The organism is Proteus penneri, from assembly GCF_003144535.1.
GTDB lineage: Bacteria > Pseudomonadota > Gammaproteobacteria > Enterobacterales > Enterobacteriaceae > Proteus > Proteus penneri.
Window position 1 is genome coordinate 1 of sequence record NZ_PHFJ01000008.1, and the last position, 57671, is coordinate 57671.

56 protein-coding genes and 1 pseudogene (1 of these 57 running past the window's edge) are annotated in these 57671 nt (G+C 37.9%); 20 read left to right on the plus strand and 37 right to left on the minus strand.

Annotated elements, in window-relative coordinates; translation table 11 throughout:
* Positions 1 to 68: 68 nt before the first annotated feature.
* From fusA to CUB63_RS10270, 7 genes are all read right to left on the minus strand, one after another.
* The gene (gene fusA / locus CUB63_RS10240) at positions 69 to 2183 is read right to left on the minus strand and encodes an elongation factor G (protein WP_109847982.1); all 2115 of its coding nucleotides are present in this window, start codon (positions 2181 to 2183) and stop codon (positions 69 to 71) included.
* A gap of 78 nt (positions 2184 to 2261) precedes the next feature.
* On the minus strand, positions 2262 to 2732 hold the full coding sequence (gene rpsG / locus CUB63_RS10245) for a 30S ribosomal protein S7 (RefSeq protein ID WP_004246897.1): 471 nt from the start codon (positions 2730 to 2732) through the stop codon (positions 2262 to 2264).
* A gap of 99 nt (positions 2733 to 2831) precedes the next feature.
* A complete protein-coding gene (gene rpsL / locus CUB63_RS10250) occupies positions 2832 to 3206 on the minus strand; it encodes a 30S ribosomal protein S12 (protein ID WP_004236497.1) in 375 nt (124 codons plus the stop codon).
* Positions 3207 to 3333: 127 nt separating this feature from the next.
* Entirely contained in the window at positions 3334 to 3627 is a 294-nt protein-coding gene (tusB, locus tag CUB63_RS10255; RefSeq protein ID WP_006534698.1) for a sulfurtransferase complex subunit TusB, read from the minus strand.
* A gap of 31 nt (positions 3628 to 3658) precedes the next feature.
* Positions 3659 to 4027, minus strand: coding sequence for a sulfurtransferase complex subunit TusC (gene tusC / locus CUB63_RS10260; RefSeq protein WP_082147384.1), 369 nt, complete (start codon positions 4025 to 4027; stop codon positions 3659 to 3661).
* Entirely contained in the window at positions 4028 to 4423 is a 396-nt protein-coding gene (tusD, locus tag CUB63_RS10265; RefSeq protein ID WP_109847983.1) for a sulfurtransferase complex subunit TusD, read from the minus strand. It abuts the gene before it with no gap.
* Positions 4424 to 4432: 9 nt separating this feature from the next.
* Entirely contained in the window at positions 4433 to 5137 is a 705-nt protein-coding gene (locus CUB63_RS10270; protein ID WP_072064772.1) for a helix-turn-helix transcriptional regulator, read from the minus strand.
* 347 nt (positions 5138 to 5484) lie between these two features.
* On the opposite strand from CUB63_RS10270, the gene CUB63_RS17505 reads away from it, so the two are divergent.
* The 3 genes and pseudogenes from CUB63_RS17505 to CUB63_RS17900 form a co-directional block, all read left to right on the plus strand.
* Positions 5485 to 5643, plus strand: a complete 159-nt coding sequence (locus CUB63_RS17505; protein WP_157955979.1) for a hypothetical protein — start codon at positions 5485 to 5487, stop codon at positions 5641 to 5643.
* Positions 5644 to 5787: 144 nt separating this feature from the next.
* Positions 5788 to 5928 (plus strand): hypothetical protein, encoded by a 141-nt coding sequence (locus CUB63_RS17580; RefSeq protein ID WP_170110791.1) that lies wholly within the window; start codon positions 5788 to 5790, stop codon positions 5926 to 5928.
* Positions 5885 to 6087 (plus strand): annotated as a pseudogene (locus CUB63_RS17900) (EamA family transporter); the annotation flags it as partial. The gene CUB63_RS17580 and the pseudogene CUB63_RS17900, both read left to right, overlap by 44 nt.
* Positions 6088 to 6166: 79 nt before the next feature.
* Here the strand turns inward: CUB63_RS17900 and fkpA are convergent.
* Positions 6167 to 6916: an FKBP-type peptidyl-prolyl cis-trans isomerase gene (gene fkpA, locus CUB63_RS10280; protein WP_072064774.1), complete on the minus strand. Its 750-nt coding sequence runs from the start codon at positions 6914 to 6916 to the stop codon at positions 6167 to 6169.
* Positions 6917 to 7374: 458 nt separating this feature from the next.
* Here fkpA and CUB63_RS10285 point away from each other — a divergent pair, with 458 nt between their 5' ends.
* The gene (locus CUB63_RS10285) at positions 7375 to 7593 is read left to right on the plus strand and encodes a SlyX family protein (protein ID WP_023583298.1); all 219 of its coding nucleotides are present in this window, start codon (positions 7375 to 7377) and stop codon (positions 7591 to 7593) included.
* Positions 7594 to 7673: 80 nt separating this feature from the next.
* On the opposite strand, the gene slyD is transcribed toward CUB63_RS10285, so the two are convergent.
* The 4 genes from slyD to kefG form a co-directional block, all read right to left on the minus strand.
* The gene (gene slyD / locus CUB63_RS10290; RefSeq protein ID WP_109847984.1) at positions 7674 to 8309 is read right to left on the minus strand and encodes a peptidylprolyl isomerase; all 636 of its coding nucleotides are present in this window, start codon (positions 8307 to 8309) and stop codon (positions 7674 to 7676) included.
* Between the two features lie 88 nt (positions 8310 to 8397).
* Positions 8398 to 8601 carry a YheV family putative zinc ribbon protein gene (locus CUB63_RS10295; protein ID WP_006534684.1) on the minus strand — a complete coding sequence of 68 codons (204 nt, stop codon included), beginning with the start codon at positions 8599 to 8601 and terminating at the stop codon, positions 8398 to 8400.
* A gap of 4 nt (positions 8602 to 8605) precedes the next feature.
* Positions 8606 to 10468: a glutathione-regulated potassium-efflux system protein KefB gene (kefB, locus tag CUB63_RS10300; protein WP_109847985.1), complete on the minus strand. Its 1863-nt coding sequence runs from the start codon at positions 10466 to 10468 to the stop codon at positions 8606 to 8608.
* Positions 10468 to 11019 carry a glutathione-regulated potassium-efflux system ancillary protein KefG gene (gene kefG, locus CUB63_RS10305; RefSeq protein ID WP_109399082.1) on the minus strand — a complete coding sequence of 184 codons (552 nt, stop codon included), beginning with the start codon at positions 11017 to 11019 and terminating at the stop codon, positions 10468 to 10470. The genes kefB and kefG overlap by 1 nt, the downstream gene beginning before the upstream one ends.
* Before the next feature lie 121 nt (positions 11020 to 11140).
* Between kefG and CUB63_RS10310 the strand changes: the two genes are divergently transcribed.
* From CUB63_RS10310 to CUB63_RS10320, 3 genes are all read left to right on the plus strand, one after another.
* Positions 11141 to 13075 (plus strand): ABC transporter ATP-binding protein, encoded by a 1935-nt coding sequence (locus CUB63_RS10310; RefSeq protein WP_109847986.1) that lies wholly within the window; start codon positions 11141 to 11143, stop codon positions 13073 to 13075.
* 331 nt (positions 13076 to 13406) lie between these two features.
* On the plus strand, positions 13407 to 15095 hold the full coding sequence (locus CUB63_RS10315) for a methyl-accepting chemotaxis protein (RefSeq protein ID WP_109847987.1): 1689 nt from the start codon (positions 13407 to 13409) through the stop codon (positions 15093 to 15095).
* A 539-nt stretch (positions 15096 to 15634) separates the two neighbouring features.
* Complete coding sequence (locus tag CUB63_RS10320; protein ID WP_109847988.1) at positions 15635 to 17383, plus strand: methyl-accepting chemotaxis protein; 1749 nt, start codon at positions 15635 to 15637, stop codon at positions 17381 to 17383.
* A 92-nt stretch (positions 17384 to 17475) separates the two neighbouring features.
* On the opposite strand, the gene CUB63_RS10325 is transcribed toward CUB63_RS10320, so the two are convergent.
* The 3 genes from CUB63_RS10325 to CUB63_RS10335 form a co-directional block, all read right to left on the minus strand.
* On the minus strand, positions 17476 to 19020 hold the full coding sequence (locus CUB63_RS10325) for a methyl-accepting chemotaxis protein (protein WP_072064785.1): 1545 nt from the start codon (positions 19018 to 19020) through the stop codon (positions 17476 to 17478).
* A 149-nt stretch (positions 19021 to 19169) separates the two neighbouring features.
* Positions 19170 to 20030, minus strand: coding sequence for an SIS domain-containing protein (locus CUB63_RS10330; protein ID WP_109848043.1), 861 nt, complete (start codon positions 20028 to 20030; stop codon positions 19170 to 19172).
* A 713-nt stretch (positions 20031 to 20743) separates the two neighbouring features.
* Entirely contained in the window at positions 20744 to 21349 is a 606-nt protein-coding gene (locus tag CUB63_RS10335) for a LysE family translocator (RefSeq protein ID WP_109847989.1), read from the minus strand.
* Between the two features lie 99 nt (positions 21350 to 21448).
* Here CUB63_RS10335 and CUB63_RS10340 point away from each other — a divergent pair, with 99 nt between their 5' ends.
* From CUB63_RS10340 to CUB63_RS10350, 3 genes are all read left to right on the plus strand, one after another.
* Positions 21449 to 22429: a hydrolase gene (locus CUB63_RS10340; protein ID WP_006534666.1), complete on the plus strand. Its 981-nt coding sequence runs from the start codon at positions 21449 to 21451 to the stop codon at positions 22427 to 22429.
* Positions 22426 to 22647: a YheU family protein gene (locus CUB63_RS10345; protein WP_006534665.1), complete on the plus strand. Its 222-nt coding sequence runs from the start codon at positions 22426 to 22428 to the stop codon at positions 22645 to 22647. The genes CUB63_RS10340 and CUB63_RS10345 overlap by 4 nt, the downstream gene beginning before the upstream one ends.
* A gap of 65 nt (positions 22648 to 22712) precedes the next feature.
* Positions 22713 to 23582: a phosphoribulokinase gene (locus CUB63_RS10350; protein WP_006534664.1), complete on the plus strand. Its 870-nt coding sequence runs from the start codon at positions 22713 to 22715 to the stop codon at positions 23580 to 23582.
* Positions 23583 to 23671: 89 nt separating this feature from the next.
* On the opposite strand, the gene CUB63_RS10355 is transcribed toward CUB63_RS10350, so the two are convergent.
* Complete coding sequence (locus CUB63_RS10355) at positions 23672 to 24079, minus strand: OsmC family protein (RefSeq protein WP_072064790.1); 408 nt, start codon at positions 24077 to 24079, stop codon at positions 23672 to 23674.
* A 313-nt stretch (positions 24080 to 24392) separates the two neighbouring features.
* Here CUB63_RS10355 and crp point away from each other — a divergent pair, with 313 nt between their 5' ends.
* Positions 24393 to 25025 (plus strand): cAMP-activated global transcriptional regulator CRP, encoded by a 633-nt coding sequence (gene crp, locus CUB63_RS10360; protein WP_004246872.1) that lies wholly within the window; start codon positions 24393 to 24395, stop codon positions 25023 to 25025.
* A 95-nt stretch (positions 25026 to 25120) separates the two neighbouring features.
* Here the strand turns inward: crp and argD are convergent, their stop codons facing one another.
* The 3 genes from argD to ppiA form a co-directional block, all read right to left on the minus strand.
* A complete protein-coding gene (gene argD / locus CUB63_RS10365) occupies positions 25121 to 26335 on the minus strand; it encodes a bifunctional acetylornithine/succinyldiaminopimelate transaminase (protein ID WP_072064792.1) in 1215 nt (404 codons plus the stop codon).
* A gap of 117 nt (positions 26336 to 26452) precedes the next feature.
* Positions 26453 to 27028 carry an aminodeoxychorismate synthase component II gene (locus tag CUB63_RS10370; protein WP_006534660.1) on the minus strand — a complete coding sequence of 192 codons (576 nt, stop codon included), beginning with the start codon at positions 27026 to 27028 and terminating at the stop codon, positions 26453 to 26455.
* 373 nt (positions 27029 to 27401) lie between these two features.
* Positions 27402 to 27971, minus strand: a complete 570-nt coding sequence (gene ppiA, locus CUB63_RS10375) for a peptidylprolyl isomerase A (protein WP_072064793.1) — start codon at positions 27969 to 27971, stop codon at positions 27402 to 27404.
* 270 nt (positions 27972 to 28241) lie between these two features.
* Between ppiA and yihA the strand changes: the two genes are divergently transcribed.
* Positions 28242 to 28874, plus strand: a complete 633-nt coding sequence (gene yihA / locus CUB63_RS10380; protein ID WP_072064795.1) for a ribosome biogenesis GTP-binding protein YihA/YsxC — start codon at positions 28242 to 28244, stop codon at positions 28872 to 28874.
* A gap of 149 nt (positions 28875 to 29023) precedes the next feature.
* Here yihA and spfP read toward each other — a convergent pair whose 3' ends face one another.
* Positions 29024 to 29071 (minus strand): small protein SpfP, encoded by a 48-nt coding sequence (spfP, locus tag CUB63_RS18050; RefSeq protein WP_438361642.1) that lies wholly within the window; start codon positions 29069 to 29071, stop codon positions 29024 to 29026.
* A gap of 286 nt (positions 29072 to 29357) precedes the next feature.
* Between spfP and def the strand changes: the two genes are divergently transcribed.
* The gene (gene def / locus CUB63_RS10385) at positions 29358 to 29876 is read left to right on the plus strand and encodes a peptide deformylase (RefSeq protein ID WP_006534655.1); all 519 of its coding nucleotides are present in this window, start codon (positions 29358 to 29360) and stop codon (positions 29874 to 29876) included.
* A gap of 108 nt (positions 29877 to 29984) precedes the next feature.
* Here def and polA read toward each other — a convergent pair whose 3' ends face one another.
* The 4 genes from polA to CUB63_RS10410 all read right to left on the minus strand — a co-directional run bounded on the left by polA (position 29985) and on the right by CUB63_RS10410 (position 35341).
* Positions 29985 to 32783, minus strand: coding sequence for a DNA polymerase I (gene polA, locus CUB63_RS10395; RefSeq protein WP_109848044.1), 2799 nt, complete (start codon positions 32781 to 32783; stop codon positions 29985 to 29987).
* Positions 32784 to 33417: 634 nt separating this feature from the next.
* On the minus strand, positions 33418 to 34041 hold the full coding sequence (gene dsbA, locus CUB63_RS10400) for a thiol:disulfide interchange protein DsbA (protein ID WP_109847990.1): 624 nt from the start codon (positions 34039 to 34041) through the stop codon (positions 33418 to 33420).
* Positions 34042 to 34061: 20 nt separating this feature from the next.
* On the minus strand, positions 34062 to 35057 hold the full coding sequence (locus tag CUB63_RS10405; protein ID WP_109847991.1) for a serine/threonine protein kinase: 996 nt from the start codon (positions 35055 to 35057) through the stop codon (positions 34062 to 34064).
* Between the two features lie 14 nt (positions 35058 to 35071).
* On the minus strand, positions 35072 to 35341 hold the full coding sequence (locus CUB63_RS10410) for a YihD family protein (protein ID WP_072064800.1): 270 nt from the start codon (positions 35339 to 35341) through the stop codon (positions 35072 to 35074).
* Between the two features lie 220 nt (positions 35342 to 35561).
* On the opposite strand from CUB63_RS10410, the gene mobA reads away from it, so the two are divergent.
* Both mobA and mobB read left to right on the plus strand, forming a co-directional pair.
* The gene (gene mobA, locus CUB63_RS10415) at positions 35562 to 36170 is read left to right on the plus strand and encodes a molybdenum cofactor guanylyltransferase MobA (RefSeq protein ID WP_109847992.1); all 609 of its coding nucleotides are present in this window, start codon (positions 35562 to 35564) and stop codon (positions 36168 to 36170) included.
* Positions 36157 to 36675, plus strand: coding sequence for a molybdopterin-guanine dinucleotide biosynthesis protein MobB (gene mobB, locus CUB63_RS10420; RefSeq protein ID WP_072064803.1), 519 nt, complete (start codon positions 36157 to 36159; stop codon positions 36673 to 36675). Before mobA ends, mobB begins: the two co-directional genes overlap by 14 nt.
* Before the next feature lie 59 nt (positions 36676 to 36734).
* Here the strand turns inward: mobB and CUB63_RS10425 are convergent, their stop codons facing one another.
* Positions 36735 to 38393 carry an alpha-glucosidase gene (locus tag CUB63_RS10425; RefSeq protein ID WP_109847993.1) on the minus strand — a complete coding sequence of 553 codons (1659 nt, stop codon included), beginning with the start codon at positions 38391 to 38393 and terminating at the stop codon, positions 36735 to 36737.
* A 216-nt stretch (positions 38394 to 38609) separates the two neighbouring features.
* On the opposite strand from CUB63_RS10425, the gene CUB63_RS10430 reads away from it, so the two are divergent.
* Positions 38610 to 39590, plus strand: a complete 981-nt coding sequence (locus CUB63_RS10430) for a LacI family DNA-binding transcriptional regulator (protein WP_109847994.1) — start codon at positions 38610 to 38612, stop codon at positions 39588 to 39590.
* A 139-nt stretch (positions 39591 to 39729) separates the two neighbouring features.
* Here CUB63_RS10430 and CUB63_RS10435 read toward each other — a convergent pair whose 3' ends face one another.
* From CUB63_RS10435 to CUB63_RS10450, 4 genes are all read right to left on the minus strand, one after another.
* Complete coding sequence (locus CUB63_RS10435) at positions 39730 to 40224, minus strand: RidA family protein (protein ID WP_006534642.1); 495 nt, start codon at positions 40222 to 40224, stop codon at positions 39730 to 39732.
* A gap of 45 nt (positions 40225 to 40269) precedes the next feature.
* Complete coding sequence (locus CUB63_RS10440) at positions 40270 to 41691, minus strand: NAD(P)/FAD-dependent oxidoreductase (protein ID WP_006534641.1); 1422 nt, start codon at positions 41689 to 41691, stop codon at positions 40270 to 40272.
* A gap of 609 nt (positions 41692 to 42300) precedes the next feature.
* Positions 42301 to 43656, minus strand: a complete 1356-nt coding sequence (gene gorA, locus CUB63_RS10445; protein ID WP_072064809.1) for a glutathione-disulfide reductase — start codon at positions 43654 to 43656, stop codon at positions 42301 to 42303.
* Between the two features lie 144 nt (positions 43657 to 43800).
* Positions 43801 to 44643: a 23S rRNA (adenine(2030)-N(6))-methyltransferase RlmJ gene (locus tag CUB63_RS10450; RefSeq protein WP_006534636.1), complete on the minus strand. Its 843-nt coding sequence runs from the start codon at positions 44641 to 44643 to the stop codon at positions 43801 to 43803.
* Positions 44644 to 44823: 180 nt separating this feature from the next.
* Here CUB63_RS10450 and CUB63_RS10455 point away from each other — a divergent pair, with 180 nt between their 5' ends.
* From CUB63_RS10455 to CUB63_RS10470, 4 genes are all read left to right on the plus strand, one after another.
* Positions 44824 to 45213 (plus strand): DUF1090 domain-containing protein, encoded by a 390-nt coding sequence (locus CUB63_RS10455; protein WP_006534635.1) that lies wholly within the window; start codon positions 44824 to 44826, stop codon positions 45211 to 45213.
* Positions 45214 to 45543: 330 nt separating this feature from the next.
* On the plus strand, positions 45544 to 46563 hold the full coding sequence (gene yhjD / locus CUB63_RS10460; RefSeq protein WP_109399095.1) for an inner membrane protein YhjD: 1020 nt from the start codon (positions 45544 to 45546) through the stop codon (positions 46561 to 46563).
* A 69-nt stretch (positions 46564 to 46632) separates the two neighbouring features.
* The gene (locus tag CUB63_RS10465) at positions 46633 to 46842 is read left to right on the plus strand and encodes a 2-hydroxymuconate tautomerase family protein (RefSeq protein ID WP_006534633.1); all 210 of its coding nucleotides are present in this window, start codon (positions 46633 to 46635) and stop codon (positions 46840 to 46842) included.
* A gap of 80 nt (positions 46843 to 46922) precedes the next feature.
* On the plus strand, positions 46923 to 47933 hold the full coding sequence (locus CUB63_RS10470) for a serine hydrolase domain-containing protein (RefSeq protein ID WP_109847995.1): 1011 nt from the start codon (positions 46923 to 46925) through the stop codon (positions 47931 to 47933).
* A gap of 103 nt (positions 47934 to 48036) precedes the next feature.
* Here the strand turns inward: CUB63_RS10470 and CUB63_RS10475 are convergent, their stop codons facing one another.
* The 8 genes from CUB63_RS10475 to CUB63_RS10510 all read right to left on the minus strand — a co-directional run.
* On the minus strand, positions 48037 to 49518 hold the full coding sequence (locus tag CUB63_RS10475; protein ID WP_006534631.1) for an insulinase family protein: 1482 nt from the start codon (positions 49516 to 49518) through the stop codon (positions 48037 to 48039).
* A gap of 174 nt (positions 49519 to 49692) precedes the next feature.
* Positions 49693 to 50403: a HAMP domain-containing protein gene (locus CUB63_RS10480; RefSeq protein WP_109399098.1), complete on the minus strand. Its 711-nt coding sequence runs from the start codon at positions 50401 to 50403 to the stop codon at positions 49693 to 49695.
* Positions 50404 to 50932: 529 nt separating this feature from the next.
* A complete protein-coding gene (dppF, locus tag CUB63_RS10485) occupies positions 50933 to 51934 on the minus strand; it encodes a dipeptide ABC transporter ATP-binding subunit DppF (RefSeq protein WP_072064816.1) in 1002 nt (333 codons plus the stop codon).
* Positions 51927 to 52910 carry a dipeptide ABC transporter ATP-binding protein gene (dppD, locus tag CUB63_RS10490; protein WP_072064818.1) on the minus strand — a complete coding sequence of 328 codons (984 nt, stop codon included), beginning with the start codon at positions 52908 to 52910 and terminating at the stop codon, positions 51927 to 51929. The genes dppF and dppD overlap by 8 nt, the downstream gene beginning before the upstream one ends.
* A 12-nt stretch (positions 52911 to 52922) precedes the next feature.
* Positions 52923 to 53825, minus strand: coding sequence for a dipeptide ABC transporter permease DppC (gene dppC, locus CUB63_RS10495; protein ID WP_006534626.1), 903 nt, complete (start codon positions 53823 to 53825; stop codon positions 52923 to 52925).
* Between the two features lie 10 nt (positions 53826 to 53835).
* On the minus strand, positions 53836 to 54855 hold the full coding sequence (dppB, locus tag CUB63_RS10500) for a dipeptide ABC transporter permease DppB (RefSeq protein WP_072064823.1): 1020 nt from the start codon (positions 54853 to 54855) through the stop codon (positions 53836 to 53838).
* Between the two features lie 165 nt (positions 54856 to 55020).
* Positions 55021 to 56628, minus strand: a complete 1608-nt coding sequence (dppA, locus tag CUB63_RS10505; protein ID WP_109847996.1) for a dipeptide ABC transporter periplasmic-binding protein DppA — start codon at positions 56626 to 56628, stop codon at positions 55021 to 55023.
* 519 nt (positions 56629 to 57147) lie between these two features.
* On the minus strand, positions 57148 to 57671 hold the 3' portion of the coding sequence (locus tag CUB63_RS10510; RefSeq protein ID WP_109847997.1) for a ShlB/FhaC/HecB family hemolysin secretion/activation protein. 1159 nt of this gene lie beyond the right edge of the window; 524 of the gene's 1683 nt are visible here — the last part of the coding sequence; its start codon lies beyond the right edge, outside the window; it ends in the stop codon at positions 57148 to 57150.

The following is a 57671-nucleotide window of genomic DNA, read 5'->3' on the forward strand; positions in this document are numbered from 1 at the left end:
CGACTATATTCCTTAATATCGCTCCCTCAAATAGAGGGAGCGTAAACTAAATTGAACTCGAAAGGATCTTATTTCGCTTTACGAGCTTCGATAATAGCCTGAGCGACGTTGCTAGGCGCTTCGCTGTACTTCAAGAACTCCATAGAGTATGAAGCACGACCCTGAGTTTGTGAACGCAGGTCAGTTGCATAACCGAACATCTCAGCCAGTGGTACTTGGGCACGGATGATCTTACCGGTAGGCAGATCGTCCATACCTTCAACCATACCACGACGACGGTTTAAGTCACCGATAACGTCGCCCATGTAATCTTCTGGCGTTTCAATCTCAACTTTCATGACTGGCTCAAGCAGAATTGGCTTAGCTTTCATGAAGCCGTCTTTAAATGCCATTGATGCGGCGATTTTAAACGCGATTTCTGAGGAGTCAACATCATGGTAAGAACCATAATGTAAACGAGCCTGAATATCCACAACAGGATAACCTGCTAATGGACCAGATTTCAGCTGTTCTTGAATACCTTTATCAACAGCTGGGATGAATTCTTTAGGAATTACACCACCAACGATATCGTTGATAAATACGTAGTTCTCTTCACCACCTGCTGGTAATGGAGACAGGTCGATAACAACATGACCGTACTGACCACGACCACCAGATTGTTTCGCGTGTTTACCTTCGATATCAGTTACTGTATCACGAATAGTTTCACGGTAAGCAACCTGTGGTTTACCTACGTTCGCTTCAACTTTAAATTCACGACGCATACGGTCAACTAACACGTCTAAGTGCAGCTCACCCATACCAGCAATGATAGTCTGACCAGTTTCTTCGTCACTTGATACGCGGAAAGATGGATCTTCCTGAGCCAGACGGTTCAGAGCGATACCCATTTTTTCTTGGTCAGCTTTAGTCTTAGGTTCGATAGCAACAGAGATTACTGGCTCTGGGAATTCCATACGTTCTAAGATGATTGGTGCCTCAATTGCACACAGAGTATCACCTGTAGTAACGTCTTTCAGACCGATAGCAGCAGCGATGTCGCCTGCACGAACTTCTTTAATTTCTTCACGCTTATTAGCATGCATCTGAACAATACGGCCAAAACGTTCTTTTTTGTCTTTAACCGGGTTCAGAACTGTGTCACCTGAGTTTACAACACCAGAGTACACACGGAAGAATGTTAAGTTACCAACAAATGGGTCAGTTGCGATTTTGAATGCCAGAGATGAGAACGGCTCTTCGTCGCTTGAATGACGTTCTGCTGGAGTATCTTTACCGTCTGGTAACATACCTTTAATTGCAGGAACATCTGTTGGTGCTGGCAGGTATTCAATTACCGCATCCAGCATTGCCTGAACACCTTTGTTCTTAAACGCAGAACCACAGGTAACCAGGATAATTTCATTATCTAGAACGCGTTTACGCAGAGCAGCTTTGATTTCTGCTTCTGTCAGTTCTTCGCCGCCCAGATATTTGTCCATCAGTTCTTCTGATGCTTCAGCTGCTGATTCGACTAGGTTGTTGTGCCATTCTTCAGCTAAATCTTGCAGATTTGCAGGAATGTCTTCGTATTCGAAGGTAACACCTTGGTCTTCTTCATTCCAACGGATTGATTTCATTTTAATTAAATCAACAACACCGGTGAAATGTTCTTCAGCACCTACTGGAATTTGCAGTGGAACTGGGTTTGCAGCCAGACGTGTTTTGATTTGTTCAACAACACGCAGGAAGTTTGCACCCATACGGTCCATTTTGTTAACGAACGCGATACGTGGTACATGATATTTGTTAGCCTGGCGCCATACTGTTTCTGACTGAGGCTGAACACCACCAACTGCACAGTAAACCATAACCGCGCCATCAAGAACACGCATAGAACGTTCTACTTCGATTGTGAAGTCAACGTGTCCTGGGGTGTCGATGATGTTTACACGGTGAGGCTCAAACTGTTTAGCCATACCAGACCAGAATGCAGTAGTTGCTGCGGATGTGATAGTAATACCACGTTCCTGCTCCTGCTCCATCCAGTCCATTGTTGCTGAACCTTCGTGAGTTTCACCAATTTTATGGTTTACACCGGTATAAAACAGAATACGTTCACTTGTAGTGGTTTTACCGGCATCGATGTGCGCACTAATACCGATATTACGGTAGCGTGCTATGGGGGTTTGACGAGCCATTTTTTCCTCTCTCGTGGGCGTTCAATTCAGGTAAAGGACAGCAGAGCTGTCCTGAAAAGAGTTGCGATACTCCGTGGATTACCAACGGTAGTGTGCGAACGCCTTGTTTGCATCTGCCATACGGTGAACGTCTTCACGTTTCTTAACAGCAGCGCCTTTGTTTTCAGCCGCATCAGATAATTCATTTGCCAGGCGAAGAGCCATGGATTTATCACCGCGTTTACGAGCAGCTTCAACAATCCAACGCATTGCTAATGCATTACGACGAACTGGGCGTACTTCAACTGGAACTTGGTAAGTTGAACCACCAACACGGCGGGATTTAACTTCCACAGTAGGGCGTACGTTATCTAATGCGATTTCGAACGCTTCCAGTTCAGTTTTGCCTGAACGCTGAGCCAGGGTCTCAAGCGCATTATATACGATAGATTCTGCAGTAGATTTTTTACCGTCTACCATCAGAATGTTTACAAATTTAGCCAGCAGTTCTGATCCGAACTTAGGATCTGGCAGAATTTTACGTTGACCAATTACACGACGACGTGGCATGGAAATACTCCGTTTAAAATTCAGGGTTGTCCAAAACTCAATGAGTTTATTTTGACATTATTGGTGAAAAAATGTTTGGCCTTACTTAACGGAGAACCATTAAGCCTTTGGCTTCTTCACACCGTACTTAGAACGAGCTTGTTTACGGTCTTTAACACCAGAACAGTCCAGCGCGCCGCGAACAGTGTGGTAACGCACACCTGGTAAGTCTTTAACACGACCACCACGGATTAAGATTACGGAGTGCTCCTGCAAGTTGTGGCCTTCACCACCGATGTAGGAAGAAACTTCGAAACCGTTAGTCAAACGCACACGGCATACTTTACGCAGTGCTGAGTTTGGTTTTTTTGGAGTGGTAGTATATACACGAGTACATACGCCACGTTTTTGCGGGCAAGCTTCCAGAGCTGGAACGTTGCTTTTAACAACTTTCGAGCTACGAGATTTGCGTACCAGCTGATTAATAGTTGCCATTTAAAAAAAGCTCCTGGTTTTTGCTTCGTAAACACGGATTTGAACTCTGTCTTGTCAACAAGACAAAACATGAGGACGCAGAATTTTATTGCTGACGGGCTCATGTGTCAAGAATTATACAGCAATTCTACGCTCCCCAATGAATTTGTTGGGGGTGTTTTACCGTTAAATCGACAAAATCACCATAATTGATGAGTTTAATATGATGAGATACTTGATCTTTTAAGCCTCTTGCCAAAACATCATCAATTAATGCGTAAATTGAAATTTGCTGTTGAAGACAATATTTTAATAAGGGATTCTCTTCAAGAACTGCCAGTACACCATCTTGTATTAACAAAACATCATCTTCTTTTGTCAATAAAGATAAAAAAGTCTCTAAATCACTTTGATAAATAGAGACGGAATAAGTATACAACATAACCGTTCAACCTTCCTGACTAACTTCTGTATTAAAAGCGCAATATCACATCATATTCACTCAATTTTTGAGCAATATCTTGTTGGGATATCACCTGTGCATCCAAGACAAAAGAAGTTTGAGAGGATAATCCACGATGAACCATGTCTTTCAGTGATATATAGACGTTTGTCACATCATACAAGGGTAGCACTTTAAATGTTGCTGCATGATGACGTGATAACACCCCTTCAGGCTGTTGATTTTCAACGAGTTGAAATACACCATCAGAGATAAAAAAAACGCCAATATCTTCTGTTAAGGCTGAGGTTGCTAGTAAAGCATCCAAACCTTCTCGACCTGCACTATTACCATGAGGTGCTTGAGTAAAAAGGAAGGCAACTGAATTCATTTTCTTCATTTAAAATTGCACCACACGAGAACAAGTCAATATAGCTTGAGCCAGTGAACCCAAACCACTTAACTCAAATTCAGGCGCCATGTTATCGTTCATCATTTCCAGTTCTTTGGCCTGTTGTTTATCAATAATTCCTCTACGCAATGCCGCAGCAACACAAACATGTAAGGGGATTTGATGTTTTTTCGCCAACGCAACCCACGCTTTAGGAAGATCAAATTCATCATTTGCAGGCGATACCAATTTATTAGCATTCACAACACCTTCTCGATAGAAGAAAATTTGTGCAATTTGATGCCCTTTTTCAATAAGGGCATTTGCGAATAAATAGGCACTTGAAGCTTGTTCAGTTCCGTAATGAGGCCCCGTAACCACTAAACAATATGTCAAGGAACTCATAATGTTGCCTTATTCTCCATTTTTAAATTGGCGAATATAAAGATACACAGTATGTTTTGAAATATTTAAGCGGTCTGCAACCTGATTAATGGCATCTTTAATATCAAAAATACCTTTCTCATAAAGATTTAACACAACTTGCTTATTCTTGGCATTATTCGCGACTTCACGATCATTATTTACTTCTTCAATCGTGAACTCTAATGTTTGAGCCACTAAATCATCAACTGATGAGGCAAAGTTAACATCAGATGCAACTTCATGTGTTTCTTCAGGAATAAAGGTTTTAATTACTTCAGAGAATGGAACATCAAGGTTCATATTGATACACAATAAACCAATGACTCGACGTTCACGATTACGAATAGCAATCGTGATTGATTTCATCAGTGCACCACTTTTCGCTCTAGTAAAGTAAGCCTTTGAAAAACTTGAATCTTCATCTGTAATATCATGTAACATTTGTAATGCCAAATCGGTAATTGGAGAGCCAATCTTACGACCAGTGTGTTCTCCATTGGCGATTTTAACCGCTGAACATTTCAAATCTTCCAGAGAGTGCAATACGATTTCGCAATGGTTACCGATGAGCATAGCCAAACCATCCACGGCTGCTTCATAGGACTTCAATATTTCGTGATCAGTTTGAGTAAAAGGTCGGCTATCTAGTTTTTCAAACTCGCTGCTGTCACCATTAAATAACGGGCTAGACATTTGATTATATAATCCTTAAAGGCTTTAATTATGATAATGACTTGAGGTTCTATTTTTTATAACGATTCGTCATTGCGGATCAATTCAATATTGAAAAAATTTAAATATAAAAACAGAATTAAGAACGATTCTGACGTTAGATCGTCAGAAGATCTACGTCAAGTGACTTAAAATAAGAGCTTTGTGATAGGTCACAGCTTTTTTCATTTTTCTTCATATTTTGTACTCATCCCCTCTCTTTATTTTTGAAGAATTCCTTTTTTAGGCGTGAGAAGGATCAAAATTGACTCTATTGAATAGATTACCTATATTCCAATTTATTGTTATTTTAACTAGCGATTAATCCCATGAATATACTGATGATATGCCAATCTCAGCAAACTTCATCAATAATAGGATTAATTTCTGTCGCTTCTATGCCTATTGAAACTCTCTTTCCACCACCTCAACCTATGAAAGAGGTTGTAGTCAATACAACGGTTATTGTTGCAACTTGCATCGCTTGATCTATTTAATCGGCTTAATCGCATATTTAACCAACAGGCTAAATTGATGTGTTATTTACGTTTATTTATTGATGTTTTATCAATCGCCAACCATGACTAAAAATAATCAAGCTATCTTACTGCTCATTTTACAGGTGTATCATCATGCATTTACGTCAATATTGCGCGAGATTCGGTCCAACGACATTATTTGTTTTATTATGGAATAGCGGTGCTATCTTTTCTCGTTGGGGCTTAGATAATGGTAGCGCATTTGCTATTATACCGCTTACTCTCAAGCGGTAACTTAGTTAATGTCACGAGCTTATTCTATTTAGTACCCTAAGTGACAGCCTTAATGGATTATATTTTCTTGGGCAATAAGATGTCGCTACTTAGCTTAGTAGGAATGGGGCTATTATTATTGGTTTGCTGTTTGTATTAAAAAAAACAAAAATCGATTAATACTATATGTGTTAATAAATAATGTATTAGAAACAAAAATGCTGACATTTATGTCAGCATTTTTTTCTTTATAAATAAATTACTTGTCGCTTTCAACACTCAGTAATTCAATTTCAAACACTAAGGTTGAATTAGCTGGAATACCGCTAGTTGCACGTTGTCCATAACCTAATTCAGGTGGAATAACTAATTTGATTTTACCGCCTTCTTTGATGTATTTCATACCTTCAGTCCAACCAGGAATAACGCTTTTCAGGCTAATTGTCAGAGGTTCTTTACGATCATAAGAGCTATCAAATTGTTTACCATCAATCAGCATACCCTTGTAGTTTACAGTAACACGGTCAGCATCTGTTGGTGTTTTTCCTTTACCCGGATTTTCAACTAAATACAGTAAACCGGATTTTGTTTTTACCACACCTTTTTCAGCAGCAAATTCTGTGCGGAATTTATCACCAGCAGCTTTGTTTTCAGTCGCTTCTTTTTCCATTTTTGCCGTTGCTGCAGTACGGACTTGATCTTCAAAAGCCGCTAATGTTAATTCAATTTCAGCATCTGATAATTTTGATTTACTATTAAATGCATCCTGAACACCGGCTAACAGTTGTTTAGAATCTAAAGTAATACCAATATTTTTTTGTTCTTGTAATGCAGCTTCCATATAGCGACCCATCGACGCACCTAACGCATAGGCATTTTGCTCATTTTGAGTTTTAAATGCGCTATTTAGTGTTGGCACTTTAGCTGCTTCTTCAGCGAATGCATGCGGTGCACTGAATGCGAAAGCTAAACTGGTTGCCAACAACGTCGTTTTTAATAAAGATTTCATCCCATTCTCCAGTATATGTTAGTGAGTCGCTACGTTTTGCAAACGATCATCATAGACCTTCACTAAAACGTTTTGCATCACTTCTTGCTGTCGTTGCGGTATGTACTCGTCATACTTCAAGTTGTCGAGTTGTTGACTGAGTTTATTTGCACGAGTCACATACGATGTATGTTCTTAGTGACTTATTCACTTGTCGCCTAGTCGCACCTCGAATATTCAGAGTATAAACCTCATCTACGGGTAGCAATTTTATATGAATTTAAAAAATTTTGCCGACACTCTTAACAGTTAATGTTAGGATTTTTGTCAGCACTGAGTGCTACCACATTAGCAAAATAGTCTTTTATCTCAAACCAGATTTATGTCTTCCTGTGTATATATCAGTAAATAAGATTAAATTTCGCAAGTTTGTTAGTCATAGTCGTCGTAATAGGACATTTTAAAGGAGGAAAAACACAATGGATATTAAGGAAGTAGAGCGATTGCTCATTCAATTAGAAAGCAAAGTTGCTTTCCAAGATGCGACTATTGAAGAATTAAATCAGGTGGTCACACAGCAACAAATTGAAATCAGCCGCTTTAAAGAAGCCTTAAAAATTGTTTCTGAGCGCCTAAAAAATTCTCAAACCTCAATACTTGCTAGACCTGAGGATGAAACACCGCCACCTCACTATTGAGTTGTTGTTCGCTGTTAATATCAAAGCTGAAAACAAAAAAGGAGCGCTTAAACGCTCCTTTTGATCTTTTCAAAGAAAGATTAGTGCTGACAACCACAACCGCCATTGCCGTGACCACCGTGACCACCGTGACCATGACCACCGCCACAGCATCCACCTTCTTCACCGTGTGAATGACCATGACCGTGACCACCGCCACAGCATCCGCCTTCTTCACCGTGACCGTGGCCACCACAACATTCGTGCTCTTCTTCACCATGTACGTGACCGTGAGCTAATTCTTCTTCGGTCGCTTCACGAATTGCAACGATTTCAACATGAAACTTCAGGTTTTGGCCTGCTAACATGTGGTTACCATCAACAATAACTTCGTCACCTTCAATACCTGTAATTTCTACTGGTACTGGACCTTGGTCGGTATCAGCCAGAAAACGCATACCAACTTCTAACTCATCAACGCCCACAAAAACATCTTTCGGTACGCGTTGAACTAAGTTTTCGTCATATTGACCATATGCATCATCAGAAGCCACTTCTACGTCGAATTTCTCACCGACTTCGCGACCTGTTAATGCATTTTCTAAACCACTGATTAAAGAACCACGGCCATGCAGATAGTCTAACGGTGCGCTCACCGTGGACTCATCAACTAAAACACCGTCTTCTGATCTTACTTGATAAGCCAGACTAACTACCAAGTCGTTTGCTACTTTCATGACATCTCCTACATACCCGTGGGCAAAATTTTCCCGATTGTAACGAAAAATAAATCTTCTGTATCGGGTTATATCAAAAAACCTATAATTATTGTGGTGTAAAGATCCCAATGACTTGTTCATTTTTACGAACAAGTGAGTTAACTTCACCCTCTGTTTGCCGTTGTTGATGGCCACATTTCGCACATTCCACAATATCCACTTTATCTTCACGCCACATTTTAAGTGTATCTTGAGCTTGACAGTGTGGGCACACAGCTCCTGCAATAAAGCGTTTACGGGTTGCAGACATGGGGTCAGTTCTCCTGTTTATCAATAGATCTTTTTTCTTTACTTATTTGAGGAATATCCTCTGTTAAAGACTCATCCCAAATATCCGGTTGGTGATGCTCTTGACGAATTTCTTCACTAAAAAGTTCTTCAAGCTCTCGCCTTGCTTCTTTTACACGAGAAACATTGGAAACTTCTTCAGGTGATTCATCCACCAACTTTCTAAGCAATTGCATATCCAAACGACGAAAATGCTGTTGTGCTCGATAAGCTTGGTGAGGATGCATACCTAATTCAATTAATGTCTTACGCCCTAACTCTAAAGCACTAGAAAATGTTTCTCTGCTAAAATCTGTTACACCTGCTTTAAGCAATTCATGAGCCTCAACACGTCCTCTTGCTCTGGAAATAATATGCAAATTAGGGAAGTGTCGCTGACAGAGATGAACAATTTCCATCGTTGCTTCAGGTTCATTACTAGTGATTACAATCGTTTTTGCGTGTTCCGCACCCGCTGCACGCAATAGATTGAGATCGGTTGCATCACCGTAATAAACTTTATAGCCGTATTTACGCATGGTGCTTATGCTTCCGACATCATGCTCTAATACCGTGACATTAACCTTGTTCGCCATTAATAAGCGCCCTACAACCTGTCCCATTCGACCAAAACCAACAAGAATAACTTCTGGATGATTGTTTTCAACAAAAGGCTGTTCGTCTGTTTTAGGATCATTATAACGGCGAGATAATACAGCGTCTGTCATTTGCATCACAAGTGGCGTTGTCATCATAGAAAGCGTGACAACAACCAACAATAATGCCATTTGCTGACTTTCTAATACGCCCATTGCCATAGACGTCGAGAAAACAACAAACGCAAATTCCCCACCTTGGCTTAATACAGCTGAAAATTGTAAGCGCGTGGAAAAACGTAATCTGGCTAACCAAGCGATACTATAAAGTATTAATGCTTTCACAATAACCAGCACTAAGACACCTAATAATACTTGTGGAAGATAACGCCATAAAATACCGATATCTAAAGACATACCGACAGAGATAAAAAAGAGTCCTAAAAGAAGACCTTTAAAAGGTTCAATAGAGATCTCTAATTCATGTCGATATTCTGAATCTGCCAATAACACCCCTGCAATAAAGGTTCCCATTGCCATTGAAAAACCTAGGGTTTCCATAAAAATAGCAGCACCTAATACAACAAGTAGCGCAGCCGCAGTAAAAACTTCCCTTACTCCAGATTTCACAACTAAGCGTAAGAGTGGACGTAATAAATAACGCCCACAAATCAGCAATCCAGCAAAAGCAGCTACTTTCAACGCAATTCGATACCAATCGCTACTTGCTGTTTCTCCGGCTAACAAAGGAATAACGGCAAGGATAGGAATAACCGCCATATCTTGGAAAAGTAAAACAGCAAAACCTAATTGCCCACCTTCATTATGGTTCATTCCTTTCTCATTCATAAGTTGCAATGCCATCGCCGTAGAAGACATCGCAATACCTAATCCACCAATAACGGCAGCCTGCCATGAAAAAGAAGTAAAAACGAGAATGAGCCCTGAAAAAATAGAAGCGGTTAATACCACCTGCATTGAACCAACACCAAAAATAGCACGTCTCAATTCCCATAACTTAGCTGGATTTAATTCCAAACCAATAAGGAACATTAAAAAGACCACACCTAGCTCAGCAAAATGCAAGATATTATCGACATCTTTAAACAGCCCGAATCCCCAAGGTCCAATGACAATCCCAGCAATCAAATAACCGAGTACTGCACCAATTTTAAGACGTTGAGCAATAGGTACCATAACTACAGCAGCACACAGGAAAAAGAGCACCGCCTTAATCATCCAATTATCTTCCATTAAGCTTGCTCCCCTTCAAGTGGCGCACTTAACCAATGACGATAAGCTTCACCAATATGGGTCAGTGTTGTTTTAGATTGTTGTCTTGCTGAATACACAATCATGGGTGGTAGCCAGCGCATACCACACATTTCTGCCATTAATTCCAAGGGACGTAATAGTTCTGTGAGTGTATAGTGATTTTTTCCATTATGTTGGTAAGCATATTCAGGCTCACCGGTGGTCACAACACAGCGAAATGCTTTCCCTTTTAAATGTGACCGTCCACTTTCATTCGCAAATGGACGTGTTAACACTCTGTCTTGCCACTCTTTTAATAACGCAGGGCAACTATATGTTTGCAATGGAAATTGAAAAACGATCACTTGATGCTTACACAACAAGGATTGTTCATGGTGTATATCAATAAAAAAATCAGGATAAGTAGCATATAAATCATGGATAGTTATATTCTCTAAATCCCTCACCGCTTTTAATAACGCTTTATTGGCGACTGATTGGCGCGGCTCGGGATGAACATACACCAGTAATACATTTGATGCGTTTGACATCATTCCTCCTTACAAAACGTGTCAGAAACTGTTTTTTCCGTTACCATGCACGCATTGTGACCAACTGTTACGAACAACTTACTCTATATATTAATTTACATACTCTTAATAGACGATATTTATGATTGTTTTTTCTTCTTTGCAAATTCGCCGTGGCGTCAGAGTGTTACTGGATAATGCCAGTGCAACCATTAATCCAGGGCAAAAAATTGGTCTAGTCGGCAAAAATGGTTGTGGTAAAACCACATTGCTCTCTTTATTAAAAGGTGAACTTCAAGCAGAAGCAGGCAATGTCACCTATCCTAGTACATGGTCAATGGCATGGGTTAACCAAGAAACACCGGCACTTGATGTACCCGCTATTGATTATGTTATTGATGGTGATAGAGAATATCGCCAGTTAGAGCAACGATTACAAAAAGCTAACGAGATAAATGATGACCACGCCATTGCACTAATACATGGGCAATTAGATGCAATAAACGCATGGACAATACAATCTCGTGCAGCGACCTTACTAAATGGTTTAGGTTTCAGCCAACAGCAGCTTAGTGAACCTGTAAAATCATTTTCAGGTGGCTGGAGAATGCGTTTAAACTTAGCACAAGCGCTGATTTGTCGATCTGATTTACTACTACTCGATGAACCCACCAACCACTTAGATTTAGATGCTGTTATTTGGCTAGAAAAATGGCTGAAAAGCTACACAGGCACACTTATTTTAATTTCCCATGACCGTGATTTTCTTGATCCTATCGTGGATAAAATATTGCATATTGAGCAAGAAAAAATCTTTGAATATTCGGGTAACTACTCTTCGTTTGAAATGCAACGTGCAACCAAACTCGCACAACAACAAGCTTTGTTTGAAAATCAACAAGCCAAAATTGCACACTTACAGAGTTTTATAGATAGATTTAAAGCAAAAGCGACAAAAGCAAAACAGGCCCAAAGCCGTGTCAAAATGCTTGAACGAATGGAACGAGTCGCTCCTGCACATTCAGATAACCCATTCCAATTTAGTTTCCGCCAACCCGAAAGTTTACCTAATCCACTTTTATCAATGGAGAAAGTCAGCGCGGGTTATGGTGAAAAAGTTATTCTTAATGACATCAAACTCAATTTAGTTCCTGGCTCACGTATTGGATTATTAGGGCGCAATGGTGCAGGTAAATCAACACTGATTAAATTACTTGCAGGTGAAATTCAACCATTACAAGGGAAATTGGCTCTTTCTAAAGGTATAAAGCTTGGTTATTTTGCCCAGCATCAATTAGAGTTTTTACGTCCTGATGAATCGGCACTACAACATTTAACTCGTTTAGCGCCCAAAGAAACTGAACAAAAATTACGTGATTACTTGGGGGGATTTGGTTTCCATGGCGATAAAGTCACTGATGCTTGTGGTCAATTTTCTGGTGGTGAAAAGGCACGTTTGGTCTTATCACTTTTAGTTTGGCAACGCCCTAATTTGCTATTAATGGATGAGCCAACAAACCACCTTGATTTAGATATGCGCCAAGCACTGACCCAAGCTTTAATTAGCTTTGAAGGGGCAATTGTAGTCGTATCGCATGATAGGCATTTATTACGTTCAACCACTGACGACCTCTATCTTGTTCACGATGGTCAAGTTGAATCATTTGATGGCGATCTTGATGATTACCAACAATGGTTAGTTGATCAAAATCGTCAAGAGACACAGGCAAATAAGAGCCAACAAGAGAATGGCAATGCTACAGCAACCGCCAATTTAAGTGCGCAAGACAAAAAAGAACAAAAACGTAAAGAAGCCGAGTTTAGACAACAAACTCAACCGCTACGTAAAAAACTGACTACCTTAGAAAGTAAAATGGATAAACTCAGCCAAGAGCTTACCCTCATTGAAACAGCACTTTCTGACAGTGGCATTTACGATATCAGCCGTAAAAATGAGCTTTCAGATTGTTTAAGCCGACAAGGTATCGCAAAGTCAGCACTTGAAGAAGTTGAAATGGAGTGGATGGAATTACAAGAAACGCTGGAAGAAATGACAAACGCATTTGAAGCCCAGTAATACAACGCAATTCACTAATAAAGGAACAATTTTACTTAAAATCGTTCCTTTATTTTTACCCTTCAATTCATTCTTAAAATTTATACAATTCATTTCGCTTAGGGGATTTATATCATTTTACAATAGCACTATTTACACAAAACATAATCTCACCCTATCTAGTAATAACCCAATAAAAATAACCATCTAACGTTTATTTTTTACCTATTTATATTAAGTAAAGGAAATAAATTCTTTCTCGCTAAAGTTTTTAACATTCCAGCCGAATTAATCATTCTGCTAAGTGGACCTCCCACTTACCAACGAAAAGACAAAGCTAATAGGTAGGGTTATGTTAAAACGAATTAAAATCTCTCAAGGTTTAATGTGTGTCCTGACTCTGTTTTGTATTATTCAGATCATTTCTGGAGTACAGAGCATTCACGATGCCTACCAAACTCAAAATAAACTCAAGCAAATTTCATACAGTTTCGACCAACTACGCACAATGGATAATACCTATGCGGAGTTGAACACATTGCGTACAGATATTATTGCGCAAGCATTTAGCTATATATCAAACCCTCAAGCAGAAGATGCAAACATCACCGCATTTATGCAAACCATGCCAGCACGTAAAGCGCAAGTTGATGCTTTGATGAATGAGTATGTTGAGTTATCTGCTCAAACAGGTTTCGATCAGCAACGTATGGCACAGATCAAACAGCTCTATCAAAAGAGCCGCGCTGATCTTGATTTATTGGCACAATATTTAAATGAACGAAATACTAATGCTGTTCGATTGATCTTAAAAAGCCCAGCGAATACTAACTTTACTAACTCACTGTATGAAGCCACAGACTTTATTACAGATGAAGTGGTTAATCCGTCAGTGACCGAAGCGGAAAAGAACTACGACAGCATGCTGTGGATAGCGTCTACCTTTATGGGGATTTTCCTTATTTTCACCACATTAGTGCTTATTTGGATACGTAAATACATCATTGCTCGTATTAATCAAATGATCACCTATCAAGAGACAATTGCTAAAGGTGATTTAGTCAGTCGTGTGGACAGTGACATTTCAGGTAATACTGAAATAGACCAGCTAATGCTGGGATTACAGCAAATGCGCGCACAATTAAAAGAGATGGTAAGCTCTATCCGAAATAGTAGTGCGGCTATTTATACAGGTGTACAAGAGATTGCTGCGGGTAATAATGACTTATCGAGCCGAACTGAAGAACAAGCTAGCGCACTAGAAGAAACGGCGTCTAGCATGGAGCAGATGACCGCAACCATTCGCAATAACACAGAGAGCGCTCGTGAAGTCACAGAGTTGGTGATGAGTACTGCAGATATCGCCGTTCAAGGTGGCGAACACAGTAATAAGATGGTTATGACAATGACAGATATTGCCGATCGTTCACAAAAGATTGGTGAAATTACGGCTGTTATTGATGATATTGCATTCCAAACAAATATCTTAGCCCTTAACGCTGCCGTTGAAGCAGCCAGAGCCGGCGAACAAGGCCGAGGTTTCTCTGTAGTGGCAAGTGAAGTCCGCAATTTAGCACAGCGTAGTGCAGAAGCAGCGAAAGAAATTAAAGAGCTTATTGAATCGACAATATTACGTGTTAGACAAGGTAACGATCTCGTCGAACAAGTTAGTTTATCAATGGGCGAGATTGTGACATCGGTTAATCATGTCTCGGGTTCGATGAAAGAAATTTTATCGGCATCAGAAGAGCAAACACGTGGCATTACACAAATCAGTCTTGCTGTTAATGAGATGGATAAAGCAACTCAGCAAAATGCAGCGATGGTTGAACAGTCAACAGCAGCTTCTGCCACATTAAGTGAACAAGCAAGTATGTTGGATACTATTGTGAATACATTTAAAGTTGAGCATGAAAAAGTCACACCCGTTAAAGCTATATTGCCTACATTATCAGCTAAATCACAAGACACTGAAACACTAAAAACACCAACAATAAAAACCAATAATCATGAAACAGATGATAATTGGGAAAGCTTTTAATGATATTTCTCACACAACATCGTGTGAGAGCTCTGTGTAGAAAATAGTCCAGAACATATAACAAAACCTCTACCTACCCTACTCCCAGTGATTTTTCTGGGAGTATTTCTGTTTCTGTCGTACATAAACACCCAAAAAAGATCGTTTTTCATACAAAATAAAGAATTTTTTTAAGAAAGATTAAGAGCATTTATGAAATAGAAAATTTTATTTTACTTATCATAAGATAAAAAAATAAATAAAAACAAAATACTGCTTATTATCGTTTTAATATTAAACAATGCATTATTAAGATTTACATATTAGTAATTAACACAAAAAATAAGTAAGGTAATATACTTATGGTTTTTTCTATTAATCATTAGAAAATTTTAGCCATTAGCTGACAATTAAAGCTAAAAAAAGAAATATAAGTTGTCTTTACTATCAAACTGAGTAGAAAAGGTAAAGTTTTTAAATATCAAGCCGAATAAGTTTAATTGATAAATAGTTATCGCTCCTTGCTGTGTGTCCTATAAACCAATTAAATAGGTAAGGCTATGCTGAAACGAATAAAAATATCTAATGGCTTAATGTTTATCTTAATACTGTTTTGCGCTATTCAACTTTTTTCAGGTGCAATGAGTATCCGTGATGCGAGTTTAACAAATAAACGGCTCTCACAATTAGCGAATGGTTTTGAACAGATACAAACGATGGATTATGGTTATGCCGAGTTAAATAAATTACGTGAAGATATGCTAAATGTTATGTTTGAAGCTCATCTCACACCCGATATAGCAGAAAATAAAACCTCTGATTTCCTTTCCTCTTATCCACAAAGAAAACAAGAAGTTATACGTATTATTACCGAATATTTTACAGCTACCGAAAAAGCAAATTTTGCTCCCGAAAAAATAGAGAGTATGAAAAAACTCTTTAATCGTGTGCTTTACGACCTTGATCAACTTGCATCATGTCTAGAGATCCGCGATTACTACGGTTTTCAATCTATTTATGCACATAATACCAATGAACGCTTTACTCAATCCCTTTATGAAGCAACAGATTATCTCAGTGATAACGTTGTTACTCACGCAATAAAAGCCGCTCAAGGTAATTATGAACGTACCTTGGTCTTAGCTTTTGTCTTTATGTTTATTTTTATTCTTTTCACTATTCTTGTTGTAGTTTGGATACGCCGAAATATTGTTTTACGTATCAATCAAATTGTCGGTTATATGTCGGAAATTTCACAAGGAAATTTATTAGAAAATAAAGATATCACCGCAAAAGGGAATAATGAAATCGACCAATTAATTACAGGTATTCAATATATGCGTACCGAATTGTCATTAATTGTGAATGCGATCCGAGGGACAAGTCATCATATTTATACAGGTGTTCAAGAATTATCAGCAGGAAATACTGACCTCTCTTGTCGTACTGAAGAGCAAGCGAGTGCCTTAGAGGAAACTGCATCAAGTATGGAACAACTCACAGCAACAGTGAGAAACAATACAGAAAGTGCTCGTGAAGTTTCACACCTTATCAGCCAGACCTCCAATATTGCCAGCAAAGGGGGCGATGTCACCAATAGAATGGTGAAAACGATGACTGATATAGCCGATAGCTCACAAAAAATTGGTGAAATCACTGCCGTTATCAATAGCATTGCGTTCCAAACCAATATTCTCTCCTTAAACGCAGCCGTTGAAGCAGCTAGAGCGGGCGAACAAGGGCGTGGTTTTTCTGTGGTGGCGACGGAAGTCAGGGAGTTAGCACAGCGTAGTGCTGAAGCAGCGAAAGAAATTAAAGAATTGATTGATGCCTCTATTAGCCGTGTTCGTCATGGTAATGATCTCGTTGAACAAGTTAGCATTTCTATGGGTGAAATACTGACATCTGTAAAACATGTTGAAGACTCAATGACTGAAATTTTATCTGCGTCAGAAGAACAAACTCGAGGTATCACTCAAGTCTCTCTTGCAGTCACTGAAATGGATAAAGCAACACAGCAAAATGCAACGATGGTTGAACAATCTTCCGCTGTTGCCAGTTTATTGACTGAAGAAGCAGGTAATCTTGAACAAATCGTTGAACAGTTTAAAACAGCGGAAAGTGAACTGTTCAATAACAAAAAGGCACAACACAAAGCAATAGAAAAACAGTTCTCATCTGAAAAATCACTACAGACAAAACATGAGGAGAGAAAAAATACAGTCAAAGATGAAGCGAAAGAGAGGAAATCGGCGAAAGGAACAGCGACTGTAAATGATGATGAAGATGATGATTGGACAAGTTTTTAATCCATTAATTTGATCATGACAAAAACATGATTTAGATAAACACAAAGACACCTATTTTAGTGGGTGTCTTTTATTTTTTAACTCATGACAAATTAATGAAATACATTGATTGCACTAACTAAGTAGTTAGTTTGTACTTTCATTTCACCTGAAATCATTGAGGCTTTGGAAACATAATTCGCATTTTCATGCGTAATCGATTCTAATTTTTCAACCGCACGACCAAGCTCTTTTAACCCCGCACTCTGCTCTGATGAGGCTAGGCTAATTTCACCAATTAAATCAGTCACATTTTTAACATGCACCACAATATCTTCCATAGTTCCGACAGTTTCATTAACTTGCTTTGAACCGACTTTGATATTGCTACTTGAGGCACTGATCAAGGCTTTGATCTCTTTAGCCGCTTCTGCACTACGCTGAGCCAGCTCCCTGACTTCGGTCGCAACGACGGAGAAACCTCGACCTTGTTCGCCGGCTCTGGCCGCTTCTACGGATGCATTAAGTGCAAGGATATTAGTTTGGAAGGCGATACTATCAATAACACCAATGATATTACTAATGCGATCAGAGCTTTTCGCAATATCATTCATTGTATTAACGATACTATCCATTGCACTACCTCCTTTTATCGCAGCTTCACAAGTGATATTAGAAAGACTGTTTGCCTGCCCTGCCGTTTCACTATTACTACTTACCGCTGTTGTTAACTCATTCATTGTTGAGGCAGTTGCTTCAACATTACTAGCGGTTTGCTCCGTTCTCACATACAGATCGCGATTACCTGCGGCTAATTGATCACAAGAGATATCGACTTGATGAATTTGATGACTCACATCACTGACTAACCAACGGAACATACGCCCTAATTGATTAACTGAACGCTGTGTCATACCCACTTCATCAATGCGGTTTATATATGTAACGTTATGTTCATCGCCAGTTGCAACACGATTTGCTTGTTCATTAAGTAGTCTAATTGGCTTAACAAGCTGAAAATAGAGAATACGCTCATTTGCCATCAGTAATACCAGCAAAATCATAATATGCATAAAAAGAGCATAACCCGATAAACCAGCAAACCATGCACTTAACAACATGAAAGGTAGAGGTAATAGGATAAAAAGACGGAGTCGTTTTTTTAATGAAATGGTTTGATTCCATGAGCGCCAACGTTGCCATCCTTTATACACAAAAGCGCCTTTTAAAAACATATGTGAAGGATACTTACCTTGATTAAATGCAGCGTAAAGTGCTGAAGCCTGTGCGATTTCCTCTTTTTTTACTGAAGTCCTTACCGACATAAAACTTTGAATTTTACCCTGACGTATAATTGGGGTGATATTCGCTCTTACCCAATAATAATCCCCATTTTTACGTCGATTTTTCACGATCCCTGTCCAAACTTCTCCTTGCTTTAACGTTTGCCACATATCCTTAAAGACTGCTGAAGGTATATCTGGATGTCGGACAATATTATGGGGTTGCCCCACAAGCTCTTCCATTGAAAATCCACTGACTTCAATAAAGTCCTCATTGGCATAAATAATATTGCCATCAAGATCTGTCGTCGACATCAGTGTTGCGTTTTCAGATACCGGGTATTCTCGCTGTGTCACCGGTTGATTGTTACGCATTAGTTACTCTCCTCGATATTGAAATTAAAACATCTCAACAAAAAAAGACTGCCTAAATAACTATCGTTTCGGCCGTTAAGAGAATAACTTTAGTAATAAGTGTAAATACTTATCTTTAAATATTAATTTTTTGAATCAGTTCAAATTTTTTAATTATCCAGACTATTAATTAATGCCTGTGAACTTAGTACTAATGTCTTCGCACATTCATCACGTTTCTTTAATAATGCCATAAAAATAAGGTCAGTGATTGTGTTTTGTGCTGTACGTGAAGAGATTGAAGCGCTTCGCCACTCTCCCTCATCCGCAATTGTTTCTAATATATAGTCAGAAATTTGGCCCAATGGTGAATGTTTTTCTCCTGTAATAGCAATGATTTTGGCCCCCTGTTTTTTAGCCACAGAGGCTGCAACTAACATGTCTTTCCTTTTACCACTATAAGAAATTACAATCTGTAAATCCTTTGGACTTAACATTTGAGCAACAGATATTTGTACATGATGATCTGTTTCAATCAGCGTTGTTATTCCTATTTTTTGCAATTTATAACTTAGATCTCTCGCAACTAACCCTGAGCCACCAATACCGATAATTTGAACACGTTGTGCTTCATCAATAAGCTGAACGACTTTTTCAAAATGAAGGTAATTAATTTGACGAGTCGTATCACAAATTGAATTACTTTTCTCTTGAGCGAGTTTCTGTGCAATAACAACTAAGCTATCATCAGCGTCTATTTGGTTATGTAATATATTAGGGTTGGTTCCTGAGTTCGCATTTTTCCTGCCAAGATCTTCACTGATTGCAAGTTTCAAAGAAGGAAAACCTTTAAATCCTATTTTTTGGCTAAATTTAACAATTGCCGATTGACTCACCCCCATAATTTGAGCAAGTTGTTGTGATGAAAGAGTCACTGTTTTTTCCGGATTGTCTAAAATATAGTCCGCTATTTTGCGCTGATTTGTAGCCATACCTGGCTTTATCCAGGCAATTTTTGTTAATGTTGGCATAATGACAATATCCACTTCGAGTTCTATATAATTATATCTGGAATAGTTCTTAGTACAGCGTTTACTACCTAAAAAATTAAATTTTCAGAATAAAATCAATTAAAAATAGAAAATAAACAATCATAAAGTATAGGGGAAATTACCTTATTATTAGAATACTTATTTTTATAATAGTTTTATAATTATCTTTTCAATCCAATCTATGTTTATCGAACCCAGCTTTTATAATACTTAATTTACTTTCTTCTTTGTTTTAAATAATAATTTATTCTTTTAGGTCAATAGGACGATATAGGCTTATTCTATTTACATTTAATTATTTATTATTTTCAAATAATTTCATTAAGTTAACAACAATTCAAAAACGTAAGCGTAATATAAAATATTTTAAAAGAAAACCACCAAAAAAGAATAAATAATTCTCTATAAAATAGTTATTTTTTCATTTTAATGATGTAAAGAATGAAAAATAAAAAATCAAGTCGTTAAATAATAACGATCTGTATAGCGACTAAAAATGAGTCATCTGTTTATATAAAGTAGTATTTTAACATGAATAATTGTGTCAGTGGGCGATCGTAGATCGCTCTTTTTATAGAGAAATACTCTTTTTTTAACACATATCAAAAGATATCATTTCAACCAATCTTAAAAAAACATCATTTACATCAAAAAAGGTTTATTAGTTATTGATTTTAAATTATTTTATTAACTTATTCTATCCAGATCAACGGTACACAGAGCGCCGTTAATAATCCCATTGAGATATTGAAAATAAACCAAGCGCGTCGGCTTTGTAAAAATAGGCTAATTAATGTTCCGCCTAATATCCAAACAATACCCGCAACGAAATTAACAATGACCATAACAATACTAATAGTAATAACCGAGCTAAAATAAGCATCGCCCGATAAACTGAAGCTTCCTACTGCACCTAATCCCATCATCCACGCTTTTGGATTTAGAAATTGCAATAATCCACCCTGAAACCAACTTACTGCCTGCAAGGTTTTTGCTGGAATATCTAAACGCTGATAAGATGATGCTGCGGTTTTCCAAGCAAGCCAAAGCAAATACGCACTCCCAACTATCTTCAATCCGACATGCAGAGCAGGATAAATTATCAATAAAGTGGCAACACCAAATGCAGAGCTCAATAAAACGCATTGCATACCTAGCATAATGCCGGCCATTAGTTTTAACGAGCCTTTGAAGCCTACATTTGCCCCTGATGAGGTAAGCAGTAAGTTGTTTGGTCCAGGTGTTATCGCGGCAATAAACAGGAAAATAGTTAAGGAAAAAATAAGGCTAATTGTCATGATAAAGACTCAAAAATGTGACAGGCGTTTTATTTTCACCGAAAATAGCAGTATGTTATTTAGCAAACAAGTGTTAATTCATTTTGATAGACGGAAAATATGTCTCAATACTTTAATCCAATGCGTTGGGCTAAAAATCCACATTTACAGACACTCTTACCGAGAATTATACGTAGGACGCCACAACTGACGCCACATTGGCAACGACTCAATCTTCCAGATAACGATTTTGTTGATTTAGCGTGGAGTGAAGATCCGACAACAGCACTCAATAAACCGCGCTTAGTCATCTTTCATGGCTTAGAAGGTGGATTTAATAGTCCTTATGCTCACGGCATGTTAACCGCAGCAAAAGAGAGAGGCTGGCTAGGCGTTGTGATGCACTTTAGAGGATGTAGTGGTGAACCCAATAGACAAAACCGTATTTATCACTCAGGTGAAACGGAAGATGCTCGCTACTTCTTAAATTGGTTGAAAAAGGAATTTGGTGAACAACCAACAGCCGCGGTTGGCTATTCTCTTGGTGGAAATATGCTTGCCTATTATCTTGCAGAAAGTGGCGAAAATGCCGTTGTAGATGCAGCCGTTATTGTCTCTGCACCATTAATGCTAGAACCTTGCTCAACAAAAATTGAACATGGCTTTTCTCGTTTTTATCAATGGTATCTGTTAAAAGAACTCAAAAATAACGCAACACGAAAACTTATTCGTTATCCAGAATCCTTACCAATCAGCTTATTAACGATAAAATCCATCAAAAAACTACGCCAGTTTGACGATCTTATTACATCTAAAATTCACGGATTTAAAGATGCGTTAGATTATTATCGCCAATGCAGTGCATTACCTTTATTAAATAAAATAAAGAAAACTACACTTATCATTCATGCTAAAGATGATCCATTTATGTCTGCGGATGTTATTCCTGATGTCAGAACACTCCCCAACAACATTGAATATCAACTTACAGAATTTGGTGGGCATGTGGGATTTGTTGGTGGAAAACTATCAAAACCTGTGATGTGGCTTGAAAGCCGAATACCTGACTGGTTATCCGCTTATTTGGAGAAAACCCAATGATAATTCCTTGGAATGAGCTTTCCGCAGAGACACTTGATAATCTTATTGAAAGTTTTGTTTTACGAGAAGGCACTGATTATGGTATCCAAGAGAAAACGCTTGAACAAAAAGTCGCCGACGTAAAAAAACAACTTAAATCGGGTGAGGCCGTGTTGGTTTGGTCTGAACTTCATGAGAGCGTTAATATTATGCCAGCATCGCAGTTTCGCTCTGGTTAGTTATTCAAAGCAAACAATGCATCGCCATCAATAAGGGCCAACCTTATTTAGCAAAAGGATAACCTATGTCAATCAAGCATCCTATCATCGCAGTGACTGGCTCGAGTGGTGCAGGAACTACCACAACAAGCCAAGCTTTTCGTAAAATATTCCAACAACTCAATGCAAATGCCGCATTAATTGATGGAGATAGTTTCCATCGCTATACCCGTCCCGAAATGGATATGGCGATAAGGAAAGCGAGAGAACAAGGTAGACATATCAGTTATTTTGGCCCTGAAGCAAATGATTTTAGCCTACTGAGCAAAACATTAAGTCAATATAGTGATACAGGACAAGGTCAATCTCGCAAATATCTACACTCTTATGATGAAGCAACACCTTACAATCAATTACCAGGAACATTTACCCCTTGGGAACCCTTAGCCAATAATACTGATGTTCTCTTTTATGAAGGATTACATGGTGGCGTTGTTACTAACGAACATAATGTAGCTCAACATGTTGATTTATTAGTCGGAGTTGTTCCTATCGTAAACCTAGAGTGGATACAAAAGCTTATTAGAGACACCACTGAAAGGGGACACTCGCAAGAAGCGGTAAGAGATTCGGTTGTACGCTCAATGGATGATTATATTAGCTACATTATTCCTCAATTCTCGCGCACTCACATTAATTTCCAACGAGTCCCAACTGTTGATACTTCAAACCCTTTTTCTGCCAAAGCAATTCCCACTCTTGATGAAAGCTTTATTGTTATTCGTTTTCGAGGCTTAACCGATATTGATTTTCCCTATTTACTTGCGATGCTGCATGGCTCATTTATGTCGACAATAAACACAATTGTTGTACCGGGAGGGAAATTAGGATTAGCGATGGAATTAATTATGGCGCCATTAGTCAAAAAATTATTAAATGGCGAAAAGATAAGTTAACCAAAATAAAAATTATCTCTATAAAAATAATATCCCATTAATTAAGGGATATTATTTTTCAAATTAAACTTTATTTTAAAATATCAAATTTAGTCAGCGTTTTTTATTTCAAATGAATGCGTAATATTGGCTGCTTTTCCTAACATTAAAGAAACAGAACAATATTTTTCTGCAGATAATTGAACAGCTCGTTCTACGATTTTATCCGTTAATTCCTTACCTGAAACAATAAAATGTAAATTGATATCAGTAAATAAACGAGGAGCTTCTTCGCGTCGTTCTGATGTTAATTTTACTTCACAATCAGTCACTTGGTGACGACCTTTTCGTAAAATGCTTACAACATCAATAGCGCTACACCCACCCGCAGCAATTAATACCATTTCCATTGGGCTTGGGGCTTTATCTCCTGAATTCCCATCCATCATAATTTGATGGCCAGATGAAGATTCGCCGACAAAAGATAAATCTTCAACCCACTTAACTCTCGCTTCCATTTATTTTCCCCCTAAAGATGACAGAAACTAAAAGAGTACATTCTCATAATTCAACTAGCAATTAGCAAATAGGTTTATTATGCTGACTGCGTAAAACGAGACTTAATGCACTAATTGTGTTAAAAACAATATCTGCTTGATGATAGTGGTTAAGATCAATGCATTATTTTCTCATTTATTATAATCTACTCCATATTAACTTACCGTGTTCTCAGGAAGTTAATAGGTCAAGATAGGATTTTTAAGCACGCTGTCTCAAAAGGGAGCCTATCCGTTTTGAAAGGCTGCATTTAACGTACAGAGGATAACGCGAATGGTTCTCGGCAAGCCGCAAACAGACCCGACTCTTGAATGGTTTTTGTCACACTGCCATATTCACAAATATCCATCCAAGAGCACGCTGATCCACCAAGGTGAGAAAGCGGAAACACTTTATTATATTGTTAAAGGTTCCGTGGCTGTTCTTATTAAAGATGAAGAAGGAAAAGAAATGATCCTCTCCTACCTAAATCAGGGGGATTTCATCGGTGAACTTGGATTATTTGAAGAAGATCAAGAACGTAGTGCATGGGTTAGAGCAAAAACAGCCTGTGAAGTAGCAGAAATTTCCTATAAAAAATTCCGCCAATTAATTCAGGTTAACCCTGATATTCTGATGCGCCTTTCTGCTCAAATGGCGAACAGATTACAAACGACATCAGAAAAAGTAGGCAACCTTGCTTTCTTAGATGTAACAGGTCGTATTGCACAAACCTTATTAAACTTAGCAAAACAACCCGATGCAATGACGCATCCTGATGGCATGCAAATTAAAATTACACGTCAGGAAATCGGTCAAATCGTTGGTTGTTCACGCGAAACTGTAGGCCGTATTCTGAAAATGTTAGAAGATCAAAATCTGATCTCTGCACACGGTAAAACTATCGTCGTTTACGGGACTCGCTAAGTTTCCCAGCCCGAACAAACAATAGCCCGATACAAAGGGCTATTGATAACAAATCTGTATAAACCCCATTCTTGCGATGGGGTTTATAATAATGCCTACCCTTTCACAAACTCCGCAATAGCCGCTTTTAATGCCGCCATTCCTTCTTGTAGCTCTTCTTGAGTAATAATTAATGATGGTGTAAAACGCATCACATTCGCTCCTGCGTTTAACATCATTAAACCATGTTTGGCAGCAAGGCCGAGTAACTCTTTGGCTTTACCTTCATATTGTGGTGCCAATTGCGCACCAATCAATAAACCTTGCCCACGGATTTGCGAAAAGACATTGTACGTTTGATTGATTACCGCCAGCTCATCTACAATCCATTGATAGCGCTTTTCAACCCCCTCAAGTACTTCAGGTGTATTAATCAAATCAAATGCGACATTGCCCACTGCACAAGCTAATGGATTACCACCATAAGTTGTGCCATGAGTCCCTACGCCCATTACAGAAGCTATTTCATCTGTTGTTAACATCGCACTGAGTGGAAAACCACTTCCTAGCGCTTTTGCAGTGGTAATAATATCAGGTGTCACATCATAGTTCATATAGGCGAAGAGCTTACCTGTACGGCCCATACCTGTCTGTACTTCATCAAGAACAAGCAGAGCTTGGTGCTTATCACACAATGCACGTAACCCTCTCATAAACTCAGATGTTGCAGCTGTTACGCCACCTTCACCTTGAACTGGCTCTAAAACAATGGCGCAAGTGTGATCATCTATTACTGCTTTAACAGCATCTAAATCATTAAAAGGAACATGTACGATATCGGCAGGTTTTGGGCCAAATCCATCGGCATATTTAGGTTGTCCACCAACAGATACTGTAAACAACGTTCTACCATGAAATGCATGGTGAAAAGCAATAATTTTAGTTTTATAAGGACTATGGCGAGTGATGGCATAATGGCGAGCCAATTTAAATGCTGCTTCATTCGCTTCTGCGCCTGAATTGGCAAAAAAGACACGTTCTGCAAATGTGTTATCTATTAATTTTTGAGCTAAACATAATGCAGGTTCATTAGTAAAAATATTACTAACATGCCAAAGTTTTTCACTTTGTTCTTTCAAGGCTTGGTTTAGAGCCGGATGAGCATGCCCCAATGCTAAAACAGCAATACCACCAGCAAAATCAATATACGATTTTCCTTGCTGATCCCAAACACGACTCCCCACCCCTTTTACAGGAATAAATTCTGCGGGTGAATAAATTGGCAACATTACTTGATCGTAAGTTGCCCTGTTAATGCTTTGCGTTGTCATTACCCCACCTGATCGTTATTCATGTTCAATATGAAAATATAATCACTAAATATGAATAAAAAATCAAATGTGGTTTTGTATAAAAAGACGTTATTTCGCTATTTAAATGCTATCCATTTAATATTTAAGGAAATTATTTAACAGCTCATGTCCTTGTTCACTTAAAATACTTTCAGGGTGAAATTGAACTCCTTCAATTGGCAGAGTACGATGACGAATTCCCATAATTTCATCAACATTTCCATCATGCTGGCTCCATGCCGTCACTTCAAAAGGTACAGGCAATGTTGTCGCATCAATCACTAAAGAGTGGTAACGCGTCACACTTAAAGGTCGATTAAGTCCTTTAAAAACACCTTGTTGATTATGATGTATTAATGAATTTTTACCATGCATCACTTCTCGCGCTCTGACAACCGACGCACCAAAAGCTTGCCCTATTGCTTGATGTCCAAGACAAACGCCAAGAATAGGAATTTCACCGGCAAACCGCTGTATAGCCTCAAGAGAGATCCCAGCTTCATCAGGAGTACAAGGTCCTGGCGAGATCACTAGATGTGCTGGCATCATCTTTTCTATCTCTTTAAGTCCGATCTCATCGTTACGCTTAACAACAACCTCAGCACCCAATTCACAGAAATACTGATAGAGGTTGTAAGTAAACGAGTCGTAATTATCAATAAGTAACAGCATATTAGCCTATCCGACTGATTTTCTTATCATTATCTATTTTATTACTATTTTAAAGCGAGTGTAGATTTGCCAAAATAGCTCGTTGTTTAACCGACTTGGGTACAACAAAGCCGATTATCATAGCACAGGTATAAAATATGAATAGTAAGCAAGAAAACCTGCTGGTTTATTGCGCAATAACAAGAATGACGGTAATTGATGATGAATAGAGTGATTAATAGTGTAATGAATACTTATTGCAGGAGATCACACGAAAAAAAGAAGGATAAAAATATTTTTTTCGTACTAAAAACCCCGGAATGAAAACATTCATTCCGGTTTATATGCTTTCTATCTTATTAGAATAAGTAAATATCCTATCCTAATAATGCGTTTATTGTTTTACAACTTCCGCAGATAAAATAGTGACCGTTTTTACTGGCACATTTTGGTAAGGTCCAATATTCCGAGTAGGCGTTTGTGAAATTTTATCAACGACATCCATTCCTTTCACAACTTTACCAAAGACAGCATAGCCAAAATCACGTTGGCCATGATCTAAAAATGCATTATCAGCCACATTAATAAAGAACTGGCTGGTTGCACTGTCTTTATCTGACGTGCGCGCCATGGCAATAGAGCCTTTTACATTACGTAATCCATTGTCGGCTTCATTTTTAATTGGTGCTCTGGTTTGTTTTTGCTGTAAATCAGCAGTAAAACCACCACCTTGAACCATAAAACCAGGAATAACACGATGAAAAGTGGTGCCGTTATAGTATCCATCTTCGACATACTGAATAAAATTTTTCGTTGTTATTGGGGCTTTTTTATTATCCAGTGATATTTCAATATTGCCTTCAGAGGTGACTAATTTAACGAAGGTTTCTCCCGTTGCCATTGCAAAAGTCGCTGTTGTTAAAGTGCAAGCGGTAACGAAGGTGACAAGAAAACGTTTTAACATGCAGGGATCCTTTACTTTAATAGTCTACAACTTACTTAATATGCAGCGATTCTAATTCGCTGAGGTAAATAGTGCCAATCATTTACCTTTATTTACGCTCAATAAGTCTAATTACGCTATAGCGGAGTAAATTTTAATTTTTAATCGCTGTTATAAGTCATTAAATTGCGCCAAAATAGAGCAAATAGATATTTTAGATATTCATTTTCATGCAAAATTGAAATGAGTATGCATGAAAAGCCGCATTATTTCAGAGAGGTTTATACCATAATGACCCAATTTAATTACCAAAAAGCACATTTCATCATCAGTGCACCTGATATCCGCCATTTACCACCAGATTCAGGAATTGAAATTGCCTTTGCGGGTCGCTCTAATGCCGGTAAATCCAGTGCTTTAAATGCGTTAACCCAACAAAACGGATTAGCCAGAACCAGTAAAACGCCAGGCCGTACGCAATTAATCAACCTTTTTCAAATTGAAGAAGGTTTACGCTTAGTTGATTTACCTGGCTATGGTTACGCCCAAGTTCCTGAAGAAATGAAGCGTAAATGGCAACGCTCTTTAGGTGAATACCTACAAAAAAGAGAGTGCTTAAAAGGTGTAGTTATTTTAATGGATATTCGTCATCCATTAAAAGATCTCGATATGCAAATGATTGACTGGGCTGTTGGCTCAGAGCTTCCGACTCTCGTTTTACTGACTAAAGCAGATAAACTAGCATCAGGCGCGCGTAAAAAGCAGCTCATGAGCGTACGTGAAGAGCTAGCAAATAAAGTAGGTGATATCCGCGTAGAATATTTTTCATCATTGAAAAAAATTGGCATTGATAAACTACGTAATACGCTTAATGAATGGTTTTCAGACAAAGAAGAAGCACCTGTAAACGACAATAACGTTTAATCTCTTCTTTTTCCTACCCAAAACTGACTGATCTTTTATTGATTAGGGGAAAATCACCTTTCCCCTTTCACTTCTAGCACAAACCACTTCAGCAAATTTTAGGCAAAAAAATGCCCCAGCCGAAATAAGTCGACTGGGGCAGCTAATATTCAGCTAAATCCGATTACGTGAAGTAAAAGGTCTGAAAGATAGAACATCTTACCTCTGTACCCTACGAGAGATAATGTACTCTATTTTATTGGTTAATAAAAGCCCTTTTGTAATTTTTTTTCACAGGCAGACACGATTCAGCTATGCATTTATGTATTCAAATCATAAATAAATGTAGTTTAATTACATAATTATGAGACTTTAATCACTCGCATGAATATGATTAAAAATAGAACAAATCACACAAAAGGTGCGGTTTCTCCTTAATGATTTTGTGATACGCTTACCGCGAGACCGTAGTAAATATGTAATTAGCGATAAAATGAGGTATCCATGGCTGTATTACCGCTCCTGCGTTTTCCCGATGAGCGTCTGCGCAGAGTCGCAGTACCAGTGGAAAAAGTAGATGACGAAATACGCACATTAATCGATGACATGATTGAAACCATGTATGCAGAACGAGGTATTGGCTTAGCAGCACCTCAGGTTAATGTATCTAAACGCATTGTTGTAATTGATGTTTCTGAAAACCGAGATCAACCGATTGCACTTATTAATCCTGAAATTATCAGCACTGAAGATGAAGTGATGGATATGATGGATGGGTGTCTATCTATTCCAGATTCTTTTGCCCCAACAGAACGTTACCGCTTCTTAAAGGTGAGAGCATTAGATAGAAATGGTGATGAAATTGAACTTGAAGCCTCTGATTTGTTTGCAGGCTGTATTCAACATGAGTTAGACCATCTTGATGGTAAACTCTTTATTGACCATTTATCTCCGTTAAAACGTCAACGTATTGAGAAAAAACAGAAGAAATTAAGCAAACTGATCGATTCACAAGTTGCTTAATAATTCACTTATCTCTTTTTCATATTTTTATAAGTTTTGACATAAAAAAGCTCGGTAATTAACCGAGCTTTTCTTTTTTCTACTTTAAACAAGAATAATATTTAAAAATTAATGTGCTTCATCCCAGTTATTACCCACACCCACTTCGACTTTTAATGGGATAGCTAATTCCATACTACTTTCCATCAATTTATGGATCATGATATTTGCGTTCTCTAGGTAAGACTCCCGCACTTCAAACACCAATTCATCGTGTACTTGCATAATCATATGCACATCAGCAGGACATTCATTGCAAATCCAATTATCCACAGCAATCATTGCTTTTTTAATGATATCCGCAGCTGTACCCTGCATTGGAGCATTAATCGCTTCACGCTCTGAAGCTTTACGACGAATTGCATTCTTTGAATTAATTTCTGGTAAATAGAGACGACGACCCTCTAACGTTTCAACATAGCCTTGTTCAGAAGCTTGTTTACGTGTGCGCTCCATATAATCCAATACGCCAGGATAACGCTCAAAATAGAGATCCATATAACGCTGAGCTTCTCTTCTCTCAACACCAATCTGCTGCGATAAGCCAAAAGCGCTCATGCCATAAATAAGACCAAAGTTAATGGCTTTCGCACTACGACGTTGTTCAGAAGTGACTTCTTCTAAAGGTATACCAAACACTTCAGATGCCGTTGCACGGTGAATATCTTTACCTTGAGCAAAGGCATCTAACAAGCCTTTATCTTGCGATAAATGCGCCATGATCCGTAATTCAATCTGTGAATAGTCGGCTGCAACAATTTTAAAACCTTCACGCGCGATAAAGGCTTGGCGAATACGGCGTCCTTCTTCGTTTCTCACTGGGATATTTTGAAGATTCGGATCGCGAGAAGATAAACGACCTGTTGCCGTCACAGCTTGATGATATGAAGTATGTACACGCTTCGTTTTACTATTAACCATCAATGGCAATTTATCCGTATAGGTAGATTTTAGTTTCGCAAGACCACGATGCTCTAAAATCAAACGGGGCAGTTCATGGCTATGTGCTAACTCTTCCAATACTTCTTCATTGGTAGATGGTGCCCCTTTTGGCGTTTTCTTAATAACAGGTAATTGCAGTTTATCAAATAAAATTTCTTGTAACTGTTTAGGTGAAGAGAGATTAAATTCTTGTCCTGCTAGCGCAAACGTCTCTTTTTCAATTTCAGCTAAACGCTGTGTGATTTCTTGAGATTGAACAGCTAACACTTGAGCATCAATTAATACCCCTTTGCGTTCCATTCTAGAAAGCACTGGGACTAATGGCATTTCAATATCGCGGTAAACATGTTTAAGAGGCTCAATGGCTTCTATTTGAGGATATAGCGCTTGATGGAGTAATAAAGTGATATCCGCATCTTCAGCAGCATATAACGTTGCTTGCTCAACCTCAATTTGGTTAAAAGTCAGTTGGCCTTTACCTTTACCCGCAATCTCTTCAAATGTTGTAGTTTTATGATTTAAGTGCTTTTCAGCCAACGTATCCATATCATGTCGATTACTGACACTATTTAATACGTAAGACTCCAACATCGTATCAAAATGGATACCGTTTAATTCGATGCCTTCATTTTCCATAATGCCACGGTCAAACTTCAAATTTTGCCCAATTTTTAGAATGTTCTTATCTTCTAAAATAGGTTTTAATGCCGCTAGCACATCATTAACAGGAAGTTGCTCTGGTGCATCTAAATACTCATGACGCAACGGAATATAAGCTGCTTTTCCTGGCTCAATCGCAAACGACATGCCAATTAAACGTGCATCAATATTATTTAAGCTGTCCGTTTCTGTATCGAATGCAAATGTGGGTGCTTTTTTGAGAAGCTCAACCCATCGTGCTAAGCTTTCATGTGTCAAGATAGCTTCATAATTCTCTTGTGTAATAACAGGGAAATTAGCTGATGCAGAGGCTTCTTTGGGTTTAACAGCTTCAGAGGTATAAGGCACAGCAACTTTTTGTGTACTACGTTGTGCTAACCACCCACCATTTTGAAGATCACTTATCCAGCGTTTAAATTCATAACGCGTGAACATTTCTAGTAATTGCTCTAAATTTGGCTCACTAACCACTAAATCATCAAACGTTTTATCGAGTTCAACATCCGTTTTAATTGTTGCCAACTTATAAGAAAGTTTTGCCACTTTCTCATGCTCTGCCATTTTAGCGCCAAGTGTTTTAGCACCACGGAAACTCAACGTTGCGATATTATCAAGCTGTTGATAGATATCATCTAAACTACCAAGCCCTTGTAAAAGACCTAATGCAGTTTTTTCTCCCACTCCTGGAACACCAGGGATGTTATCGGATGAATCGCCCATTAATGCGAGAAAATCAATAATCAGTTCAGGAGGAACACCATATTTTTCTTTAACTTCATCAGGACCTAAAATAACGTTGGTCATAGTGTTAATTAGCGTGATCTTTGGCGTTACTAATTGCGCCATATCTTTATCGCCAGTACTGATTAAAACATCACGGCCATCAGCTGCCGCTTTTAGTGCCAATGTTCCAATGACATCGTCTGCTTCCACACCTGAAATAGATAACAAGGGTAAACCCATTGCTTGTACCATTTCATGCAAAGGTGCTATTTGCTCGCGTAAATCATCCGGCATTGGAGGACGGTTAGATTTATATTCCTCATACAATTCATCACGGAATGTTTTACCTTTAGCGTCAAACACAACCGCAACATGGCTTGGTTTATACTGTATTATCAGGCTACGTAGCATGTTCAACACGCCATACATCGCACCTGTTGGCTCACCTTGGCTATTGGTTAGAGGTGGAAATGCATGATAGGCGCGGTAAAGATATGAGGAGCCATCTACAAGGATAAAGGGGTTTTCTGCTATCTGGACCATAATCTGTTCATCATTGTTCTGAGGTTCGTTGATATGACTAGAATGCCACATCACAGCCCAATAGACGAATATTACCTGTTCTTAAATGCAGAAATTCGGCTTAAATACTCAATTATTTATTATTAACCAGACTTAACAAAAAGAATAAGTATGAATGATAAGTTAATATTCATTAAGGTCATTTTGTCAGAGTAGATATCCATTAATCTAATTTCAATTAAAAACAAAGAATAAACAGTAAACTTATTGTGTAATTTAGAAAGTATTTAAGAAAGAGCCATTTACTCATCATTAATATTAACGTTCATATTAGTGTCATCTTTTTTATTAAGAATTTATTTTGTAACCAATATCAAAAAAACCTGTGGATAACTCTGTGAGTAGTTTTGTAACCCTCTCTATATTAATAAGTTAGCTTCCTTTTCAATTTATTAACATAATTAAAAAATCAATCACTTAGCAAATTCATTAAGATATTATAAATTAATATCTGTATTTTTTATTAATGTGGATAGTTATATTATGACAAAATTATGAAAGTAAAAAAATAGCACTCCTATTTCTTGAGTGCTATTTTTTATATAAGAACCTATATACTTTTACTTAGTCTACATAGGAAAAAATTAAGCCTATATTATTTTTTCAGCAATAACTGATTCACAATATCAGAATATGTCTTTGCATACTCTTCTGGTGATTTTGCGCTAATACCGTCATTTTTCATTTTATATTTACCACCAATTATCATGGCAGGAACACCATTGATTTGAAAATCCGCAACAGCATTTTGTTGTTGGCTAACTAAAGAGTTCACCACAAAGCTATTCATTGCCGCATCATAATCTTCGCCTTTAACGCCGGCCTTAATAAAAGCATTACGGATATCATCAACAGAACGAATAGATTGAGTTTCTTGAATACCTTTAAATAAAACAGGAGAGACTTGATCTTCAACACCTAAGGCCATTGCTACAGCCCAAGAACGTGTTAAGTCCTTACCCAAAGGCCCTAAAAAATCAACGTGATAGCGGACAACATTGGTATTTTCTGGCGCATTCTTTTCAACAGTACTATTGACTTTATACACTTCAGAAAATTGATAACAATGTGGGCAATAAAAAGAGAAAAACTCAACAACATCAGGCGCAGCCGCAACAGGTTTAGAAAGGTTAGTGTACTGTTTTCCTTCAGATATATCAGCAGCAGAAACACTGAATGCTAACACCATACTTGCTAACGCCAGCCAATTTTTTTTCATTTCTCATCGTCTCCTAAAAATTAATACATTGGACTAAGTTGTAAAGGAGGCTCATTTAGTTGCTCCACTTGTCCCTTGAATAAGGCTAATTGTTTAAACCAAAAATCTTGTTCTTGAAACCAAACAAAAGCACGAGGAAAAGCAGGATCATTCCAACGTTTTAATACCCACGCGAGATAATGCACCATTCTCATTGCTCTTAATGGTTCAATCAATGACAATTCACGTAAATCAAAATCTTGATATTCATAATAAGACTCAAGGATCGTATCTAATTGTATAACCTGCTCTTGCCGTGAGCCGTTTAATAACATCCAAAAGTCTTGTACTGCAGGTCCCATTCGGGAATCATCAAAATCAACCATTACAACTTCATCACGCCACAATATATTACCAGGATGGCAATCACCATGTAGCCGTAACATTTGCCATGCAGAGTCCTCTATTCTAGGACGCACATCATGAATAAGTTTATCTATAACCTCTATAAATTGAGGTTTCAGGTTATTAGGAATTAACGCACTACTTTCAAATTCTAATTTTGGCGCTATCAGATATTCTGCAATAGAAACTGTCGATCGATATTCATAACTCTTTTTTCGGCCTATTTGATGAATACACCCTAATGTGCGTCCAACTTCTTCTAACTGAAATAAATTATCAGTTTCATAGGCTCTTCCTCCTATACTAGGAAAGATTGCAAAATAAAAGCCACCATCAGAAAGATGAACCGTCTCACTATTAATCATTAAAGGAGCAGCAACAGATATCTCAGCCTCCTTTAATGCTAAAACAAACTCATGTTCTTCTTTTATTTGTTCATACGACCAGCGTTGAGGACGATAAAATTTCACCACATAACGTTGTCGATGCTCATCCATAAATTGAAAAACACGATTTTCATAGCTATTTAATTCTGTTAACCCTGACTCAGGATAAAAACCAATTTTAACTAACGCGTCCCAAATGTTGTCAGGTGACAGTCCCTGAAAATTAAATGAGGCAGACATTTCCATTTTCTATCCTGAATTTAATCTTTAATCACACCACGAGCACGTAAAATAGCGGTTTTAAAATCTTCTTCGTAATCTTTTTTTAGTCCTGGTATCACTTCTGTCGGTGCTGAACCACGCATTTTCAGATGGTAAATCAAAATATCATCAGTCAGATCAGATAATTGACCTTTAAAACCCGCTTCATCAGCCAGTTTCTGCAATAATTGAACTAAGTTTAAATCAGAATTTTCTTCCCAAACTGGGTGCAGTAATTCCATAACTTCATTAAGACGGTGACATTTCATACAAAAAATCCTTATTATTAATTACAACAACAAAGTACCAATTATTATCCGATAGAAAAAGGAAACCTCTGTCAATATGCGTAAATATTACGCTTTTTTGATAAAAATTGCTGTCGCTTTACATGAAATCTCATTATGTCGATATTTTTTATTAGTATATCGTCTTTACTTGATAAAAATCGTTCGGAAATTTTAGCCAATTTATTCACAAATATTGAATATGAAAATGAAGAATATTACAGGTGGTATACTTGCGGGTGGTCAAGCAACACGAATGGGTGGCGCTGATAAAGGACTTCAAATTCTACATGGACAGCCTTTATACCGCCATATAGCCCAAAAACTAGCACCTCAAGTTGATAATATACTGATTAGTGCTAACCGCAATTTAGAACAATATCGCCAAAGCCAATATCCTGTTATTACAGATGAAATAGAAGGATTTTCAGGGCCTTTAGCTGGCATGCTCACATTATTAAAGCAAGCCCCAACACCTTGGGTTGCCTTTGTGCCTTGCGATGTTCCCTATTTCCCTCTTAATTTAGTTGAAAAACTCTATGAACAAAGAGGCGAAGCATTAGCCGTTTATGTTGATGATGGTGAAAGAGAACATCCTACCTTAGCACTACTAAATCGTCGTATTATTCCTATGCTAGAAGCTTATTTAGCACAAGGCGATCGAAAATTAATGTTGTTTATGAAGCAAATAAATGCACATCCTGTTTTATTCGCGGATCAAGCAAATGCTTTTATTAATTTAAATACCCCTGACGATATTGAAAAAGCCAATAAATTAAAAAATAGGAATGAAAAATATGGCGCAAGTTGATCTACCCCTTTTAGGGATCACGGCATGGAGTGGAACCGGTAAAACGACATTACTAAAACAACTTATTCCACAATTACGCAAAAGAGAAATTCGCGTAGGCATGATCAAGCACACTCATCATGATATGGATGTGGATAAGCCTGGCAAAGACAGCTACGAGCTTAGAAAAGCAGGTGCAGATCAGACATTAGTCGCAAGCCAACAACGTTGGGCATTAATGACAGAAACCCCAGAACTACCAGAATTAGATTTGTATTACCTCGCATCTCGTTTTGATACAAGTAAACTAGATTTAATCTTAGTCGAAGGATTTAAAGGCGAAACCATTCCTAAAATTGCACTTTATCGCCACATCAACGAGCGTGATTTTAATGAATTACTCGATGAGCATGTTATTGCCATCGCCAGTGATTGTGATTTAAGTGTGGACTTTCCACTACTAGATATCAACGCACCCGAAGCTATTGCAGAATTTATTGCAGATTGGCTGAAACAAATGAAATAAAAATGGCCAATAATAAAGCGCCCAATAAAGGCGCTTTATTTTCAATCAAATAGAAGAAATTAAGCAAAAATAATCGCTTGATAAGGCTGAAGGATAAGGTCGCCGTGCGCATTTTTCACTATTGGGCTGTTATGCAAATAGATATCCTTAGCTTTAATGGTTAGTGCCTTTTCTTCACCACTAAAATTACAATAAATATTGATTGAATTACCTTCATAAGTACGCTTAAAAGCAATCACATTTTCTGGTGAATCTAATGGCAAAAATTCACCATAAATCAAAATATCACTGATCTCTGAATGCCGTCTTAATGCAATCAATTGCTGGTAATAAGCGAAAAGAGAGTGATTATCTTGCGTTTCTTTCTGTGCATTAATATCGACATAGTTAGGATTAACTTTTAACCATGGTTTACCTGTACTAAAACCACTATTTACTTCGCTATTCCATTGGAAAGGTGTTCTTGAATTATCACGGCTACGGTCATTAAAGTATTCAATGATTTGCTTATCGCTGTAACCTAATTTCTTACCCCACTCATGTAATTTAAACACATGTAAATCATCATGTTCTTCTAATGTCATCGGGCAATTTGTCATGCCAATCTCTTGCCCTTGATAAATAAAAGGCGTGCCCCGTTGCGTTAATAAAAATGTTGCTAACATTTTGGCACTAATGGGATTAATAGCACCTTTAGGGAGAAATTTATTTAATGAACGAGGTTGATCGTGATTTTCTAAATAAGGCGCTCCCCACCCTACTCTTTGAGTATCTAATTGGCTTTTGATAAATACAGGTTTTAATCTTTCACCTGTAATTGGGTTAATTGTAAATGGCTTTTCATTGCGGATATCTAAATCGGCAATGCTAAAATCAAATACCATAGAGAAATAACCATCTTCGCCGACATAAGCACGTAAATCTTTTTCTGGCACATCAATTTCTGCAACGGTCATACTGTTCACAGGCTTAAAAGTTTTCTCGGCTAATTCAGTTAAGAATTTATCAATACCTGGTTGATTTAAAACCCAAGGCACTAAAGATGCAGTACCATCATCTTTATCAGGTTCAAATTGATATTCAGATAAGGCTTCAGGGGATTTTTTTAAATTACCAATCGCATCAATGCGAAATCCTGCAACCCCTTTTTTGATCCAGACATTTATCATGTCGATAATATCTTTACGTAATTGTGGGTTTTCCCAATTTAAGTCCGGTTGTTCCGGACCAAATGAATTAAAGTACCAACGATTAGTTTTTCCAACACGACTCCAAACAGAGCAATCAAAATAAGTGCGTAAATTATTAGGAGGAGTCGGCTTATCCCATTGTTTAAAAATATAATAATCGTTATATGGGCTATTAGGATCTTCAATTGCCGATTTAAACCATGGGTGCTCATCAGAAGTGTGATTTAATACTAAATCTAATAAAATTTTAATATCACGTTTTTTAGCTTCACTAATCAGTTTATCTAACGCGTTATTATCGCCAAAGATAGGATCGACAACAGAATAATCAGCAATATCATAACCATTGTCTTTCATTGGCGATTTAAAAATGGGGCATAACCAAATAACATTTGTACCGAGTGACTGAATATAATCTAATTTCTCTGTGATCCCTGCTAAATCCCCAATACCATCCCCATTACTATCATAATAACTCTTGGGATAAATTTGATAGACCACTGCTTCTTTCCACCAAGTTTTAGACATATTCACCTCACCAAGGTAATTAGTATATATGGAACAGTTCCATAGTTAATATAAGATACTATAAGCACTAAAAAGGAGGGTAAGGTAATTAACATACTAAAATGTGAAATAGCTCATACTAAAAAAACACAATTACCTCAATAAAAATGGGTTTGTAATAATCATATTAAGATATATTAGGACATCAACGAATTGAAAGGAGCAACAGCATATTCAATGGCCGGGATCCGTGATGTCGCAAAAAAAGCAAATGTCGCAGCAAGTACTGTTTCCAGAGCATTAAATAACAGTGGTTATGTGTCTCAAGCTGCACGAGAAAAAATAAAAAAAGCGGTAGAGGAATTAGATTATATTCCTGATACTTGGCTAAGAAATTTATATCAACAAAAAAGTGCAGTTGTTGGTGTCATTATTAATAGCCTTGAATACCCTTATTTTGCGACAGTAACCCGTTTTATTGAAAATAAACTCGCTGAAAATGGCTATAGCATGATGTTATGTGCAACCCAAAATAGCAAAGTACGTGAGCGTATATTTTTTGATATGCTTAAACGTGGTCAGATCGACGGTATTATTGCAGAATATCTGTTATTGGATGATAGTGAATATCAGCATATTCAAAGACCTGTAGTCACACTAGATCGCCATCTTCGTGATATTCCATTAGTTTGTTCTGATCACCACACGGGTGGTCGATTAGCAGCAGAACACCTTATTCAAAAAGGTTGCAAGAAAATCCTCTATATTGAAGATAACTCAAGTTATTTATCATCAACCCCTTCATATCAAAGCTGTTTAGCCTTTAAAGAAACGCTTATTCAGGCAGGTATTAACCCCATTCCTTGCAAAGTAAATTGGAAAGAAGAAGAGAAAGACTATTTTCACTCTTTCGCAACAAAAATACTTTCTTTGCATACAGATATCGATGCTATTTTTGCTGCTGATATTCCTGCCATGGCATTGTTTAATGAAGCCACAAGGCGAAATATTACCATTCCAGAGCAACTAAAAATTGTTGCTTACGATGGTAGCCCTTGGTTAAATCAAACACTGCGCCAGTTAACCTGTATTGAACAACCCTTTGAAAAACTAGCTGAAAAAAGCGTAGAAGTGATTAGTACATTAATTGAGAATAAAGAAATAACAGATAACGTTTCTGTTATTCCAGTGAAGTTTATTCAAGGTGAAAGTAGTTAGAGCCCTTGTAAAAAATACTTAATTTACCCCTTATAGTTTAAAGGCTATAAATGAAATAAAAAACGCCAAAGAAAGTTACCCTTCTCTAGCGTTTTAGTCGATTGTGTTTTACGTCAAAATTGAGTAAAAGCTATCGCTCTTATTTTGCAGGACGAACCGCAATCACTTCAATTTCTACACGCCATGCTGGATTCGCCAGTTTAGCGATTTGGAAAGTTGAGCGTGCTGGCAGTTGGTCAGTTTTCGAAGCATCAAAGTACTTAGAATAACCATCCATAAAACCTTTAAAGTCCATCTCACCTTTAGTTTCTTCACCACCAACTAGGAAGACTTGCATTTTAACAACGTCTTTCATGTCTAGGCCAAGTTCATTTAAGTGAGTTTTAATTTGTTCTAATACACTGATAGTTTGTTCTTCAGTGTTACCATAAGACGCTAATACGCCTTCTGGTGCATCTGCTGATTTCTTAGCAGGTACTTTACCGCTTAAGAATACAAGGTTGTTACCTGCACTCACTTCAACAGATTCTGAAATAGGCATACCGTTTAATTTATGGTGCACAACACCCTCCGCATTCGCGCTTGCTACACCAAAGATAAAAGGCAGGGCAACAAGTAAACTTTTATAACGCATGAAAACTCCTTAACATGTTTAATTTACAGTAAAACAAGGGGTTATTTACTTCTTAAAGCGATCCATACTAAATGGTGTTGGATCAATAACTGGTTTTTTGCCCGTTACGATATCAGCAGTAACTTCACCTGCTGCTGGGCCTTCGGTCATACCCCATACCGTCGCCGTATTAATGACAAGACCAGGGTATTCTTTAACCTCAGAGATAATTGGTAATTCATCAAATGTTGGGCTAACAACAGCACCCCAACGCTCCACAACTTGTGATTTTTCAAATACTGGGAATTCAGCTTTCATTCTTTGGAATACCGCATCTAAGTGCTCAGTATTTTGTGTTGCTGTTGCAATACGATATTGTTCAAACGGTGTTTTTTCATCTAATTTCCAAGATGTTGGCATCTTGAATGAATTAAACAAGTCTTCACCGATAGAGAATTCTAATGGCAGCTCACCACCACCTAATAGGTGCATGAACTTAGGCCCTAATAAGAAGCTATCTTTCACAATAGAACTGGTGAAAATACGCGGTGCGACAGCATAAGTACCGTCGGCTTGTTCACGGAAGTGAATACCATTCGGTAAATGCACGTTACCACGAGGTGCGCCAGGAACACCTGATACACGTTGTTGTGATAAGTAAACATTCAGCGTTGGAATATCAATGCCCATGTTACCCATAAATAAACGTGACCAAATACCACCAGCAAGAACAACGTGAGATGTTCTAATTGCGCCTTTTTCTGTTACAACATCAGAAATTTTACCACCGGCAGTTTCAATGCCTCTTACCGCGCAGTTAGTATAGATTTTTACGCCAATTTGTTTAGCGTAGCGTGCTAATGCAGGTGTTCCTGTTTCGGGATCAACAGAACCTGAGTCTTCTTCAAAAGCAGCAACTGTCCATGGTGTTTGAGCACCAACAAGACGGTTTGATAACTCTTCACCTTTAATAATGCGAGTATTTAATGGTGTATCAAATCCCGCAGTTTCTTTTGCTGTTTTGATCCACGCTTGAGCTTTATCAAATGCTTTTTCATCAGCAAGCGCTTCTACACGACCTTGTGTACGATAACTAGTATCAGCACCAATTTTCTCGTTCATTCCGCGCCATAAGATTTTCCCGTAATGGTGCAATGGGAAAATTTCTGGTGATGTTTGATAACTAATAATTTGGCTGTATGCACGGCCAGATTGTTCACCGCCAATCTCGCCCTTTTCTAAAATAGTGACACTCATGCCACGTTCTGCAAGGTTGATAGCAGTCATGATACCTTGAATACCACCACCAATAATCACTGCATCAGACTCTTTAGGCAGCGCACCCTCTGTACCTTCGACAAATGATGCTCTAGATTTAGCTTCAACGAATTTGCCATCACGGCGCACCATTGGAACTAATGCAGCACCACCGGCCAAAACCCCCGCAGCACCAACACCTAAAAGCAGCTTTCTCCTTGAAATTTTCATCTTCTACCTCAGTAATGGATTTACCATTTATATTTATAATGTCATTCATTTATTGCCTTAAAATTGAATAATACCATAGTTTATTATATTGTTAATAATTATAATTATTTGTTAACCATTTCTTAGAATAACAATATCCATAGATACAATATGGTTACTTCAATCGTTTTTTTTCATAGAAATTCATCACTCAATGAAATAACAATGAGAACTTTATCTTTATTACATATTGATAAATAATGAGATAATAAGAATGAAATAAGTTTTAAATAGAAAAAGTAATTGTTTAAATAATTAACATTTTGATACAAACAACAAGGAGGGTCTGTAAAAAATTATTTACAAAACAAGCAAAATCGATAGCACAATTGCATAAATAAAAAGATGATCCTAATCCTGTAATAACCTTATTTTCACAAAATAAGTAAATTCACTTAATAACTGGTTTGTTGGTCAGTAAGTAGACGAATATGCTTTTGGGAAAATGCATAGAAAGAGGAGGTTTGAGTTCGAAATAAAGCTAGGTTAAGTCAAAATTTTCAATAAAAAAGCCAGAGCGTTAAACTCTAGCTTTTGCATATTAATATCAAAGTAAGCCGTATTACGTGCTTATCTCATCGTAACAAATTCTTCTGCCGCTGTAGGGTGGATTGCCACAGTATCATCAAAGTCTTTTTTCGTTGCCCCCATTTTCAGAGCCACAGCAAAACCTTGTAGCATTTCATCCATGCCAAACCCAATACCATGAATACCAACAATTTTTTCATCGGCACCAACACAAACTAACTTCATACGGCATGGTTGACGATGACGAGTCACGGCACTATACATTGCGGTGAAAGACGATTTATACACTTTAACTTGATCAGCACCATATTGCTCAATCGCTTGAGGCTCTGTTAAACCAACAGTACCAATAGCAGGATGGCTAAATACAACGGTTGGAATATTTGAATAGTCTAAATGTTCGTTAGGTTTGTTGTTAAATAAACGCTCGGATAACCGACGCCCTGCGGCAACAGCAACTGGCGTTAATTCAACCGCACCAGTATTATCGCCAACCGCATAAATTCCTTTTACATTGGTGTTTTGGAATTTATCGACTTTGATATAACCTTTTTCATTTAACTCAACACCCGTTACTGCCAGATTCAAATTATCTGTTGCAGGTTCACGACCAATCGCCCAGATTAAGGTATCAACAATCTGTTCTGTACCATTTTCCAGTTGTAGCGTTAAACTTCCGTCGGCATTTTTAATCACAGCTTTAGGAATGGCATGTGTGTGTAACTTAGGCCCTTCGGTTTCCATCACTTCTAACAGTGTTTCAACAATTAATGGGTCAAAATTACGCAGTGGCGCATGTTTACGCACAAATAAATGAGTTTCACTACCTAAAGCATTTAACACACCAGCAAGTTCAACAGCGATATAACCAGCACCAACAACAGCAACACGTTTTGGTAAAGCTTTTAATTCAAAGAAACCATCAGAATTAATACCATATTCAGCACCTGGAATATTAGGCTGAACAGGACGACCACCTGTTGCAATTAGAATATTATCCGCTGTGATCTTTTCACCATTGACTTCAATAGTATTGGCATCAACAAAACGAGCAAAACCTTGGATAACATCAACTTTGTTATTACCTAAGACACGGTCATAAGATTGATGAATTCGGTCAATATAAGCAGAACGGCTACTGATGAGTGTATCCCAATCAAAACGGTTCACCGTAGTGTCAAAACCATAATCAGGGCCATATTGATGAATAGCTTCAGCAATTTGCGCCGCATGCCACATCACTTTTTTAGGTACACAGCCCACGTTAACACAAGTGCCACCTAATGCTTTCGCTTCAATTAATGCACATTTTTGTCCATACATTGCTGCTCTATTAATTGACGCGATACCGCCACTACCGCCACCGATGGCGATGTAATCGTAATGTTTGCTCGTCATTTATCTGATCCATTTATCTGTAGAAAAATAGGTAACTCACAGTCTAAGCCTTTCATATCATGATATCTATTATGACAAAATTTAAAACATAGCTCGTCAGATTTTAGCTTTTACAGTAATAGACAAAAACAATAATAAAGATACTTATTCTGGTACAACCCACTCAACTAATGTATGCCCAATACCCTCAGGAACTAAGGTTTTATGTAACCAAGGAAGTATTGATTTCATTTGTGATTCTAATTTCCAAGGTGGATTAATCACAATCATGCCTGATGCCGTCATCCCGAGTTGATCACTATCGGGTTTCACTGCTAATTCAATTTGTAAAATTTTACGGATCCCTGTTGCTTCAAGCTCTTTTAACATGCGTTTGATTTGCTGACGATGAACCACGGGATACCAAATCGCATAAGTTCCCGTCGCAAATCGCTTATGACCTTCAACAATACCTTTAACAACGGCAGAATAGTCTTGTTTAAGTTCATAAGGTGGATCAATTAATGCGAATCCACGCCGACTTGGTGGAGGTAACTTAGATTTTAATTGGCCAAAACCATCTTCACGAGAAACTCTAGCTCGCTCATCACGAGAAAATTCTGTGCGTAATAAAGGAAAATCTGTCGGATGTAATTCTGTTAGCATTAAAGAATCTTGTTCTCTTAGTAATTTACCCGCTAACAGAGGTGATCCCGGATAATAACGCAGTTCCCCATTTGCGTTTAATTCTCCAACCGCTTCAAGGTAAGGCAAAATAAGCTCTGGCACTTCTTCTTGCTGCCATAAACGCGCAATCCCTTCTAAATATTCACCGGTACGAGTCGCATGAGCATTGGTTAATTGATAACGTCCAGCGCCAGCATGAGTATCAAGATAAAGGAAAGGTTTCTCTTTCTCTTTTAAAGACTCAATGATCAGTGTTTGAACAATATGTTTTAAAACATCGGCGTGGTTGCCAGCATGGAAACTATGGCGATAGCTCAGCATTCTTTATCTTCCGTTAGAAATAAGTATAGCTTAGTAATTAATTTACTCTGAAATAGTGATTGAACTCAGTGTATCAGAAAAAGCCGAACTTCTTCATTGAAAGCGAAAGAAACGTTGTGTCTTAGTACCCAACCGTTATGATAAGTCCATATTTCACTTAAGTTTAAATAGGATATTAAAATGAAAAAAGTACTCTTTACCGCAATTGCATTAACACTCTCCATTAGCAGTGCGTATGCCAACACCTCAATAAATGGCTGCGAGATTAAAAAACAAAATATCCAAAAACAGATGGAATATGCGAAAGCACACGGTAATCAATACCGTATCCAAGGCTTAGAGCGAGCATTACAAAATGTTGAGCGCTATTGCACACCAGAAAGAGTGGTTGAAAACACGCGCCTTGAATTACGTGAAAAACAACTTGATATCAAAGAGCGCGAGCTCGAATTAAAAGAAGCACAACTTAAGGGTGATGCAGATAAAATTGCTAAACAAGAAAGAAAGCTAGCTGAAGAAAAAGCAGAATTAAAAGCTATTGAAGAAGAATTAAATCTACTGACAAAGTAGTTATCATCAGTAATTAATGCCTACTCCTTATTTGACTGTGAAACACAGAATAAAACAATAAGTGAGTAGCCATTCTCTTATTAAACCAAACTTAATATCAGAATTGCTGTATTGGTTTTTTATCTTTTATTAAGTACAAGATTACCGACACCTTTTGGCAGAGCATCATCTACACTTAAGCCAGAACAAACAAATAGATCGCTTAAAATAGTGGCTAATGATAAGAAGCATAAGGTGTGTAATAGAAATTAAGCTATGCTATTTTTGAGTAGAAATTATAGTAATGCCACTAATTTATTAAAAATGGACTGATCTAATTAAAGAGGATATATGTCAGAAGAGCAACAACCCAAAACAGAGAACGAAAAAACTCAACTGACTCAGCCACTCAAGAAAGGGCTGGAAAAAGGATTACATGGTGGAAAAAAAGCCATCGGTATTGGGATAAAAATTAGTCATTTCATTACCAATATTCCTTTTATTGCACATCTTATTCGTGCCGCAGAGCGCTTTACTGACAGAATGGGAAATCAGTTTGGTGCTGCTATCACTTATTTCTCATTTTTATCATTAATCCCTGTATTAATGCTTTCCTTTGCCTGTGCCGGTTTTGTTTTAGCCTCAAATCCCGATTTGCTCGCTAAATTAATCACAGGTGTCGCAAATAGCATTGACGATCCAACACTTGCATCTACGGTCCAACAAAGTATTGATACCGCAGTTCGCCAGCGTACAACCGTTGGTTTAACCGGTTTAGCGATTGCTCTTTATTCTGGTGTTAATTGGGTGGGTAATTTACGCCAAGCTATTTTGGCGCAATCACGCCCCGTATGGGAAAGAAACAAAGAAGAGCAAGAGAAAATCTATTTCCGCTATTTTCGTGACTTTTTAGCGCTAATTGGCTTACTTTTTGCGTTAATTTTCACTATTACACTCACATCTGTAGCGGGTTCGGCCCAAAGAATGATTGTTCATATATTGGGATTAGACGGTATTGAATGGCTAACGCCAGTATGGACAACAATAGGTTTAACTATTTCCATTACTGCAAACTATTTACTATTTTTATGGATATTGTGGATCTTACCTCGCCATCAACCCAAACGAATTTCACTTATGAAAGGCACGCTTATCGCTGCCATTGGTTTTGAAATTTTAAAATCCGTTATGACATGGATGCTACCAAGAATAGCAAGCTCACCTTCAGGTGCTGCATTTGGTTCAGTGATAGGTTTGATGGCTTTCTTCTACTTTTTTGCCCGATTAACACTCTTTTGTGCCGCTTGGATCGCCACTGATGGCCCAAATATGCGCAAAGAACAGTTGGTTGAAACGCAATCAACATCTTAACTTTATGATAAAACTATATGGTTAATTCCCTACATTAACCGCCTATAAATAACGTAATAAGGAAAAACAATGCCATACGTTAATATTAAAATTACACGCGAAGGTGCAACCGCTGAGCAAAAAGAGCAACTCATTGCGGGAGCAACACAACTTTTGGTTGATGTCTTAGGCAAAAATCCAGCAACTACCGTTGTAGTAATTGATGAAGTTGAAACAGATAACTGGGGAATAGGCGGTAAAACAGTAACAGAATTACGAGCAGCAACAAAAAGTAAATAAAAAATTTCTGCAATATAAATAAAGGGTGTCAAGTACACCCTTTTTGCTGATTTATTTTCCTGACAGATAAGGAAGTAACTATGGTTAAATCAATGACTGATGCTTTTCATGCTTTACCTTCAGCAAGCGCTATCTATATTACAGGTGCAGGCATTCAATACCCTTTTGGTATGGCTCACGGATTTGCTGACGAAAGTACCCAAAAAAAATTAACTGTAGATACCCCATTTCGCATCGCTAGTAATACGAAAACCTTTCTCGCCGCTGCTTTTTTACGTTTATGGGAGCAGGATGCTTTATCCCTTGATGATGATATAACTAAATATTTAAGTGCGAATTATCAACAGACATTATTAGAGCTAGGCTATGATCTTAAAACCATTACACTACGCCATTTATTAAGCCATAGCAGTGGATTACTCGACCATGCAAATGAAGCTTACTTTGAAGAAGTGATTAAAGATCCCTCTCATAAATGGACACGAGAAGAGCAAATAGCACACTATGCTCAACAAGGCTTTCCCATTATTCCAGCCGGAAAACGCTTCATTTATTCAGATACTGGATACATTTTGTTAGGTGACATCCTTTCTAAGTTTATGAGAAAAAATATGGCCACCGCCGTTCGTGAATTATTGCATTTTCAAGACTTAGATTTACCACAAACGTGGTGGGAGGGTTTAGAACAACAACCTAAGCATCCTAAAGTACGAGCTAGACAATTTGCAGGTGAGCATGAAGGTACTCATATTGATGCATCAATGGATGCTTTTGGCGGTGGCGGGCTTGTGATGACAACCCTTGAGTTAGCTAAATTTACAGCTGATCTCTTCGAAGATAGAGTTTACTTGCATCCATCAACCTTAAAAGAGATGAAATGGCAAGGTTCACATACAGGTGCGACAAATTATCGTTTAGGTCTAATGGCCGAAGAAACTGACCTAGGCACACTTTACTATCACCTTGGTTATTGGGGCTCAGCAGCTTACTACTTACCTGAAAAAAAGATTGCTATTGCAGGTTTTATAACTCAAAGAAATAACCGTGAAGATTTGATTACCATTATTAAAGAAGCATTTAAACGCCTTTAATATCAAAAAAACAAAAAGCCAAAAATGTATCAATAACACTTTTAGCTTTTTGTTTATTTTATCGCGGATATTTTTTCAATATCTGTCTATTTCTGTTCTATTACTATTTCGCTGTTGTTACCACTGACGTTGTTACAGCAGGTGCAGGTGTATTTGCCGTTTCTGGATGAACTTGCTTTTCAAATTGAATACGTAATTCACCTAAATTTACGGTTGGCGTTTCACCACTTTGTGTTAATACAAAAGTAATATCTTCAGATAGAATTCTTGAAAGTTCCTGATTTAATGTCTCTTTTGTTAAACCCGCTAAAAATGCTTGGCGTAAACGTTGATATTGTTCAGGTGGAATATCAATAATATTGCTTTGTTGTGATAACAGACGCTGATTAATTAAAATCGCTGTGCTGGTTTTTGCATAACGTGCAAACAACTGAGTTAACTGCAGCTGTTTCTCTTGTTGCAACTCTTGGTATAACTCATCGCTGATGCCTTGATTACGCAAGCGACCCAATTCTTCTCCCACCCATGATGCTAATGCAGGAATATGCGCTGTGACAGTATCAAGATTTAAAGAACAACTTGCACGTTGATATTGTACTCGGCAATCAATGTTAATCTGAGTGCTGTCTTTTTCCTTACGTTGTTCAAGGCTACGACCTAAATGCACAAAAATCACTTCACGAGCTAAATCACTTAACCAATATTTGTTTAACGTGTCAGAGTCTTTTACTGGCGACCAGTCTAAATCCCAAATTAAAGCAATTTGGTCTTTTACACGCATAGGCTCTTGCACATATAACGTTTCAGGTTTCATATCGGCAAGGACAGGTACTGGAACGGGTGTTACACGCTTTCCTGATAGCGATGAAAAGGCTTGATTAATACTTTCAGTCAATAATCGATTATCAACATTACCTGCAACATAAAGCGTCATCATATCCGGGGTATACCAACGCTGCTGATAATCTGACAACTCTTTAGTATTTACAGATTGATTAACAGGTTTTCCCGGATTGCGGCCTTTTAAATTAGAGCCTTCAAGACGTGAACGCCAGATAGGATCTTCAATGTTAAGAGGAAACGTTGCAATCGGAAGTGGCGATTGAACTGCGTTACGAACCGCATCTTCAGTATATTGTGCGGGTTTAGCAATACCTGCTAACAATGCAAAAGCATCCTTTAACAACTCAGGCTGGTTGTTCGGTAAACTTAAATTATAAACAGTAAAATCATATGAAACGATCATTGGAGGCAACGGATAGTCAGGATCTAACGCATTTTTCCATAAATTATCGCGTTTTTCTGGTGTTAAACCTGTATTTTCCAAAACGTTGAGTTTGGACACTAAGGATGAAAAACCCGTTTCACTGCTTTTTTCTGACAAAGATCCCGTATTAACTAATAAACGGATCTGTATTCTATCATTTGGGCGTTGCGGTGTTTGTAAGATTTGCCACTGAAAGCCATTTGCTAGTCGCCCTTCTTGCCAAGCAGGATCAGGCTGTAAAGCCTCCGCTTGAACTTGGCAAACAACAGCGCCAAACATAACGCTTCCCAATAAAATTCGTGTCATTACACCCTGCATGTGAACCTCTATTGTATTAATCCTTGGTATTAAACCACTTATGAGGTTTAACAATAAGTGCCAAAAGACATGTTAGATGTTGGATATCTATTTTTTGTATTATCATTCTTTATCACCACAGAAACATGAAATAAAATCACTATAGTGATTAGACTCATTATGGCGTAAGAAGGTTCAGACCTTCGGCAATTTTTGATCAGATTTTTGATGATTATATCCTTTAACCAGCAAACCAATCTCATCATCACAATGTGATTTTGGACAAGATAACGCTGAAACTTGGCTATCTTTATTGAGAGTGACGGCAATTTGGCGTAACGGTTTTACAACAATACGATTAATACACCAACTAATAGCAACCGTTAGAATAAGCCCCATCAACAGATATGTTGTTAGCATTAATGCAACAGTATTACTGGTAAAACGATAAAAACGATTTGTGTCAGCCTGTAAAATGAGATGACCACCATAGGACTTATCATCTGTTGAAGTAATACCTAAAGGCTGTAAAGGAATAACAGCTTCAACGGGAATACCAAAAAGCCAACTTGAGAATTCAGAGACTTCTTTCTTAGGTGCAAAATCTAAATTCATCACTTGCACATTTTCAGGTTGCATAACAATCGCTTTACCCAAAATACCCGTCGCTTTTAGTGCAACTATTTGTTGTTTAGCATCATTCAAATCTGATCGTAACAATGCATCAGCGAGTGGTTGCTGAATACTGACACCGGCATTAAAAAGCTGATTTTGATAATCTTCGCGGCGTTGATCAATCAAATAAACAAGTTGAATACTGATAAAAATAGCAATAGTCACCAACGTAACGCCCGCAACAGCGGCCATCTGTTTTATTGTTAATGAATGTTTAAGATGAGGTTTCATCGTTGCTATTTCCGGTAACCATGCTTGAACAAAGGGGATTATACTGTATTTTTTCGATTATGTATCACTCTCAATAAAGAAAATAACATTATAAAAAGCGCTTATCCATTAAAATGGAAGTAGATAAATATATAATAATTATTATTTGAGTATAGTTATAAGATAAAAATAGTAAAATAAAAATAAAACCTTACTCTCTTCTTATTACTTACAACTAATCTACTTTATTTTAATAAAAAGATACAATTCACTAAAAAATACCAAAGTATATAAAATTAAACTCTGAAAACCCCTTATTTTAAAGTTAGAATACAATACTAAGCGTAATGTACTTCTTAATAAAAAACATTATTTCCCTTTAATATCATTGAGGTTTACATTTTAAAAGCTCACATAAATATAATATTTTATATTTATAAGATTATTATTAGATTATTTAGTTAAAATTTATTAAACATTATTAATGAAAAAAATAAGAACAATATAAATAAGTATATTGTTCTTATTTAATGAGATAAATTTATTTTATTTAAACTATCACGCTATCTTGCTCCACCGCAAAACAAGCAATAAGTTGGCCATTATAATCTTTTAAAGTTGGCTGTAATTGACTGCATGGCCCAAATGCACGACGGCAACGAGCTGCAAAAGCACAACCTGGTGGTGGATTTAACGGGCTTGGTAATTCTCCCGTTAATTTAATACGCTCTCGTCTTAATTCAGGCGTCAATCTTGGGGTTGCTGATAACAATGCCTGCGTATAAGGATGTTGCGGATTTTCAAAAATTTGAGCTTTTGTTCCTTTTTCAACACAACGTCCTAAATACATTACAATAACTTCATCTGCAATATGCTCAACAACCGACAGATCATGAGAAATAAAAACATAAGAAAGTCCCATATCTTGTTGCAGATCCATCATCAAATTCAGTACTTGAGCACGAACTGATACATCCAGTGCAGAAACAGGCTCATCCGCTACCACAATGTCTGGATCAAGCATCAAACCACGAGCAATAGCAATACGCTGACGTTGACCACCAGAAAACATATGTGGGTATCGACTATAATGCTCTGTCTTTAATCCCACTTTAGCCATCATTGATAATACTTTCTCTTTACGTTCAGAGGCATTCAATGTTGTATTGATCAATAAAGGCTCTTCTAAAATTTGCCCTACTTTTTTACGCGGGTTTAATGATCCATAAGGATTTTGAAATACAATTTGGATCTTTTGGCGGCGCAATTTCTCTGCTGATTTATCTTTGATCAACAGATTTTGCCCACGGTAAGAAAGCTCTCCTGAAGTAGGAATTTCAATCATGGTTAATAATCGACCTAATGTCGATTTTCCACAACCTGATTCACCAACAACCGCCAATGTTTTACCGCGCTCTAATTCAAAAGAGACACCATCAAGCGCTTTCACTGTTCTCTCTTTTGAAAACAGCCCGCCTTTTACGCTGTAATACTTGGCTAAATTGACCGCCTTTAATAAGGGAGTAGTGACATTTGGATTAACTTCAACCATGAGTAGGTCTCCCTGTATTATCTAACGGTGTATGGCATTTCACGCGATGTGTTCCCAATTCTCTTAAAGCAGGTTCAGTTTTATAGCATTCATCATGAGCATAAGGACAACGTGGATTGAGTAAACAACCTGTTGGTCGATCATAGCGTCCCGGTACAACGCCCGATAACGATGCTAATCGCGCTTTATTACTCGCGAACTCCGGAAGTGCTCTTAATAATGCTTGTGTATAAGGATGGCGAGGCGCTTTAAAAATTTCTGATGCTTTTCCGGATTCCACCACTTGCCCCGCATACATCACAATAATGGTGTCGGCAGCTTCTGCCACTAATGCTAGATCATGGGTGATCAACACTAACGCCATATTTTCTTGTTTTTGTAAATCAAGCAAAAGCTCTATAATTTGAGCCTGAATAGTCACATCCAGTGCCGTAGTCGGTTCATCAGCAATCAATAATTTAGGGCGACAAGCGATTGCCATTGCGATCATAACACGCTGACTCATTCCCCCCGAAAGCTGGTGTGGATAGATATCTAAGCGAGAAGCTGGATCAGGAATACCCACCAGCGTTAAGAGGTCGATAGCACGCTGCTTACGTGTTTTACGACTTCCTCCCTGATGTACTTTTAACGCCTCCATAATTTGATAGCCAACCGTAAAGCAAGGATTCAAGCTTGTCATCGGATCTTGGAAAATCATCGCAACATCAGCACCAACTAAATTGCGTCGCTCTGATTCAGAAATTTTCATCAGATCTCTACCATCAAAATAGAGCTCTTGTGCACTCACTCGCCCAGGGAAATCAATAAGCCCCATAATCGCTAATGAGCTGACTGATTTACCTGAACCTGATTCCCCTACAATACCGACCACTTGCCCTTCTTCAACTTGATAGCTAATTCGGTCTACCGCTTTAAACGGAGTATCTTCATCACCAAAGTGAACAGATAGTTGATTAATATTTAGTAATGCCATGTTCTTACTCCGTTACTGCTTTAATTTCGGATCAAGCGCATCTCGTAAACCATCACCCATTAAGTTAAAGGCTAATACGGTAAACAAAATCGCCAAACCAGGAAACGTCACAACCCACCATGCACTTTGTGTAAACTGCAACACATCAGATAACATGGTTCCCCATTCAGGTGTTGGTGGTTGCGCACCCATGCCTAAAAAGCCCAATGCCGCCATATCTAAGATTGCATTAGAAAAACCGAGAGAGGCTTGAACAATTAAAGGTGCAAGGCAGTTAGGTAAGATATTGATAAACATTTGACGCAGTGAACCTGCACCAGCAACGCGAGACGCAATAACATAGTCACGGTTTACTTCAATCAAAACAGCAGCTCGTGTTAATCGGACATAATGCGGTAAGGCGACAAAAGTTAATGCAATAGACGCATTAACAATAGAAGGCCCAAAGATGGCTACCAACACTAATGCTAATAATAAACTGGGTAATGCCAGCATAATATCGACCACTCGCATAATGCCGATATCCACAAGTCCACCGAAATAACCCGCCACCAGTCCTAGAATAATTCCTAAAATAAGTGATAGTACGACAACGATACAGCCAACTAATAACGAAAGGCGAGCACCAAACATTAAGCGAGAAAGAATATCCCTGCCAACATCATCAGTACCTAGAATAAATTGCCAACTTCCCCCTTCTTGCCAAACAGGAGGCGCTAATAAGAAATCACGAAATTGCTCATTCGGTGCATGAGGTGCAAGAAAGCCTGCAAATAGCGCAATCAGCAACATAATCACGATATAAATTAATCCAACAACTGCGCCCTTATTTTGTTTAAAATAGTGCCAAAATTCTTGGAAGGGTGTCATGGGAGCCGGTGCATTGATGACCGGTGTAACTTTATTTTCAGTCATTATGCATTCCTTATTTTTTATGGCGAATACGTGGATTCACAATGCCATAAAGAACATCAACCAACAGATTGACAAAAATAATCATCGTTGCAATTAACAGCACACCACCTTGAACTACGGGGTAATCTCGTCGTTGTAAGGCATCAATTAACCAGCGCCCTAATCCCGGCCATGAGAAGATGGTTTCTGTTAAGATTGCGCCAGCCAGCATTGTCCCAACTTGTAATCCAATTACAGTGACAACAGGTAACATCGCATTGCGTAGTGCGTGGATAAGAATAACGCGAGCACGACTTAAGCCTTTTGCTCTAGCAGTACGAATATAATCTTCACCTAATACTTCAAGCATTGAAGAACGCGTCATACGCACTATCACAGCTAAAGGAATGGTTCCTAATACAATGGCAGGTAAAATAATGTGATGGATAGCATCAATAAAATCCCCTTCTTCACCCCAAATAAAGGTATCAATTAGCATAAATCCGGTAAGAGGATTACTATCATCTAAAAAGACACTATCAGCGAGGCGGCCAGAAACAGGGGTTAGGTCTAATTTTACAGACACTAACATGATTAACATGATCCCCCACCAGAAGATGGGCATAGAATAACCGGCTAATGACACACTAATCGCAGTATGATCAAAGATAGAGCCACGTTTTACCGCAGCTAAAACACCTACGGGAATACCGACTGAAACCGCGAAGATCATGGCACAAACGCCAAGTTCTAAAGTGGCTTTAAAACGTGGTAAAAATTCATCCCAGACGGGAATGCGGCTTTTTAACGAAATACCCAAATCACCATGAAAAATACCATTTAGGTAATTGAGGTATTGTTGCCATAACGGCTTATCCAAGCCTAATTCTGCCATTAAATAAGCATGTCGTTCTGGAGAAAGTCCACGCTCACCCGCCATAATCATGACCGGATCACCGGGAATAAGATGAACGAAAATAAACGTCAGTAATGTAATTCCGATAAACGTAGGGATCACAAGTCCCAAACGTTGAAGGATAAATTGCAGCATATCCTAATTCTCTTTTCAAACATCAGCTAAAAGATAGCGCTGATAAATCAGAGGAAAGTCCTCTGCGCTCACAGTGTACTGAATGTATTCGTTATTATTGAATAGCGGTGTCTTTCATCAAGAAAGACACCGTACTTAAAGCAACCCAACAATTAGGTATTGCTCTTATTTAAGAGAGACATTCTCGAAGTGATGTTTGCCTAATGGATCAACCACGTAGTTTTCTACTTTTTTACTCACTGGTTCATAAACAGTCGAGTGAGCAATAATTAGAGCAGGTGCTTGATCATGCATCACAACTTGAGCTTGTTTGTAGAGTTCAACACGTTTGTCGTGATCGGCGGTGATCCGTGCTGGTTGGATCAGATCTTCAAATGGCTTATAGCACCATTTTGAATAGTTCGAACCTTGCTCTTTTGCTGCACAACTAAATAGCGTAGCGAAGAAGTTATCTGGATCCCCGTTATCGCCTGTCCAACCCATCATAACCGCTTGGTGTTCACCGGATTTAGCACGTTTGAGATATTCACCCCACTCGTAACTTACTATTTTGGTTTTAACGCCAATTTTTTCCCAATCCGCTTGTACCATTTCAGCCATACGACGTGCATTTGGATTATAAGGACGTTGTACTGGCATTGCCCATAAATCGATGGTAAAGCCATCAGCAAGGCCCGCTTCTTTTAGCAGTGCTTTAGCTTTTTCAGGATTATATTCATAATCGACGATATCATCGTTATAACCCCACATTGTTGGTGGAATAAGATTTTTCGCTTTCTGGCCAGCACCTTGATAAACCGCTTCAATAATGGCGTCTTTATTCACAGCCATACTTAATGCTTGGCGAACTTTTTGGTTATCCAGTGGTTTTTTCTCGACGTTAAACGAGATATAACCCACATTTAAACCGGGTTGTTCTAACAAATTGATATCGCTATTTTGTTTCATCTTCTCAATATCAGCAGGATTTGGGAAAGGCATTACCTGACACTCACCTTTTTGCAGTTTTGCATATCGTACAGAGGCATCAGGTGTAATAGAGAAGACTAAACGGTCAATATCTGGTTTTTTACCCCAATATTGGTCATTGGCTTTATAAAGAATACGAGAATCTTTTTGATATTGCTGTAATTGAAAAGGCCCTGTACCGATAGGCTCGAGATCTACTTTCTCAGGTGTACCTGCTTTCATCATATTATCCGCATATTCAGCAGATAATATGGATGCAAAGTCCATCGCCATATCAGCAATAAAAGGGGCTTCTGAACGAGTTAGAACAAAACGAACGGTATGATCATCAACTTTCTCGATCTTCTCGATCATGTTGTTCATATCCATTCCTGAGAAGTATTCATAACTTCCGCCAGAAACTTTATGGTAAGGATGTTGTGGGTCCATTTGACGCATAAACGTGTACATCACGTCATCCGCATTAAATTCACGGGTAGGCTTAAAGGTCTTACTACTATGCCAATTCACCCCTTTACGCAAATGGAAGGTATACACTTTTCCATCATCGCTCACATCCCAGCTTTCAGCTAAGCCCGGAATAATTTCTGTTGTACCCAGTTTAAATTCAACTAAACGGTTATAAATAGGCACTGAACTTGCGTCATAGGTTGTTCCAGAGGTAAATAACTGAGGGTTAAATCCTTCAGGTGAACCTTCAGAGCAATACACCAATGTTTTGGCCTGTACACCCGCAGAAACAGCGAATGCAAGCAATCCAATTGTGGCGGTCAAAATTCCTGTCTGTTTTTTGGAGCTTTTCATCATTACTCTCCGAAATTGTTCTGTTGTGTTTTGGTTTCCTATTTAAAAACGGAATACCTTTTTATTTTGTCATTGTTCAATTAACCAACTGTATTCCCTTACGTCAATAAGGCATTAGAAGGTAAAAAGAACTCTTTATAAACACAAATGAAACAAATATCGAACAAACTCAGAATAAAAAAATAAGTATCTGGCTAATATCTAGTCAAAAAAACCACATATTAAAAAATCCTTAAGTGAAATAACTGTTTTAAAAAAAGCCATAATTTGTGATTGAACGCTTAAATATTAAACGAATATATTGAAATGAAACAAAGAAATGGATGATTTATTCTGTTAGCCCTAAAAAATAACACCACACATAGAAGATAATCAGTGCAATACTAAGCTAACTTAAAAAGAGAAAAATGCCTTTTTCTCTTTTTAACTACTAGAATGCTATATAAGCCAATAATATATAGTTATTTATCAAATGATTTACAAAATCAATAGTAAAAAATATAAGATAAACCACCAAAATCAGAAGTTAAATTGGGCGTTGAAATTAAACTGTGATCCTGTTGCTTTTCTACTAGAAGGGGCCGATAACGGTATGCTCCATATTAACTGATAACTCAGCTGTTTAAAGCTTCCTTCTAGCCCTGTTGCTGCACCAATCAAATATTTATTTTTATTATAAAAAACGTTTTTTCTCTCTTCAGAGACGGAACCATAATCTATTGCAGAGAATAGCATTTGGTTATTAAAGGGTGTAAGCCAAGTGACCTTGTGTCGGGAAACAAACTGATTTGCATCAGAATAACCTTTGCCTGACTCAAAACCATACACACTATATAAACCGCCGATATTTGCTTTATCAAGTAACCCATCAATATCCGATCGAGTTAGTTGAAACAGTATTTCTGGCTGATAAAAAAATAACTGTGAATTAATTTTAAAAGGAATTAACGCTTCTAAATTAATATTAAAAATTGGCACACCATTAAGCGAATCTATCGGAGAAAGTTTAGCGCCAGGAATAAAAACGCTCTGCTTATAATTAA

What these genes read in the sequence shown, in the direction of transcription:
- fusA (WP_109847982.1), bottom strand. Translation starts at nt 2,183, where the DNA reads ATGGCTCGTCAAACCCCCATAGCACGCTACCGTAATATCGGTATTAGT.
- rpsG (WP_004246897.1), bottom strand. Translation starts at nt 2,732, where the DNA reads ATGCCACGTCGTCGTGTAATTGGTCAACGTAAAATTCTGCCAGATCCT.
- rpsL (WP_004236497.1), bottom strand. Translation starts at nt 3,206, where the DNA reads ATGGCAACTATTAATCAGCTGGTACGCAAATCTCGTAGCTCGAAAGTT.
- tusB (WP_006534698.1), bottom strand. Translation starts at nt 3,627, where the DNA reads ATGTTGTATACTTATTCCGTCTCTATTTATCAAAGTGATTTAGAGACT.
- tusC (WP_082147384.1), bottom strand. Translation starts at nt 4,027, where the DNA reads ATGAAGAAAATGAATTCAGTTGCCTTCCTTTTTACTCAAGCACCTCAT.
- tusD (WP_109847983.1), bottom strand. Translation starts at nt 4,423, where the DNA reads ATGAGTTCCTTGACATATTGTTTAGTGGTTACGGGGCCTCATTACGGA.
- CUB63_RS10270 (WP_072064772.1), bottom strand. Translation starts at nt 5,137, where the DNA reads ATGTCTAGCCCGTTATTTAATGGTGACAGCAGCGAGTTTGAAAAACTA.
- CUB63_RS17505 (WP_157955979.1), top strand. Translation starts at nt 5,485, where the DNA reads ATGAATATACTGATGATATGCCAATCTCAGCAAACTTCATCAATAATA.
- CUB63_RS17580 (WP_170110791.1), top strand. Translation starts at nt 5,788, where the DNA reads ATGCATTTACGTCAATATTGCGCGAGATTCGGTCCAACGACATTATTT.
- fkpA (WP_072064774.1), bottom strand. Translation starts at nt 6,916, where the DNA reads ATGAAATCTTTATTAAAAACGACGTTGTTGGCAACCAGTTTAGCTTTC.
- CUB63_RS10285 (WP_023583298.1), top strand. Translation starts at nt 7,375, where the DNA reads ATGGATATTAAGGAAGTAGAGCGATTGCTCATTCAATTAGAAAGCAAA.
- slyD (WP_109847984.1), bottom strand. Translation starts at nt 8,309, where the DNA reads ATGAAAGTAGCAAACGACTTGGTAGTTAGTCTGGCTTATCAAGTAAGA.
- CUB63_RS10295 (WP_006534684.1), bottom strand. Translation starts at nt 8,601, where the DNA reads ATGTCTGCAACCCGTAAACGCTTTATTGCAGGAGCTGTGTGCCCACAC.
- kefB (WP_109847985.1), bottom strand. Translation starts at nt 10,468, where the DNA reads ATGGAAGATAATTGGATGATTAAGGCGGTGCTCTTTTTCCTGTGTGCT.
- kefG (WP_109399082.1), bottom strand. Translation starts at nt 11,019, where the DNA reads ATGTCAAACGCATCAAATGTATTACTGGTGTATGTTCATCCCGAGCCG.
- CUB63_RS10310 (WP_109847986.1), top strand. Translation starts at nt 11,141, where the DNA reads ATGATTGTTTTTTCTTCTTTGCAAATTCGCCGTGGCGTCAGAGTGTTA.
- CUB63_RS10315 (WP_109847987.1), top strand. Translation starts at nt 13,407, where the DNA reads ATGTTAAAACGAATTAAAATCTCTCAAGGTTTAATGTGTGTCCTGACT.
- CUB63_RS10320 (WP_109847988.1), top strand. Translation starts at nt 15,635, where the DNA reads ATGCTGAAACGAATAAAAATATCTAATGGCTTAATGTTTATCTTAATA.
- CUB63_RS10325 (WP_072064785.1), bottom strand. Translation starts at nt 19,020, where the DNA reads ATGCGTAACAATCAACCGGTGACACAGCGAGAATACCCGGTATCTGAA.
- CUB63_RS10330 (WP_109848043.1), bottom strand. Translation starts at nt 20,030, where the DNA reads ATGCCAACATTAACAAAAATTGCCTGGATAAAGCCAGGTATGGCTACA.
- CUB63_RS10335 (WP_109847989.1), bottom strand. Translation starts at nt 21,349, where the DNA reads ATGACAATTAGCCTTATTTTTTCCTTAACTATTTTCCTGTTTATTGCC.
- CUB63_RS10340 (WP_006534666.1), top strand. Translation starts at nt 21,449, where the DNA reads ATGTCTCAATACTTTAATCCAATGCGTTGGGCTAAAAATCCACATTTA.
- CUB63_RS10345 (WP_006534665.1), top strand. Translation starts at nt 22,426, where the DNA reads ATGATAATTCCTTGGAATGAGCTTTCCGCAGAGACACTTGATAATCTT.
- CUB63_RS10350 (WP_006534664.1), top strand. Translation starts at nt 22,713, where the DNA reads ATGTCAATCAAGCATCCTATCATCGCAGTGACTGGCTCGAGTGGTGCA.
- CUB63_RS10355 (WP_072064790.1), bottom strand. Translation starts at nt 24,079, where the DNA reads ATGGAAGCGAGAGTTAAGTGGGTTGAAGATTTATCTTTTGTCGGCGAA.
- crp (WP_004246872.1), top strand. Translation starts at nt 24,393, where the DNA reads ATGGTTCTCGGCAAGCCGCAAACAGACCCGACTCTTGAATGGTTTTTG.
- argD (WP_072064792.1), bottom strand. Translation starts at nt 26,335, where the DNA reads ATGACAACGCAAAGCATTAACAGGGCAACTTACGATCAAGTAATGTTG.
- CUB63_RS10370 (WP_006534660.1), bottom strand. Translation starts at nt 27,028, where the DNA reads ATGCTGTTACTTATTGATAATTACGACTCGTTTACTTACAACCTCTAT.
- ppiA (WP_072064793.1), bottom strand. Translation starts at nt 27,971, where the DNA reads ATGTTAAAACGTTTTCTTGTCACCTTCGTTACCGCTTGCACTTTAACA.
- yihA (WP_072064795.1), top strand. Translation starts at nt 28,242, where the DNA reads ATGACCCAATTTAATTACCAAAAAGCACATTTCATCATCAGTGCACCT.
- def (WP_006534655.1), top strand. Translation starts at nt 29,358, where the DNA reads ATGGCTGTATTACCGCTCCTGCGTTTTCCCGATGAGCGTCTGCGCAGA.
- polA (WP_109848044.1), bottom strand. Translation starts at nt 32,783, where the DNA reads ATGGTCCAGATAGCAGAAAACCCCTTTATCCTTGTAGATGGCTCCTCA.
- dsbA (WP_109847990.1), bottom strand. Translation starts at nt 34,041, where the DNA reads ATGAAAAAAAATTGGCTGGCGTTAGCAAGTATGGTGTTAGCATTCAGT.
- CUB63_RS10405 (WP_109847991.1), bottom strand. Translation starts at nt 35,057, where the DNA reads ATGGAAATGTCTGCCTCATTTAATTTTCAGGGACTGTCACCTGACAAC.
- CUB63_RS10410 (WP_072064800.1), bottom strand. Translation starts at nt 35,341, where the DNA reads ATGAAATGTCACCGTCTTAATGAAGTTATGGAATTACTGCACCCAGTT.
- mobA (WP_109847992.1), top strand. Translation starts at nt 35,562, where the DNA reads ATGAAAATGAAGAATATTACAGGTGGTATACTTGCGGGTGGTCAAGCA.
- mobB (WP_072064803.1), top strand. Translation starts at nt 36,157, where the DNA reads ATGGCGCAAGTTGATCTACCCCTTTTAGGGATCACGGCATGGAGTGGA.
- CUB63_RS10425 (WP_109847993.1), bottom strand. Translation starts at nt 38,393, where the DNA reads ATGTCTAAAACTTGGTGGAAAGAAGCAGTGGTCTATCAAATTTATCCC.
- CUB63_RS10430 (WP_109847994.1), top strand. Translation starts at nt 38,610, where the DNA reads ATGGCCGGGATCCGTGATGTCGCAAAAAAAGCAAATGTCGCAGCAAGT.
- CUB63_RS10435 (WP_006534642.1), bottom strand. Translation starts at nt 40,224, where the DNA reads ATGCGTTATAAAAGTTTACTTGTTGCCCTGCCTTTTATCTTTGGTGTA.
- CUB63_RS10440 (WP_006534641.1), bottom strand. Translation starts at nt 41,691, where the DNA reads ATGAAAATTTCAAGGAGAAAGCTGCTTTTAGGTGTTGGTGCTGCGGGG.
- gorA (WP_072064809.1), bottom strand. Translation starts at nt 43,656, where the DNA reads ATGACGAGCAAACATTACGATTACATCGCCATCGGTGGCGGTAGTGGC.
- CUB63_RS10450 (WP_006534636.1), bottom strand. Translation starts at nt 44,643, where the DNA reads ATGCTGAGCTATCGCCATAGTTTCCATGCTGGCAACCACGCCGATGTT.
- CUB63_RS10455 (WP_006534635.1), top strand. Translation starts at nt 44,824, where the DNA reads ATGAAAAAAGTACTCTTTACCGCAATTGCATTAACACTCTCCATTAGC.
- yhjD (WP_109399095.1), top strand. Translation starts at nt 45,544, where the DNA reads ATGTCAGAAGAGCAACAACCCAAAACAGAGAACGAAAAAACTCAACTG.
- CUB63_RS10465 (WP_006534633.1), top strand. Translation starts at nt 46,633, where the DNA reads ATGCCATACGTTAATATTAAAATTACACGCGAAGGTGCAACCGCTGAG.
- CUB63_RS10470 (WP_109847995.1), top strand. Translation starts at nt 46,923, where the DNA reads ATGGTTAAATCAATGACTGATGCTTTTCATGCTTTACCTTCAGCAAGC.
- CUB63_RS10475 (WP_006534631.1), bottom strand. Translation starts at nt 49,518, where the DNA reads ATGCAGGGTGTAATGACACGAATTTTATTGGGAAGCGTTATGTTTGGC.
- CUB63_RS10480 (WP_109399098.1), bottom strand. Translation starts at nt 50,403, where the DNA reads ATGAAACCTCATCTTAAACATTCATTAACAATAAAACAGATGGCCGCT.
- dppF (WP_072064816.1), bottom strand. Translation starts at nt 51,934, where the DNA reads ATGGTTGAAGTTAATCCAAATGTCACTACTCCCTTATTAAAGGCGGTC.
- dppD (WP_072064818.1), bottom strand. Translation starts at nt 52,910, where the DNA reads ATGGCATTACTAAATATTAATCAACTATCTGTTCACTTTGGTGATGAA.
- dppC (WP_006534626.1), bottom strand. Translation starts at nt 53,825, where the DNA reads ATGACTGAAAATAAAGTTACACCGGTCATCAATGCACCGGCTCCCATG.
- dppB (WP_072064823.1), bottom strand. Translation starts at nt 54,855, where the DNA reads ATGCTGCAATTTATCCTTCAACGTTTGGGACTTGTGATCCCTACGTTT.
- dppA (WP_109847996.1), bottom strand. Translation starts at nt 56,628, where the DNA reads ATGAAAAGCTCCAAAAAACAGACAGGAATTTTGACCGCCACAATTGGA.